This window comes from Geobacillus thermocatenulatus (assembly GCF_002217655.1).
In the GTDB taxonomy this organism is placed as follows: Bacteria; Bacillota; Bacilli; order Bacillales; family Anoxybacillaceae; genus Geobacillus; species Geobacillus thermocatenulatus.
Genome location: NZ_NEWK01000001.1, coordinates 1273808 through 1331478 on the forward strand (window position 1 = coordinate 1273808; position 57671 = coordinate 1331478).

At 50.5% G+C, this 57671-nt stretch carries 54 protein-coding genes and 5 pseudogenes (2 of these 59 running past the window's edge); 44 read left to right on the top strand and 15 right to left on the bottom strand.

The features are described 5' to 3' along the window. The 7 genes and pseudogenes from B9L19_RS06455 to B9L19_RS18605 all read left to right on the top strand — a co-directional run. Positions 1 to 133, top strand: partial view of an AbrB/MazE/SpoVT family DNA-binding domain-containing protein gene (locus B9L19_RS06455; protein ID WP_047752824.1) — the final stretch only. Its footprint begins 236 nt before the window's first position; 133 of the gene's 369 nt are visible here — the last part of the coding sequence; its start codon lies beyond the left edge, outside the window; its stop codon occupies positions 131 to 133. Continuing rightward, positions 120 to 458 carry a type II toxin-antitoxin system RelE/ParE family toxin gene (locus tag B9L19_RS06460; RefSeq protein WP_053004383.1) on the top strand — a complete coding sequence of 113 codons (339 nt, stop codon included), beginning with the start codon at positions 120 to 122 and terminating at the stop codon, positions 456 to 458. Before B9L19_RS06455 ends, B9L19_RS06460 begins: the two co-directional genes overlap by 14 nt. Positions 459 to 500: 42 nt before the next feature. Beyond that, positions 501 to 674 (top strand): hypothetical protein, encoded by a 174-nt coding sequence (locus B9L19_RS19280; RefSeq protein ID WP_198527156.1) that lies wholly within the window; start codon positions 501 to 503, stop codon positions 672 to 674. Between the two features lie 3 nt (positions 675 to 677). Beyond that, positions 678 to 872: a nucleotidyltransferase substrate binding protein gene (locus B9L19_RS19520; RefSeq protein ID WP_198527157.1), complete on the top strand. Its 195-nt coding sequence runs from the start codon at positions 678 to 680 to the stop codon at positions 870 to 872. Between the two features lie 64 nt (positions 873 to 936). Beyond that, a pseudogene (locus B9L19_RS06470) lies at positions 937 to 1232 on the top strand (nucleotidyltransferase family protein). Positions 1233 to 1482: 250 nt separating this feature from the next. After that, entirely contained in the window at positions 1483 to 3387 is a 1905-nt protein-coding gene (locus B9L19_RS06475; RefSeq protein ID WP_047752826.1) for an N-6 DNA methylase, read from the top strand. A gap of 163 nt (positions 3388 to 3550) precedes the next feature. Beyond that, positions 3551 to 4371: pseudogene (locus B9L19_RS18605) on the top strand (N-6 DNA methylase); the annotation flags it as partial. Here B9L19_RS18605 and B9L19_RS19755 read toward each other — a convergent pair. Next, a pseudogene (locus tag B9L19_RS19755) lies at positions 4329 to 4508 on the bottom strand (DUF4277 domain-containing protein); the annotation flags it as partial. The pseudogenes B9L19_RS18605 and B9L19_RS19755 overlap by 43 nt on opposite strands. A gap of 220 nt (positions 4509 to 4728) precedes the next feature. On the opposite strand from B9L19_RS19755, the pseudogene B9L19_RS06495 reads away from it, so the two are divergent. From B9L19_RS06495 to B9L19_RS06530, 6 genes and pseudogenes are all read left to right on the top strand, one after another. After that, positions 4729 to 7192, top strand: a pseudogene (locus B9L19_RS06495) (type I restriction endonuclease subunit R). 144 nt (positions 7193 to 7336) lie between these two features. Beyond that, entirely contained in the window at positions 7337 to 8857 is a 1521-nt protein-coding gene (locus B9L19_RS06505; RefSeq protein ID WP_244182602.1) for a competence protein CoiA family protein, read from the top strand. Then, complete coding sequence (locus B9L19_RS06510; protein ID WP_089113877.1) at positions 8854 to 10836, top strand: hypothetical protein; 1983 nt, start codon at positions 8854 to 8856, stop codon at positions 10834 to 10836. Before B9L19_RS06505 ends, B9L19_RS06510 begins: the two co-directional genes overlap by 4 nt. Positions 10837 to 10857: 21 nt before the next feature. Further along, positions 10858 to 11811, top strand: coding sequence for a hypothetical protein (locus tag B9L19_RS06515; RefSeq protein ID WP_047752834.1), 954 nt, complete (start codon positions 10858 to 10860; stop codon positions 11809 to 11811). After that, the gene (locus B9L19_RS06520; protein WP_047752835.1) at positions 11808 to 17168 is read left to right on the top strand and encodes a DEAD/DEAH box helicase; all 5361 of its coding nucleotides are present in this window, start codon (positions 11808 to 11810) and stop codon (positions 17166 to 17168) included. Before B9L19_RS06515 ends, B9L19_RS06520 begins: the two co-directional genes overlap by 4 nt. A 188-nt stretch (positions 17169 to 17356) precedes the next feature. Further along, positions 17357 to 17653 (top strand): nucleotidyltransferase family protein, encoded by a 297-nt coding sequence (locus B9L19_RS06530; protein WP_047752836.1) that lies wholly within the window; start codon positions 17357 to 17359, stop codon positions 17651 to 17653. Positions 17654 to 17907: 254 nt separating this feature from the next. On the opposite strand, the gene B9L19_RS06535 is transcribed toward B9L19_RS06530, so the two are convergent. The 3 genes and pseudogenes from B9L19_RS06535 to B9L19_RS06545 all read right to left on the bottom strand — a co-directional run. Next, complete coding sequence (locus B9L19_RS06535; RefSeq protein ID WP_047752837.1) at positions 17908 to 18540, bottom strand: hypothetical protein; 633 nt, start codon at positions 18538 to 18540, stop codon at positions 17908 to 17910. Then, on the bottom strand, positions 18533 to 19399 hold the full coding sequence (locus B9L19_RS06540) for an ATP-binding cassette domain-containing protein (protein ID WP_047753377.1): 867 nt from the start codon (positions 19397 to 19399) through the stop codon (positions 18533 to 18535). The genes B9L19_RS06535 and B9L19_RS06540 overlap by 8 nt, the downstream gene beginning before the upstream one ends. Next, positions 19383 to 20579: pseudogene (locus B9L19_RS06545) on the bottom strand (ABC transporter permease); the annotation flags it as partial. The gene B9L19_RS06540 and the pseudogene B9L19_RS06545, both read right to left, overlap by 17 nt. 542 nt (positions 20580 to 21121) lie before the next feature. Here B9L19_RS06545 and B9L19_RS06555 point away from each other — a divergent pair. Both B9L19_RS06555 and B9L19_RS06560 read left to right on the top strand, forming a co-directional pair. Continuing rightward, entirely contained in the window at positions 21122 to 22096 is a 975-nt protein-coding gene (locus B9L19_RS06555; protein ID WP_047753578.1) for an aromatic acid exporter family protein, read from the top strand. A gap of 68 nt (positions 22097 to 22164) precedes the next feature. Next, positions 22165 to 22671 (top strand): L,D-transpeptidase, encoded by a 507-nt coding sequence (locus B9L19_RS06560; protein ID WP_047753579.1) that lies wholly within the window; start codon positions 22165 to 22167, stop codon positions 22669 to 22671. A 43-nt stretch (positions 22672 to 22714) separates the two neighbouring features. Here the strand turns inward: B9L19_RS06560 and prli42 are convergent, their stop codons facing one another. Further along, positions 22715 to 22807, bottom strand: coding sequence for a stressosome-associated protein Prli42 (gene prli42, locus B9L19_RS18975; protein ID WP_020755294.1), 93 nt, complete (start codon positions 22805 to 22807; stop codon positions 22715 to 22717). A gap of 207 nt (positions 22808 to 23014) precedes the next feature. Between prli42 and mce the strand changes: the two genes are divergently transcribed. The 6 genes from mce to gndA all read left to right on the top strand — a co-directional run bounded on the left by mce (position 23015) and on the right by gndA (position 28831). Further along, positions 23015 to 23437, top strand: coding sequence for a methylmalonyl-CoA epimerase (mce, locus tag B9L19_RS06565; protein WP_047753580.1), 423 nt, complete (start codon positions 23015 to 23017; stop codon positions 23435 to 23437). Continuing rightward, on the top strand, positions 23434 to 24984 hold the full coding sequence (locus tag B9L19_RS06570) for an acyl-CoA carboxylase subunit beta (RefSeq protein ID WP_025948597.1): 1551 nt from the start codon (positions 23434 to 23436) through the stop codon (positions 24982 to 24984). The genes mce and B9L19_RS06570 overlap by 4 nt, the downstream gene beginning before the upstream one ends. Positions 24985 to 25266: 282 nt before the next feature. Continuing rightward, positions 25267 to 26391: a tripeptidase T gene (locus B9L19_RS06575; RefSeq protein WP_089113878.1), complete on the top strand. Its 1125-nt coding sequence runs from the start codon at positions 25267 to 25269 to the stop codon at positions 26389 to 26391. A gap of 104 nt (positions 26392 to 26495) precedes the next feature. Continuing rightward, positions 26496 to 26990, top strand: a complete 495-nt coding sequence (locus tag B9L19_RS06580; protein ID WP_025948595.1) for a chemotaxis protein CheW — start codon at positions 26496 to 26498, stop codon at positions 26988 to 26990. An 81-nt stretch (positions 26991 to 27071) separates the two neighbouring features. Then, a complete protein-coding gene (locus B9L19_RS06585) occupies positions 27072 to 27263 on the top strand; it encodes a hypothetical protein (RefSeq protein WP_013144812.1) in 192 nt (63 codons plus the stop codon). A gap of 158 nt (positions 27264 to 27421) precedes the next feature. Continuing rightward, positions 27422 to 28831 carry an NADP-dependent phosphogluconate dehydrogenase gene (gene gndA, locus B9L19_RS06590; RefSeq protein ID WP_047752845.1) on the top strand — a complete coding sequence of 470 codons (1410 nt, stop codon included), beginning with the start codon at positions 27422 to 27424 and terminating at the stop codon, positions 28829 to 28831. 335 nt (positions 28832 to 29166) lie between these two features. On the opposite strand, the gene B9L19_RS06595 is transcribed toward gndA, so the two are convergent. After that, entirely contained in the window at positions 29167 to 29802 is a 636-nt protein-coding gene (locus B9L19_RS06595) for an FtsX-like permease family protein (protein ID WP_241771965.1), read from the bottom strand. Between the two features lie 176 nt (positions 29803 to 29978). Between B9L19_RS06595 and B9L19_RS06600 the strand changes: the two genes are divergently transcribed. Together B9L19_RS06600 and B9L19_RS06605 are read left to right on the top strand one after the other, a co-directional pair. Then, positions 29979 to 31790 (top strand): YncE family protein, encoded by a 1812-nt coding sequence (locus tag B9L19_RS06600; protein WP_047752846.1) that lies wholly within the window; start codon positions 29979 to 29981, stop codon positions 31788 to 31790. A 197-nt stretch (positions 31791 to 31987) separates the two neighbouring features. Next, positions 31988 to 33355: a glycoside hydrolase family 1 protein gene (locus tag B9L19_RS06605; RefSeq protein WP_047752847.1), complete on the top strand. Its 1368-nt coding sequence runs from the start codon at positions 31988 to 31990 to the stop codon at positions 33353 to 33355. A gap of 26 nt (positions 33356 to 33381) precedes the next feature. On the opposite strand, the gene B9L19_RS06610 is transcribed toward B9L19_RS06605, so the two are convergent. The 4 genes from B9L19_RS06610 to zwf form a co-directional block, all read right to left on the bottom strand. Further along, on the bottom strand, positions 33382 to 33798 hold the full coding sequence (locus B9L19_RS06610; protein ID WP_025948590.1) for a type II toxin-antitoxin system VapC family toxin: 417 nt from the start codon (positions 33796 to 33798) through the stop codon (positions 33382 to 33384). Continuing rightward, entirely contained in the window at positions 33799 to 34110 is a 312-nt protein-coding gene (locus tag B9L19_RS06615; RefSeq protein ID WP_025948589.1) for an AbrB/MazE/SpoVT family DNA-binding domain-containing protein, read from the bottom strand. Between the two features lie 242 nt (positions 34111 to 34352). Beyond that, entirely contained in the window at positions 34353 to 34970 is a 618-nt protein-coding gene (locus B9L19_RS06620; RefSeq protein WP_025948588.1) for a cyclase family protein, read from the bottom strand. 73 nt (positions 34971 to 35043) lie between these two features. Then, entirely contained in the window at positions 35044 to 36537 is a 1494-nt protein-coding gene (gene zwf / locus B9L19_RS06625) for a glucose-6-phosphate dehydrogenase (protein WP_025948587.1), read from the bottom strand. 229 nt (positions 36538 to 36766) lie between these two features. Between zwf and rnz the strand changes: the two genes are divergently transcribed. Further along, complete coding sequence (gene rnz, locus B9L19_RS06630; RefSeq protein WP_025948586.1) at positions 36767 to 37690, top strand: ribonuclease Z; 924 nt, start codon at positions 36767 to 36769, stop codon at positions 37688 to 37690. Here rnz and namA read toward each other — a convergent pair. Next, complete coding sequence (gene namA, locus B9L19_RS06635; protein ID WP_047752849.1) at positions 37687 to 38709, bottom strand: NADPH dehydrogenase NamA; 1023 nt, start codon at positions 38707 to 38709, stop codon at positions 37687 to 37689. The genes rnz and namA overlap by 4 nt on opposite strands. A gap of 140 nt (positions 38710 to 38849) precedes the next feature. Continuing rightward, a complete protein-coding gene (proI, locus tag B9L19_RS06640) occupies positions 38850 to 39689 on the bottom strand; it encodes a pyrroline-5-carboxylate reductase ProI (protein WP_047752851.1) in 840 nt (279 codons plus the stop codon). Between the two features lie 508 nt (positions 39690 to 40197). Here proI and B9L19_RS06645 point away from each other — a divergent pair. Together B9L19_RS06645 and B9L19_RS06650 are read left to right on the top strand one after the other, a co-directional pair. Then, positions 40198 to 41169 (top strand): MBL fold metallo-hydrolase, encoded by a 972-nt coding sequence (locus B9L19_RS06645; RefSeq protein WP_025948583.1) that lies wholly within the window; start codon positions 40198 to 40200, stop codon positions 41167 to 41169. After that, complete coding sequence (locus B9L19_RS06650; protein ID WP_025948582.1) at positions 41160 to 41948, top strand: SDR family NAD(P)-dependent oxidoreductase; 789 nt, start codon at positions 41160 to 41162, stop codon at positions 41946 to 41948. Before B9L19_RS06645 ends, B9L19_RS06650 begins: the two co-directional genes overlap by 10 nt. A gap of 146 nt (positions 41949 to 42094) precedes the next feature. Here the strand turns inward: B9L19_RS06650 and B9L19_RS06655 are convergent, their stop codons facing one another. Together B9L19_RS06655 and B9L19_RS06660 are read right to left on the bottom strand one after the other, a co-directional pair. Continuing rightward, entirely contained in the window at positions 42095 to 42292 is a 198-nt protein-coding gene (locus B9L19_RS06655; protein ID WP_025948581.1) for a YqzH family protein, read from the bottom strand. 17 nt (positions 42293 to 42309) lie between these two features. Continuing rightward, entirely contained in the window at positions 42310 to 42525 is a 216-nt protein-coding gene (locus B9L19_RS06660) for a CDGSH iron-sulfur domain-containing protein (RefSeq protein WP_025948580.1), read from the bottom strand. 84 nt (positions 42526 to 42609) lie between these two features. Here B9L19_RS06660 and B9L19_RS06665 point away from each other — a divergent pair, with 84 nt between their 5' ends. From B9L19_RS06665 to B9L19_RS06680, 4 genes are all read left to right on the top strand, one after another. Continuing rightward, positions 42610 to 42954: an iron-sulfur cluster biosynthesis family protein gene (locus B9L19_RS06665; protein ID WP_047752853.1), complete on the top strand. Its 345-nt coding sequence runs from the start codon at positions 42610 to 42612 to the stop codon at positions 42952 to 42954. Further along, entirely contained in the window at positions 42944 to 43183 is a 240-nt protein-coding gene (locus B9L19_RS06670; protein ID WP_047752854.1) for a YqkC family protein, read from the top strand. The genes B9L19_RS06665 and B9L19_RS06670 overlap by 11 nt, the downstream gene beginning before the upstream one ends. 281 nt (positions 43184 to 43464) lie before the next feature. After that, entirely contained in the window at positions 43465 to 43707 is a 243-nt protein-coding gene (locus B9L19_RS06675; RefSeq protein WP_025948577.1) for a YqkE family protein, read from the top strand. 13 nt (positions 43708 to 43720) lie between these two features. Continuing rightward, positions 43721 to 44914, top strand: coding sequence for a CynX/NimT family MFS transporter (locus B9L19_RS06680; RefSeq protein WP_047752855.1), 1194 nt, complete (start codon positions 43721 to 43723; stop codon positions 44912 to 44914). Positions 44915 to 45144: 230 nt separating this feature from the next. Here B9L19_RS06680 and B9L19_RS06685 read toward each other — a convergent pair whose 3' ends face one another. After that, a complete protein-coding gene (locus tag B9L19_RS06685) occupies positions 45145 to 46065 on the bottom strand; it encodes an aldo/keto reductase (RefSeq protein ID WP_047752856.1) in 921 nt (306 codons plus the stop codon). Between the two features lie 118 nt (positions 46066 to 46183). Here B9L19_RS06685 and B9L19_RS06690 point away from each other — a divergent pair, with 118 nt between their 5' ends. The 14 genes from B9L19_RS06690 to B9L19_RS06755 form a co-directional block, all read left to right on the top strand. Next, entirely contained in the window at positions 46184 to 46747 is a 564-nt protein-coding gene (locus tag B9L19_RS06690) for an NUDIX hydrolase (protein WP_025948574.1), read from the top strand. Beyond that, positions 46737 to 47927, top strand: coding sequence for an endonuclease Q family protein (locus tag B9L19_RS06695; RefSeq protein WP_047752857.1), 1191 nt, complete (start codon positions 46737 to 46739; stop codon positions 47925 to 47927). The genes B9L19_RS06690 and B9L19_RS06695 overlap by 11 nt, the downstream gene beginning before the upstream one ends. 224 nt (positions 47928 to 48151) lie before the next feature. Next, complete coding sequence (gene spoIIM / locus B9L19_RS06700) at positions 48152 to 48817, top strand: stage II sporulation protein M (RefSeq protein ID WP_025948572.1); 666 nt, start codon at positions 48152 to 48154, stop codon at positions 48815 to 48817. A gap of 97 nt (positions 48818 to 48914) precedes the next feature. Further along, positions 48915 to 49367: a ferric iron uptake transcriptional regulator gene (gene fur, locus B9L19_RS06705; RefSeq protein ID WP_025948571.1), complete on the top strand. Its 453-nt coding sequence runs from the start codon at positions 48915 to 48917 to the stop codon at positions 49365 to 49367. Positions 49368 to 49467: 100 nt separating this feature from the next. Next, positions 49468 to 49680, top strand: a complete 213-nt coding sequence (locus tag B9L19_RS06710; protein ID WP_011231798.1) for a YqzK family protein — start codon at positions 49468 to 49470, stop codon at positions 49678 to 49680. 6 nt (positions 49681 to 49686) lie between these two features. Next, entirely contained in the window at positions 49687 to 50583 is an 897-nt protein-coding gene (xerD, locus tag B9L19_RS06715; RefSeq protein WP_025948570.1) for a site-specific tyrosine recombinase XerD, read from the top strand. Between the two features lie 132 nt (positions 50584 to 50715). Then, entirely contained in the window at positions 50716 to 51903 is a 1188-nt protein-coding gene (gene deoB / locus B9L19_RS06720) for a phosphopentomutase (RefSeq protein WP_033023933.1), read from the top strand. Positions 51904 to 51926: 23 nt separating this feature from the next. Then, positions 51927 to 52754 carry a purine-nucleoside phosphorylase gene (locus tag B9L19_RS06725; RefSeq protein WP_047752858.1) on the top strand — a complete coding sequence of 276 codons (828 nt, stop codon included), beginning with the start codon at positions 51927 to 51929 and terminating at the stop codon, positions 52752 to 52754. A gap of 14 nt (positions 52755 to 52768) precedes the next feature. Then, positions 52769 to 54070, top strand: a complete 1302-nt coding sequence (locus B9L19_RS06730) for a pyrimidine-nucleoside phosphorylase (RefSeq protein ID WP_025948567.1) — start codon at positions 52769 to 52771, stop codon at positions 54068 to 54070. A 165-nt stretch (positions 54071 to 54235) separates the two neighbouring features. Continuing rightward, on the top strand, positions 54236 to 55411 hold the full coding sequence (locus tag B9L19_RS06735; protein WP_025948566.1) for a D-alanyl-D-alanine carboxypeptidase family protein: 1176 nt from the start codon (positions 54236 to 54238) through the stop codon (positions 55409 to 55411). A gap of 125 nt (positions 55412 to 55536) precedes the next feature. Beyond that, positions 55537 to 55887, top strand: a complete 351-nt coding sequence (gene spoIIAA / locus B9L19_RS06740) for an anti-sigma F factor antagonist (protein WP_025948565.1) — start codon at positions 55537 to 55539, stop codon at positions 55885 to 55887. Further along, positions 55888 to 56328: an anti-sigma F factor gene (gene spoIIAB / locus B9L19_RS06745; RefSeq protein ID WP_011231791.1), complete on the top strand. Its 441-nt coding sequence runs from the start codon at positions 55888 to 55890 to the stop codon at positions 56326 to 56328. It begins immediately after the preceding gene. Positions 56329 to 56341: 13 nt separating this feature from the next. Next, complete coding sequence (gene sigF, locus B9L19_RS06750; protein ID WP_014196263.1) at positions 56342 to 57094, top strand: RNA polymerase sporulation sigma factor SigF; 753 nt, start codon at positions 56342 to 56344, stop codon at positions 57092 to 57094. A 270-nt stretch (positions 57095 to 57364) separates the two neighbouring features. Further along, on the top strand, positions 57365 to 57671 hold the 5' portion of the coding sequence (locus B9L19_RS06755) for a stage V sporulation protein AA (protein ID WP_025948564.1). It continues 317 nt past the right edge of the window; the window shows 307 of its 624 coding nt (coding positions 1–307); its start codon is at positions 57365 to 57367; its stop codon lies beyond the right edge, outside the window.

Here is a 57671-nt window from a genome sequence, read left to right on the forward strand (position 1 = left end):
CAAAGAATTTGTATATCGTAAATCGCAAATCGCTCCTGCTTTAGATGCCATGATTGCTGAGGAAAGACCAAAGGCAAAAACGTATACGGCGGATGCGTTAGAGGAGTTATTTGGCGAAGATGATGAATCATAATCAACTGCAATTGCTTCCGAAAGCAGAAAAAGCCATTAAAAAATTGACAAAAAAGGATGCAGCTCTGAAGCAGCGTTTGATCGAAGCCTTGCGGCAGATTCTTACCGATCCCGCCGAAGCAGGGGAAGCGAAAACAGGTGATTTGGCAGGAATTTACGGTTATGACATTTATCATCGAGGCATCAATTACGAGATTGCTTATTTGATCGACCAAGATGACAGCGGACATGTTGTGGTCGTGGTTTTGGTGGGGACGCGTGAAAATTTTTACGAAGAGCTGAAGCGTTATATAAAGACGAAGCGAGCGCCGTTTTCGAAGGCATAGATGCAGATCCATTTAGGACAATGGGCAAAGGAGAACGATGGCATGGATGAGCGAGAATCGATTGTATTATCGTACCAGCATGCGTTTCGATTGTTGCTTCATTTGAAGAATGTCATTGCCGCGTCGGAACAAGTGGCGGAAGAGGATGAACTCTTGAGGGAAGTATACCGCGATTCGATTGTGAAAAAATACGAAATTTTGGAAGACCAAATCTAGAAGTTGCTATCGAGAATTTTCAAAGCGTCCGGTCTTGAATTGAACAACCCGCGGGCATGTTACCGCCAGGCGTTGAAAGAAGGATGGATCAAGAATATTGACGTATGGAACGATATATTGCACTCCCGCAATGCCACGGCTCATGTGTATAATGAAGACGATAATGAGCGGATCAAAAACCGAATTGCATCGGAATAATCGGAATATGTCCACGAAATCGAAGCGCTGCTCGAACATATCAAAAGAGAAGTGATCGACCGTGATGTATGGAATGAGCCCGACCGTGTTTGACGGTTGATGGCGTATTTCGCGGGCGAAGAAAATATACAAAAAGTCGTTTTGTTCGGCTCGCGGGCGCGCGGCACGGCCCGCTACAACTCGGACATTGACTTGTGCATTGACTACACCGGAAAACAGAAGTGGAAAATCAAAGAGGATCTTGACGAGATTGTCGGCATTTACTCATGTGATGTGCTCTTTTTCGACGCGCTGAACGAAGCGATCCGGCGCGAAATCGAGCGCGACGGGAAGACGATTTATGAGAAATCTCCGTCGTGAGCGTAGGCGGCTTGCCCTGCATGAGTGGGCGGCTGTTTTTTTTGTGTCCGGCGGCTATAGGACGGCGCGCACTATGTTAAAAAGGTGCAATTTCCACTCTTTGGACAAGGGAAAGAAAAAGTAACTCAATTACTAACTTATTGTTGATTTTTTATTATTATTGGCATTATAATGAAGATAGAAAGTTTTTTGGTCAATACTTAAAATAAGTAATTTTATTACTAAAAAAAAATAATGAGGTGACTTTTAAATGGTGTATGAAAGAGAATTATCTCATTTCATGGATCAGTTGCGCAGCGAGGCGAATATAAGCGTGATCGATTCTGTGCAGACGATTGCGTCGATTGCAAGCGTGAAATTTTTAGAACTGGATAAGGAGCGTTACAGTCTTCCAGACGAACTCTCTTTAGGGGCGATTTTAAAAGAAGGAGCTTTTTTGGCGGAGAAGGTAAAGGCAGTTTTAAATGAAATAGAAGCACATGTCCCTTTCCTAAAGGGAGTATATGAGCTTTCCGACTTGTTTGGCCGATTAAGCAACAATACATTATATCATTTGTTGTCGCGGATTCATTCTTTTGCATTCACGAAAGAGCAGTGGAAACAATGGATTGAATCGTTGTTTGTGTACGCAGGCAATATGGCCGATGTTGAAGGTGTAGAGCTGATCACGCCGGTTGGTGTTAATGAGCTGGGCATTCGCCTTTTAAATATGGAAGGAGGGGAGTTTTATGATGGTGTTTCAGGGCTGTCCGGCACGTTGTGCGCAGCAAGCGAATATGCACGGCGACATCATTGCGAAGTGGCGCTGTACGGTCAGGAAATCAACCAGCGAGCATGGGCGCTTGGAAAACTGCGTCTGTTATTTCACGACCGGACCGATGCTCATTTAGCCAAAGGAGATACGCTTACCGAGCCTGCATTTGTAGAGGGAAACAAGTTGAAAAAGTTTGATTACATTATGATGAATTTTCCGTTTGGCATGAGAATAAACAGCTATGAACAACTGATGAATGACCGTTATGATCGGTTTGTATACGGCCGATTGCCGCGAACGAGCGCTGACATGGCTTTTATTTTGCACGCTCTCTCTTCGTTGAAGGAAAACGGAAAAGCGGTTCTTGTTGTCACAAACGGAATGCTGTTTAGAGGAGGGCCGGAGGCGGTGATCAGGGGGCATTTATTGTCTGCCGATTTGATTGAGTCCGTGATCGCTCTGCCATCATCTTTGCTTGATGGTGCAGCCATTCAGATCAACCTTCTTGTGCTGAATAAAAACAAAAGTGCAGAGAGGGAAGGAAATATTTTATTCATTAACGCGGAAAATTATTATGGCGAACGGAGAAGAGGCAGAAGATATTTGCGCCAAGAAGATATCGACCGGATTGTGGCCATATATCATGAAGGGCTGGAGATCGATGAAGTAAGCAAATTCGTATCCGTCCGGGAGATTGAAGAAGCGAACCTTTTAAGCAACCGGTATTTGCAAAGCAGTGAATGGACGATCGAGCCGTATGGAAAAGTGAAGTTTTACCCTGATCACATAAAGAATTTGCCATGCGTACAACCATTGAAACGGATCGGCACTTTCTACCGCGGCATCAATATCTCAGCCAAAGACGCGGAAATAGAGAATGGGCCATATAAAGTGATTAAGTTATCTGACGTCCAAAATGGGGAGGTGTTGATCGACCAGCTCGCGTCTTATGAAATTACAAACAATGCCAAAATTGAATCATATCTTGTCCAAGAAGGCGATGTCATTATATCGGTCCGGGGGGCGGGGATCAAAATAGCGGTCATCCCGCCGCATGAGGGGGATATACTGATTTCCCATAATTTTATTGGCATTCGTCCGCACCGCCATGTTGACCCATTTTACTTAAAGGTCTTCTTGGAAAGCCCTGTTGGGCAATATCTTCTTTTGAGCAAACAGGCAGGGACAAATGTCACGATTTTGAATATGAAAGATTTGGAGAACATTCCGATTCCAGTGCGGCCGTTCGAAGAGCAGAAGGAAATCATCATGTCCTATCTCGAAGAACAAAAACATATTCAAGACATGATGAAACAACTCGAGAAGCAACGTCTTGAATCGAGTTTAAAACTGTACGAAAAAATGGGAATTCGTTCGACGTTTACACTGATGCAATCGTAAAACTCAAAACGCCGCTCTCCCTGTTGTCGCCTGCCGATAGTCTGGATGATAGGGAGAGTGGGGCTATAGGAAATTAGTTCCTTAATGGCAAAGATTTTTATGGTAAAATAGACTCTGGGAATCAAATTACATATCGTGTCAAACGGGAAAGGAGCAGCGACAGATGGCGACGATCGGTTTTGAAGAAAAGTTATGGTCCGCAGCCGATAAGTTGCGAAACAATATGGATGCGGCAGAATATAAACACGTCGTCTTAGGACTTATTTTCTTAAAATACGTGTCTGATACGTTTCAAGAAAAATGGGAAGAACTGATGAAAGAAAATCCCGATTTTGCGGAAGACCGCGACGCTTATATGGCGGACGGAGTGTTTTGGGTGCCGGAAACGGCCCGTTGGAGCTATATACCGGAAACGCCAACTACGCCTGGCTGCAGCATATGATCGACAAGCTTGGCCAAAACGGAAAAGCCGCCGTTGTGCTCGCGAATGGCTCGCTGTCCTCGATGACGTCCGGCGAAGGGGAGATTCGCAAAAACATTGTCAACGCAGATTTAGTCGACGCGATCATCGCGTTGCCAGATAAATTGTTTTATACAACGCAAATCCCGGTGTGCATTTGGATTTTAAACCGCAACAAGAAACATCCGAGGAAAACGTTATTCATCGATGCGCGCAAATTCGGCCAGCTCGTCACCCGGAAGTTGCGAGAGTTGACGGATGAGGATATCCGCAAAATCGCCGATACGTATATCAATTGGCAAAACAACGAGAACTACGAAGACGTGCAAGGCTTTTGCAAATCAGCGACGATCGACGACATTCGCGAGCATAACTACATTCTCACGCCCGGCCGCTACGTCGGCATTGAAGAAGAGGAAGAAGACGGGGAATCGTTTGAGGAAAAAATGGAGCGGCTGACAGCGACATTGGCGAAGCAATTTTTACGGCCGCTCAAGATATCCAGAGTGATCAGGCTGACGATATCGCTGGTTCGGGTTTGGCGTTGGCGATCCACCGGAACCAGCCGGTCAATCAGCTGGGGGAGGCCAAGATCCTTGAAGATGGCGTTTATGATAGTCAAATAGGAACGTTCATCAATCGCACGAATGCGAACGTCCATGGTGTGGAAACTCCTTTGCTTTCCTTGTGCACCAAGGATCGATTCGGCATGGGGACGAAAAAATCCTCCCGATGTTGGTCGAGAGGGTGCGAAATGTGAGTAATAAAGTAGAGAAATCCTTGGAAGAAAATGTGTCTCTTTCTGCTTTACGCGACACCCTTCTTCCCAAACTTATGTCCGGAGAAATTCGTGTCGTTGACGCCGAACGGGAGGTGGAAGTGTGTTTACAGAAGAGCAGCTAGAGCAAGCCGTCATTGAATATTTTCAAGAGCTCGGCTACCCATATATGCCAGCGAAGGAGTTAAAGCGAGATAAAAAGGACGTTTTATTGCTTGACCGTTTGGAAGAAGCGTTAGTGAAATTGAATCCAGAAGTGCCTGTTGAGATCATTCGCGAGGTGATGCGCAAAATCCACTATTTTGAAACGAATGACGTGCTTACAAACAACAAAATGTTTCATAAGTACTTAACAGAAGCGGTAGTAGTGCCTGAGCTTGTGAATGGAGAGACGGTTTACCATCATGTTCGACTCATCGATTGGGAAACGCCAGAAAACAACGATTTTCTCGTTGTCAACCAATTGGAAGTCATTGAAAAAGGACAGGAGAAAATTCCAGACATCGTGCTGTATGTCAAAGGTCTTCCCCTTGTTATTGCAGAGTTAAAAAGCACGTCACGCGAAGAAGTCGATATTGAGCGAGTGAATTTTTATGGCAAACACCATTACAAGCGGAAACGCGCAGCCATTTGAAAGAGTTGTTGGAACATCGGCAAACGGGCGGCATCGTTTTTTCAACGATTCAAAAGTTTGAAGAAGAAACCGGCTTGCTTTCTGAACGGGAAAACATCATCGTGATGGTTGACGAAGCCCACCGCTCCCAATACGGCGTTGATCCGAAATACGATATCGAAACGGGGGAGCAAAAGTACGGGACGTATATCGCATTTACAGGGACGCCGATTGAAACGACCGATCGATCGACGACCGGCTTGTTTGGCGATGTCATTGATGTGTATGATATGACCCAAGCGGTGGAAGACGGGGCGACGGTCAAAATTTATTACGAATCTCGCTTGGCGAAAGTGAAATTGGACGAGAAGAAAATGAATGAAATTGACCAAGAATATTGGCGCATGCAAGTTCACGAAGGTGTCGGCGACTATATTATTGAACAAAGCCAAAAAAGCTTGAGCCGCATGGAGCAAATCATAGGCGACCAAGACCGAATTCGCGAAGTCGTCACGGACATTATCCACCATTACGAGGAGCGCGAACATCTTGTCAAAGGAAAAGCGATGATCGTTGCTTATTCGCGCAACACCGCGTTTGCAATGTATAAAGAGATCATGCGTCAACGTCCGGACTGGAAAGACAAAGTGAAAATTGTCATGACCGAAAACAATCAGGATCCGGAGGAGCTCGCGAAGCTTGTCGGAAATAAACAAACGCGGAAACAGCGGGAAAAAGAATTTAAAGATGGCGATCATCCGTTTAAAATCGTCATTGTTGTTGATATGTGGCTCACCGGTTTTGACGTGCCGGCGCTCGATACAATGTATATTGACAAGCCCATGAAGACGCATAACTTGATGCAAGCGATCGCCCGCGTCAACCGCGTTTATCCGGGGAAAACAGGCGGATTGATTGTTGATTACATCGGCTTAAAGAAAAATTTAACGGAAGCGTTGCAAACGTATACGAAGCGCGACCAAGATAAAGTGCAAGAAAATACCCAAGCCCGCGACATCGCGTTAAACATCCTCGAAGTGTTGCACAATATGTTCCATTCGTTTGATTATCGCGCCTTTTTCGGTGATAGCGACACAAAGCGTTATGAAGTCATTCGCGACGGAGCAGAATTTGTGCAGCAAACGGAAAAAAGAAAATTGCTGTTTATGACGGAAACGAAAAAGCTGAAAGATGTTTATAAAATTTGCACCGGCTTGCTTTCGAAAGAACAAAAAGAGGAAATTTCCTATTTTATCGCTGTTCGTTCCTTTATTATGAAATCTTCGCGAACAGGCACACCTGACTTAAAAGAAGTGAATGAACGAATCGCGAAAATGTTGGAAGAAGCGATTTTGGAAGATGAAGTGATGGTGTTGACCCAAGCGGTTTCATCGGAAAGTTTTGATTTGTTGAATGAGGAGAACATCAAAAAATGACGCGCCTTGCCGCAAAAAAATATTGCGTCGACCATTTTAATGCGCGTATTAAAGCAAAAATTGCAAGATGTGAAAAAGACAAACATGACGGTGAGCCAAACATTTTCCAAACGTTTTGAAAAAATATTAGAAAAATACAACAATCGAAATGATTACACGGATGTGTATGAAGTATTTGAGGAATTGCTTAAATTTAAAGAAGAGTTGCAGGCGGCGATTGAAGAAGAGAAACAGCTTGGCTTAACCGAGGAGGAGAAGGCGTTTTTCGACGTGTTAGGTTCTGACCCGGATATAAAAAAATTAATGGAAGATGAGGTATTAATTCAAATCGCAAAGGATTTGGCGAAAACGGTAAAGGAAAACCGGACGCACGATTGGGATAAAAAAGCGCAAGCCCAAGCGCGCATGCGCCTTGAAATTAAGAAGGTGCTGCGCAAGTACGATTATCCACCAAATAACAGCCGAAAGCGGTGGAAGATGTGCTTGAGCAAGCGAAGCTGCAGTGCATGAATATGTAAGGAGATCAATCGGTGCTTTGAGGAGAGACAGTTATGGAGAATATGCTGTCTCTCTCCGCGAAATTCATCGTTTTGTCAATAGTTTATTGAAGTGGTCAAGATATAAAACAACATCCAGTCATTTTTGTAAGGGGTTCTGTTCATATGGAAAGAGCACTTAACCCGTTAGGACAACTTGTTCATGCGAAAAACGCACATAAGTATGGGGTTGTCTATACGTGTCCATGCTGTGGCGCGAGAGTATTTAAAGCAGAAGGAAGGGTGCAGTCCGCTCACTTTCGTCACGAACGCGGGCAAGGGTCTGAACGATGCGAACTTTATGTTCAACGTTTGTCAGGTTCATCCCATCTTCATGATTATTCAGTGATGATAAGCCGCCCCTTTATTACATTTGAACCATTGGAACATGAGTGGGAACTTTTTATTACCTTTCCTTATTTAACGCCTTTTCAAGCGATGCAATGTGACGCGCATCATTTGCACTTTAAAATAAAATGCAATGAAATGAATTCCTTTATCTCATCTGCACAGCTTTGGCCTAACTCTAGTGAAAATAAACTGCAGATTGTTCCGAAACAGGGTTACAGTTTTTCTTTTGCGACTAGAAAAGATGAAAAATGTTATGAGAAACTCGGCTTGTTTTGGCCTGAATATATTAAAGGGTTTCAAAACCATACATATTTGTTTCGGCCAATAAACCAAAGCTTTTGCATGATTGAGCCTAGAGAACTATCACTGAGTGATACGTTTTATATGATGTCACGAAAAAAAATAGAGTTTCCGAGGGAAATGGATGTAACACCATTAAATCAAAAGTATGGATGGTTTGCCTATAAAATCCGTCTTCCTTTTCTATTGGCGGAGCCGTTAATAGAGTGGTTTCGGCAATTTGGATATGACTTGAAACCGCCGTATTATTATTTGGATATAGTTGCCCCTTCAATTTTTGGCAGAAAAGGAGAAGCGATGTTAATCGGAACAGGAAAATGTAGAATCCAAATATCTTTTCGTGACTTTCAACCGCAAAAGTACAGCCTAGTTCATATCCAACCGGATTATACGAGTCGGGAATATCCGCTGTCGAGTTCTTATGTTGACATTATATTGCATAAAAAAGGTTTTCATACTTTTTATATTAAAAAACATGAAGGAAAGATGTTACATCTATTTTATGATCCAAACGCGAACCCATATTTTTCGGAACGATTGGAATCCGGGGTTGTGGTTGACCAGCGGACATTGGCGCTGTGTGAGGAAAAAAGCATCTTGAAATACACAACGGTTTCGGTAACAGATCCTCTTTTGTTTCCTTACTGGATCAAAGAAAAAAATCGGTTTGCCAGAGAGCTCAGTCAAGGGGGAGAGTTTTTTCATCCATCTGTTGAGAAGCTTTTTATTCCTGGGGTTTGGGCGTTTGACTTTTCTGCTCAAGAGATGTGCGATTTAGCCCATCCCGATTGGCGCAAAGTTTTATTGGCGTATATGCAGCTTGAGCAAACAAAGTGTTGTTGGATTTCAAATGAACAATATCGTTTTCTAGAGTTTTTGTTGCAAGATGTAGGGGATAAAATGTTGCGGGCAAAACTAGCCTACTATGTAAAGACGTATCGAAACAAGGTTCCAAAAATAGTAAAGGAATTTATTGATGGGAGGAGATCGTCGTGAAGACGATATTTGGGATTGTCGAAAAAGAAAGAAAGCCAAATAAAAAATACGTGTTTGTTAAAGTTTTAGCGGAATATCGCGATCACCAGTTAATCGAGGTTCAGGAAGCACGATTGCATTATCCAAGTGAGGGGGAAGTGATATGGTCTCCTGCTCCTGAAGACATTCACGCAGGGAAAGTGGGATTTTATACAGTTGAAGAAAGAAATGAGGAAGAATACACAGGAAGACCTGTATATTCAAAATTTATCGTAAGAAAAGAATTGGAGAATTTAAAATATTATGAGGTATTCCCAATACCGTTTTCACTTGCGCAAAATCATGACATTGTTTATTTGATTCAGAACGGGTTTGATGCTCCGCAGCGGTTTAGTTCAGAAATTTTACTCTTAACGAACGATGATTATTTAGTTGGACCTTGCCGTGTCAAACAGACAAAAGAACAAAAATGGGTGATTGATTCTTCCGAGGATAAGTTGCTCGAAATAAGAAAAAAAGGGATGCATCTCGTTAAATATAATGATAAGAATGTCGGAATCGAACGATACTTTGTATCGACGATGCTAGCGAGCCCTGTCGAAGATTATCTCGATTGTGCCACTAACGATCGGATTATGCGTTATGCTTTAAAAACGTTGAAAGACCAGCAACAGGTTCAGGAAATTTCACGAAAAGTCATCAGTCAGCTATCTGAGTTGGTTAGCGATCTCCCTCCGCAAGTTCGTTATGAGCGCATTATGCGAGCCATTGAATTGTTGGATAAATATCAAATAACAAAGGAAGATATTGGTCAATTTGAGGAGGAATTATTACAGTACCCAGTGATTCAAAGGAAAATAGAGGAAAAATTAGAGGGAAGGTTTGCTGCGGAGAAAGCAAGAATCGAAGATGAGCATCGAAAAGTATTGAACGAAACAGAACAGCTGCGTAGAAAAAAAGAGCATTTGCTCGTTGAGATGGAAGAAATCGGAAGGTGGATAAAAGAAAGGGAAGAAAGACTAAAAAAAGCCGATAAGGCATTGGAATTAAAGATCAAGGAAATGAAAGATAATATTTTCCACACTTTGGTTGATTTACTGCCTTTCACGAATTTGGGGTTAAATGTCCCTGTACATAACGCATCAGACGATCGAAATCATTCGGAATGGGTGGTGAAGGATGTTGATGAAACAACAGTTTATTATGAAGATATAAATCATTTAATGACATCCATTGCAGAAAACCTATGCATGATTGGCATGCAGGAGAATAAAGCATGGTTGACAGCGAAAACGATCATCGGAGCGATTTTGTTTCGTAAACCAGTCGTGGTCAAAGGAGAATTTAGTTTTGAACTGTCACAGGCAATCGGCTGGGCGGTTGCAGGAAACGATCATCTAACGGTTTTTCCAGATATACGGAATTTTACTAATAAAACGCTGATCAATTCCTTTTCTTGTTATACACGGCCTGACTGTGTAAAGTCTCTTCATTTATGCCAAATTGAAAATTCGCCTGCTGAATTGTATTTACAATCGTTTCTCGACCATTGGCGCGTGTCTATTGATGAGTCGTTGCCGGAATTGATTTTGATAAGCATAAAAGAAGAAAGTGAGTTGACCGATTCGTTCATCCAAAAGTTGTCGTTTTCGCCTGTGATCAGCGCAAATGAAATGATAACAACTCCTGATATTCGGTTACTAAGAAAGACGCATCGTCTAGTCTTTGGATCCATCCCTGCTCGATTACTTGTAGAAGGTAAAATATTAAAGGAAAAATCTAGTGAGTTCAATAATTTTGTGGAAATTGTGCAAGAAGTCATGTCGTTTACGAAACAAAAAGAAGCATTTAAAAAATGGTTTCGGTTATTAGAGGATGAACGGTTTGAGGAAGAAGCCGTGTCTGTATGGGTTGTCAAGGTGCTACTGCAGCCGTATGTTGACCGTGAGCAGGCAAAGAAAATCTTAGAAGAGTTTGACAGCGAGAATATTTTGATTTAGTAAGGGGGTGGAGCTCGAGAGATGTTGATAGATGCATGGGAGAATATAATTATACAATTCAGACAAATAAAACGTCATGTCCTTTCTTTGGTGCACTTTTATGCATTCGAGGACTATAAAATGAACCCGGTGCATTTTCAGCGGCTTATCCCGCCTTTGCAAAGATTGCTAAAGGGGCGCTTTTTTGAAGATCTTCGAAACGTTATGAAAGAAGAAGATCAAACCGAAGCACAGTCATTGCTCGAACTGTTATCTGGTTTGGGGGAAATATTGAAGCTTGCCAATGGATATTATTTGCCGTTGCCCCCGCGCTGTGTCGAACTTCCCGTGTCTAAAAGCTTGGTTGTGCTCAGCAACCCTGAAGGAAAGAGCGACAGGTATTACGGGTGCGGCAACGGTTATATGGAAGAGGGCAGTCATGTTCCAACGTTGATGATTGACGAATGGATGACTTCACCGACTGTAAATGAATTTATCGAAACACTCAAATTGCAGAACCCAGTAAAACTAAACGATGAACCAACAGAACTATTTTTGCCTCAAAAACGGCGCAAATGGCACCCATTTCAAATGAATCTTGCATCAAAGTCTGATTGTTATATTGCTAGGTATGCATTAAAAAACAGTCAACCGCTCTACTTTTGGGTTGAGAACATGGGGAGGGGTGATGCGCGTTATTACAAGATACCCGAATATTATTTAGAAACGGCTAAGTATGCCTTAGAGTATAAGGCTCAGGTGAAAACAACGATAAAGTGTGCAAAAATTCGTGAAGATATTATTTATGTCCGTCTTTTTAAAAAGTTTCCTGTGTTTGAACAAAAGATGGCGATGCTTTTTTGTTTCCCGCTTTCCTTTATCAAACCGATTGAGTGGATTGTGCCTTTGTGGCATTATTCAGATTTTATTTGGGTTTTGCGGCGCTTGGGGATTGATGAGGATTCAATACGATGGGAAGGAGTCGAAATGGGATGATGGAATTTACCATTAACTCCGTTTCTGCACGGCTGCATCAAAAATTGCGCGAATATATTGAAGCTCAATATCCAATCAGCCATCCCTCTTTGCTGTTAGAGCGCAGAGAGTTATTGGATTCACCAGGGGTCATTTCGAAGGAGCCTTATATTGAGGCCACTCCTGTTTATGAGCTGGGGCCTGCCTACGAGCAGATGAATTTACCTGCTCATTGTAAAGAAGCAATGACTTATTTTTCGGAGTTGTCTCCTAGTGTAGGAATTTATAAGAGGCCGTACGTCCATCAGCAGGAGGCGCTTGAATCATTTTTAGTGGATGGACATGATTTAGTTGTAGCGACTGGAACCGGCTCAGGTAAAACGGAATCATTCTTACATCCCATTTTAAACTCATTAATTGATGAAGGATTTAATAGAAGGGAACAGTTTCAAATACATGCGGTTCGGGCGTTAATACTATATCCGATGAATGCGCTAGTCAGCGATCAAATCACAAGATTGCGCCAGCTTTTTGGTGATGAGAGAGTGTCCAAGTACTTTCGGGATCATTTCGGCCGTCATCCATTATTCGGTATGTACACATCAAGAACACCTTACCCGGGAGAGCGGACAAAGGAAAAAGACGACTACCAGTTGAAGGAGATTATTGATTATTATTTGGATATTGAAAAGAATCGGCCGCAACTGGCGCTGGAAATGAAAAAAAGAGGGAAATGGATAGCGAAAAATTTAACAAACTTTCGTTCAGGCAAAAAAGGCGACTGGAAATCTCGATATTTGACCTCTCCTGACGACCGGGAATTGTTTACTAGACACGAGATGCAAACGACTCCCCCGGATATTTTGGTAACGAACTATTCCATGCTGGAGTATATGTTGATGCGCCCGATTGAGCGGCCAATTTGGGAGAAAACAAGACAATGGCTTGCAGAAGATGAAGCGAACACATTGATTCTAGTGCTTGATGAGGCGCATATGTACCGAGGAACGAGTGGTGCAGAGGTGGCTCTACTCATTAGAAGGTTGCAGGCAAGATTAGGAATTACACGCGATCGATTGCGCTGCATTCTAACGAGTGCAAGTTTGGGCGCGGAGGATGATAATTCTGCGGCTATTGAGTTTGCTGAACAATTAACGGGCAAACTGAAAAAACGTTCGTTTAAGTTGATCAAAGGAGTGAAAGAAAAAAGAAAGTCCGGAAGAATTGGCACGACAGAAGAGGCCTATGCATTCGCCTTGCTAGACAGCGAGCAGTTTACCAATCGCATTCATCAGTACGATACATTGCGGTCGAATCTCCAGGCTGTAGCAAAGCGGCTTGGATGGGGAGATGTCCCACATAATTTAGATGAGCTGCCGTCGTATTTATATAAAAGCTTAGACGGATTTGGACCGCTCGAATTAATTATTGAACAAATAAGCGGAAATGCTAAAAAGTTCAGCGATATTGCCAAGTTAGTATTTCCAAGTGTCGATATGAAAATGGCCCAAAAAGCGACAAGCCATTTATTAATGTTGGCCAATGCAGCGAAAAATAATGAGCGAGTGCTATTGCCGGTAAGGATCCATTTATTCTTTAAAGGTGTATCAGGCATTTATGTTTGCACCAATCCGAAATGTGAGGAAAAAAGAGTAAAAGGAAACGATTCGATTTTAGGAAAAATGTATGATTCTCCGAAATTACAATGTACTTGCAGCAAGGAAGCAAGGGTCTACGAATTGCTTACCCATCGAAAATGTGGAACTGCATTTATTCGAGGGTATATATCGAAAAAGGACGGCAACTACTTATGGGCTGAAAAAGGGAAAGGCATTGTTGGCGAGGAGTTGACAGAGATTCACTTGCTGGTTGAACCGCCCCATGAAAAAATACAAAAAGGAGAACGATCGGTGCGCCCTGTATGGCTCGATATCAGGACGGGATACTTAATGAAGTCGCCGCCGGAAGATCCTGAAGGTTATCTAAAATTGTATTTGCCTCATGATGAGGCAAATAAGAACAAAAAGAAAAAGCAAACAATTACATTCCAAAAATGTCCGTGCTGTATGAGAAAAGTGCAGGGAACGATTACAGACTTAAAAACAAAAGGTGAGCAGCCTTTTGCTAATTTAGTTCGCGAGCAATTTTTATTGCAACCTCCGGTAAAGCTGAATAAACAATTGCCTAATGAGGGACGGAAAGTGCTGCTGTTTTCTGACGGACGCCAAAAGGCTGCACGTCTTGCTAGGGATATTCCCCATGAAGTAGAGCTTGACTCTTTTAGACAGTCCATTTTATTGGCGGCTCAAAAATTAATTGATCAAGATATTGAACCGAAACTGAGCGGCGCTTTATATTGTTCGTTGCTGCAAGTGATTGATGAGCATAAATTATACTTTTTTGAAGGACAGGATCGAAAATCGTTGGCCTATCATGTTCAAATTTTACATGAGGATTTTGATGGCGACTATGAGGAGCTGATTGAAAACGGCGACATTGAACTGCTGCCTCGTTTCAAAACAGAACTTCTTCGCCAGCTTTGCCATCCACTCTACTCTGTTTATACAACGGCCACAGGCTACGTAGAGCCTGTTAAAAGAGAAATGGCAAGAGTAGAAAGAAAGCTAAAAGAGATATTGTCGAAAGAAGACATTTATGTACTGACTATGCTGTTTATTCAAGAAATGCTGGATAGAGTGGCCATAGATTCAACCATTCATTTCTATGAGAGGCTGAAGATTAGAGGGTTCGGGGGCGATGATTGGGGAGTTGAGAAAGGTTATATACCGAAAAACTTAGAGAATATCATTCATCTTTATGTTCAAAGTGAGGAGCATAAGAAGGAAATTGTCGATGCATTGTTTAAATTGTGTACAGAATCGGAAGGGAGATATTATTTATCCCCTAGAAAATTAAAACTGATTCCCGGCATTTATACAACTTGGTATAAATGCAATGATTGCAAAGAAATGAATATCGTTGCAGCAAAAAACAAATGTGTGAATTGTTTATCGGAAAATATCGAGATATTAGACGTGAACAGTAAACGGTTAGATTCAGAAAAAGGATTTTGGCGTTCACCTATACAAAAAATATTGACAAACCATGAGAAAATTTCGAACGTCACCGTTGAAGAGCATACCGCTCAACTGTCGCAAAAGGATGCGAAAATAGCGATCGCAACAACAGAAGAGTACGAATTGCGGTTCCAAGATATCATATTAGATGTTTTAGAAGGACCTGTCGATATTTTAAGCTGTACAACCACAATGGAAGTTGGCGTCGACATCGGTTCACTGACTGCCGTTGGACTACGAAATGTTCCGCCACAACGTGAGAACTACCAGCAGCGTGCGGGACGTGCTGGACGGAGGGGAACGGCTTTATCGACCGTAGTTACTTATGCCCAGGGAGGGCCGCACGATTATTATTATTTTCAACAGCCTGAAAAAATGATCAGCGGTTCGGCTCGCAAACCCATTGTTTATATTGATAATAAAAAAATCACCAAAAGGCATTTGAACGCATTTCTCATTCAAACGTATTTTCATGAAAACGTTTCTACAAGTGCCGTTGCGTCAAGCATTCTCAGCAGTTCGTTAGGTGATACAAAATCATTTTTTGAAGGTGCTCCGCCTTTTAATTATGAGCAGTTTAAAAAATGGCTGAATGACAATATCGCCTGTCGTTTTCGCGACTATCCGGTGATTTTTGACTTGATTCCGGATGAGGTTGTTTCGACAGAAGGAATATTAGGCGGGGATATGGTAGAACGAAAATGGTATATTGTTGAGGAAGCATGTAATGAGCTAGTAAGCGAGTTGGAACGGAATTATGAGAAAGTCAAACATACAATACAACCCATCGATGGTGACGATATAGCGGAAGTAAATCCGAACGATAAATTTCTCGATTTTTTGTTCAATCACGGCTTGCTTCCAACCTATGCATTTCCACAAGATTTATGCAGTTTTTACATCGAAGGGAAGGATGAAAGAACGGGGAGAATAATCGTTAAACAACGACCGCAATTGGAGATAAATAGAGCGTTGAGCGAGTATGCGCCAGGAAGACAAATTGTTGTTGATAAGAAAACATATCGAATAGGGGGAATTTATGTACCTAATCCACACGATCCGTTAAAACCGGCTAAAGATTTGTTGCTTGACAGTTTGCCGGTTATCACCTATTGTGAATCGTGCTTATTTGTTTCTTTGGATCCAATCCAAACGAAAAAATGTTCAGTGTGTGGTGGTGAGTTGAAAAACAGTCCGTTGTTGCGACCAACGGGGTTTTCGCCTGAGAAAGGGATGGAGGTGAAGGAAGGAGATAGGGAACAGGAATTCACCTATGCAGTTCCTCCTCAGTTACCTATTCCTGTGTCTGGCGAAAAACTAAGTTTGAAGGCTTATTCAGGTTCAGAGCGGCTTCAATATGCTAATGAGATGAACAAACAGCTTATCGTCATGAATAAAGGGACGGATCGACAGGAAGGATTCGAAATCTGCACGGATTGTGGGGCTATTTGGCCAGCAGGGGAGAGTGAACATAAATTGACCCATGATGTACCTTACAGGTTGAAAACACATCTTGGTCAAAGGGATAGCCGCTGTAGAGGAAGTATTATGAAAGTGTTTCTTGGAAATATATTTAACTCTGATTTATTACTATTGCGGATGAGTTTTGATGAAAAAGTCGATTTTCACCCGAATCATCAATGGGTTCATGACGGTTTGAAGACGATTGGCGAGGCGCTCGTATTGGCTGCAAGCCGGGTATTGGACATCGATTATAATGAGTTACTGTCTGGATATCGCATTCTTCCATTAGAGACAAAAAGTCCACAACATCTGTATCAAGCTGATGTTTACCTGTTTGATACTTTATCCGGAGGAGCGGGGTATTCACACATTGCAGGGGAAATGCTCCCTGATATTATTAAAATGGCAAGGGAAATTTTGTATGAATGCGAAAACCATTGCGAGACATCTTGTTATAAATGCTTAAGACATTACTCCAATCAATTTTATCATCATCAGTTAAATCGTTTTGTCGCCCTAGAGTTGCTTGATTATATCGTTAAAGGTGAATTGAAGACATTAACATTAACGGAACAACAAAAAGTGTTGGCCCCCATTAAGCGCATGTTAGAAATACACAATGAAAAATTCGAGGAATTCGAAGAAGGGGGACGATATCTCATTAAAGTCAAATCGAAAGGGAATCGCTTAATTGGCGCAAAAAATAATATAGAAAGAATGTTGGTATGCGCATACAGCCAGCCTGCTATTGCGTATGTTTCGGCTTATGAAGTTTTGCATGATTTGCCCAATGTATATTTAAATGTTGTAGAAGGCAAACAACAGTTGCTCGTTTGAGGATGGTTAGAATCAATGCTAATCGCTCAAAAAGAGGAATGGATTTATTTACTCAATTCGCGCAACGCCACGGCCCATGTGTATAACGAGGAAGACTATGAACAGATTAAAAACCGAAATTGTATCACAATATGTCCACAAAATCGAAGCGCTGCTGCAAAACATCAAAGAAGAAGTGATCGACCGTGATGTATGGAATGAGCCCGACCGTGTTTGAACGGTTGATGGCGTATTTCGCGGGCGAAGAAAATATACAAAAAGTCATTTTGTTCGGCTCGCGGGCGCGCGGCACGGCCCGCTACAACTCGGACATTGACTTGTGCATTGACTACACCGGAAAACAGAAGTGGAAAATCAAAGAGGATCTTGACGAGATTGTCGGCATTTACTCATGTGATGTGCTCTTTTTCGACGCGCTGAACGAAGCGATCCGGTGCGAAATCGAGCGCGACGGGAAGACGATTGATGAGAAAGCCCGCTCATAAACTATTTTTGTTTAGGATGGTCTGTCCCGTATCGGGGAGATGAGGTGGGGGTCGGACGGGGGGGCGTCCAACGAACGGAGAACACACCAGCAAGCCCCCACATTCCTCTGTTGGGTTCCGCCCTCGTTTACCAAAACTCCCGTCCAATCAAAATGGCGGCGATCACAATGCCCGCCCCCAGCCACATCATGGGGAGAAGGAGGGACAGCGAATCCGCCGGCGCTTGAAACAAAAACAGATGCGGCCACGGTCGTTTACCAAAACTCCCGTCCAATCAAAATGGCGGCGATCACAATGCCCGCCCCCAGCCACATCATGGGGAGAAGGAGGGACAGCGAATCCGCCGGCGCTTGAAACAAAAACAGATGCGGCCACGGCATGAACGTCCCTTGCGTCGCGACTTCCATAAACGTATAGACCGCGATGACGGACAAGGCGACATCCAGGCTGCCAAAAACGCCTAACAAGGCAAGCCCAATCAACTGGTAAAACCAAAACAGCAGAAACAGGTGCCCCAACACGGGGGCGGTGAGAAACATCGTTCCTTGAATCCCTATGACCGCCCCCACAAGAAGAACGATGCATCCCCCATGCAAAACGGCATAGCGAACCAAGTCGAAGACGACCGCTTTCCGGTAGTGCCATACCAACGCGTCTTTCGCCCCTTCGTCGTACAAATGGCGGTACAAAAAGACGAGATGCCATCCGGCGATCGGCACGGCAATGCCTTGGATGACGGTGTACGGCAAAAACGGTTCGTCGGAGCGGGCGGACAAGACCGCCATCAACCCGACGCACAGCCCATACACGAGAAACGGAAACCAGTACAATCGGCCGAGCAAGCGGCGGTCAAAAGAAAAATGATGGGCGATCGTTTTTTTATCCATGCGCTTCCGCCTCTTTCAACAACGCCAAATATCCGTCCATCAGCCGCGGGGCGACAGGCCGGCCGATGGGTTGTTCGGACAAGACGCGCACGACGACGTGGGAAGGCTCTTCGCTCATTTGAACGACTTCGTTGGCGGCCAGAACCGAGTCCAGCTCCTCCAATGGCACGTCCAACTCATACGTATAAGGGGCGGCTTTTTGCTTGAGCTCATCGGGACTGCCTTCAAACAGCACCACGCCGCGGTCCAACACCCCGATTTTCGTGCACAAAAATTCAATGTCCTCGACAAGGTGCGAAGAGATGACGATCGTATGATCGTGCCCCAGCCGCTTCAACAAATTGCGAAACCGCACGCGCTCGCGGATGTCAAGCCCGGCCGTCGGCTCATCAAACAGGAGGATGGACGGCTCCCGAAGCAGCAGCATGGCAATGCCGACCCGCCGCCGCATGCCGCCGGACAGCTCGCGCATTTTTTTGTTGAGGTGCGAAGACAAGTTGACTTGTTCGATGACCTTCTCGATTTTGGAGCGGCAGGCGGCGGGATGTTCTCCTTGCAAGACGGCGAGATGCTCAAGCACTTCATACATCGTCAGCTCCGGATACATCATAAACTCTTGCGGCAAATAGCCGATCTCGTTCACCCGCTTCACTCTCGTGCCCGTGCTGATCGGCTCGTCTCCGAGCGACACCCGTCCGGCATTAAACTCCAACAGTCCGGCCACAATGCGCATCAACGTCGTCTTGCCGGCGCCGTTTGGCCCCAGCAAGCCGTACACGCCGGAGAGGGTGAGGGAGACATCGGATAAAATCGGCTTCTTTTTCACGATTTTCGTCAATCCTTCAATGACGACCGCCAATGCCGTTCACCTCCTGCATCATCTCCAAGATGCGGTCCCATGTCCAACCGTCGTCCATGTTCGCATACCATATCCGCAAACATTGTTGCTTTTGGTCGACATCCAGCGGCTGAAACGCCTGATAAATGGCTTCAATTTGCTTCTTGACGGATGACGGCTGCGACTCGAACCACTCGCTTTTGGAGCTCCAGTCGATCACCAAAAGGCCTTGTTTTTGCATCAGCCAGCGGGTGGCCAGCGAAATCCACTCGTTGTACATGATCCGCGATCCTTTCGGCGGTACGGAAAGCCGAAGTATTTTTTCGTAAAAATTTTGTTCCATAATATATTGATCGATCCCATATAAGTCATCTGTGTTATATACAAGATGATCGTTTGCGAGAAACGAGGACAGTCCGAAACTAGAGAAGACAATCTTGTTCGGCAACGATGAAACCGCCGTGGATGCGATTTGTTGTACATGACGGAATGTTTTTTCCATCTGGCGGATGACCGTCGGCGCCCGTTCCGCCATGTGCGGCCAATCGGCCGGGTAGGTGATCTCATATCCTTGATCGACGAGTTGATGCCCTTGCCCTTTGATCAAGGTGACCGCCTGCGCTTTCCCTTGGTAACCCTTTCCACGCTTTGGCACATTGCAAAACAGCACATCGCCGTCCACGTTCAAGGTAAAGGTGTATGTTTCATTCGGAACGAATTGATCGGTGAACGCCCCATCCCAAGCTCTCGTTCCCGCCACCCGATATTCATAAGTCCGATACATGTGCGAAGCCCTCCTTTTCGGATACCACGCCCGGTCCGCCAGCAGGACGATGCGGCCGTTCGTGTACGGAATGAGCGCCGTGTCGACGATCTCATAGGAAAAGGTGAGCGTCGAGGCGCGTTTCGGCAGCCGCACGGTCACGAGATCGCCGTTTCTCGTAAACGTGACGGGCTGATGGTCCGCTTCAATCGAGTGGAGCGGATACAAATGGTACAGTTGAAACGTGGGCCGGTTCGTGTCCAACTGGGACAAGGCCACGCGCACGACCGCACGCGATCCATGCAAAGAAATGTCATACGACTGGATACGGTAGCGCAAATCGGCCTTGATGGTTTGCGGCATTCGACGGTACTCCTCGAGTTCGGTCGTCTGATCGGCCCGGGTGAACGCCTTGGTGTTCGTTTGCAAGGAGTGGAAAATGCGAGTATGAAAATAGTTTCGGCTTTTAAGCGGAACGTCATTCTTGACATGAACACCCATTTCATATGGAATGCCCTCTCTAATCATGAATTTGAAATGTTTGTAAAATTCAATGGCATTAAAAAAAAAAAAAAAAGAAGATGTCAACCTTTTATATGGAAATTCACAGTATATTCACAAATAACAGGAAAATCGTATTGTCATGATGACGATTTTTGGAAAATTTTGCGTCTTTCGGTGTAGGGAGTGTTCATTGTGCAACGTGCTTTTTTCGATGCGCTGAACGAAGAGATCAGGCTCGAAATTGAACGCGATGGGAAAACGATCTATGAGAAAGCCTGCTCATGAACTGCGCCTCTGTTGGTGTCTACGACGGTCTGTCCTATATGAACGGACAGCCGTCTTTTTTGTCCTTCCGTATGTTGGGGCCGAGCGGCTTTTGGTCGGTGTGTGAGGACAGGATTGTCCGTTTTTCCTTGCATCGAAAGCGCCGTCATCGGTACAATGAAGTCGGCAACCATTGGCAAAGGAGACTCGCGATGAAAATCGGCTATCGGACGTTGAAAACGGCGGTGGGGGCGGCGCTGGCGATTGCGATCGCTCAGCTGATCGGCCTGCATAATTTCGCTTCCGCTGGCATTATCGTCATTTTATGCGTCCAAGTGACGAAAAAGCGGTCGTTGGAAACAGCGCGGGCCCGTTTTGCGGCGTGCGTCGTTGCGATCGGGTTTGCGGCGTTGTTTTTTGCCATCTTCGGCTATCATCCGTGGACGATTGGGCTGTTGCTTTTGTTGTTCATTCCTGTGACGGTTCGCTTGAAAATCAATGAAGGCATTGCGACAAGCTCGGTCATTATTTTGCATTTGTATGCGGCCAAGGACATCACGTGGGGATTGGTCGCCAATGAGATCTTGCTGGTGGCGGTTGGCATTGGGGTGGCGCTGCTGATGAACATGTACATGCCGAGCGTGGAACGGCAGTTGAAGGAGCATCAACGCACGGTTGAAGATTTGTTCCGCATCATTTTAAAAGAAATCGTCCGCTACTTGCGCACGAATGAACTCGATTGGGACGGCAAAGAGCTGCCGCTTGCGGCGGAGACGCTCGACAAAGCGAAAAAGCTCGCCATGCGCCACGCCGACAATCAATTATGGCGGAATGAGGATGAATATGTCCGCTACTTCCGCATGCGCGAGCGGCAGTTGGAAATCATTGAGCATATGCTTCCGCTTGTGACATCGCTCGTCTACACGGTCGAGCAGCGGATGATGATTGCGGATTTTATCGACGAATTAAGCGACGCCATTCATCCAGGGAATACGGCGGACCGCTTTTTGCGGCGCCTTGCCGAGATGCGCGAACAGTTTAAAGCGATGCCGCTGCCAAAGACGCGCGAGCAGTTTGAAGAGCGGGCGGCGTTGTTTCATTTAGTGCGCGAATTGGAGCGATATTTAATCATCAAAAGCGAATTCCACCCCGGAAACGAACGAAAACCGCAGCGGCTGAAGGCATGATGCAGGGCATATGTCCATCTGTTTTGGCGCACACTATAGCCAAACATTCAAGCAAAGGATGGACGGATATGCGGGTATGGTTGGCCATTTGTTTCGTGCTCACCGCCGTGTTGGGAGCGCCTTTCCCAACAGCGGCGGAGGCAAAGCCGCTTGTCATTGTGAACAAAGCGATCAATAAGCTCGCGCTCGTCCGCGACGGCCGCATCGAAGCCGTTTATCCGGTGGCGACCGGGGTCAATGCCGATTTGACGCCGGAAGGGAAGTTTACGGTGACGGTGAAGGCGAAACACCCGTACTATCGGAAAAAGGACATTCCGGGCGGGGCGCCGAACAATCCGCTCGGCGCAAGGTGGATCGGCTTTAACGCGCGCGGGACGGACGGGCGCATCTACGGCATTCACGGCACGAACAACCCGGCGTCGATCGGCCGGTATGTGTCGCAAGGCTGCGTGCGCATGCACAACCGCGATGTCGAGCATTTGTATGAACGGGTGCCGCTCGGCGCCCGTGTGCTCATTCTTCGCAGCCATGAATCGTTTTACGCCATCGCCAAACGGCACGGCGCTGTCCGATGAAAAACGCAAGCTCGGAAACGGAGCTTGCGTTTTTTGGGCAGGTTTAAAACCACATGCTGATGCCGGCGAGGAGCGTCGTCAGCAGCATGCAAATAAGCATTACATACACGATGAATTTTTGCGTTTTCCGCGACAACGGTCCGTCCTCCTTCCGTCCGCTGTTCTACGTTTATTGTAACGGCAAACCGCAGGGCGGACAAGGAAAAATGCCCGATGCGAAGCGAACCGATCCAAGGCTCGACCGTGGCACGGACAAAGAAAAACAAAAAAGCAGGATTTTTTGTCGAAACGGCGAATGATAAAATGTTGGCCTCATCATTTTGCGGCAAAGGGGATGCAGATGATGGAAGTGAAAAAAGTCGACCATATCGGCATTGCCGTCCGTTCGATCGAGAAAGCGCTTCTGTTTTATACCGATGTGCTCGGCCTGCCGTTTCTCGGCATCGAGGAAGTCGAGTCGGAACAGGTGAAAGTGGCGTTTTTGCAGGCGGGAGAGGCGAAAATTGAACTTCTTGAGCCGCTGTCGCCAGAGAGCGCGGTGGCGACATTTATCGAGAAGCGCGGCGAAGGGATTCATCATGTGGCGCTTGGGGTGGAAGACATCACCGAGCGCATCCGCGAGCTGAAGGAGCACGGCATCCGCATGATTCAAGATGCGCCGAAACGCGGCGCCGGCGGGGCATGGGTCGCGTTCATGCACCCGAAATCGACCGGCGGCGTGTTGTATGAGCTTTGTGAACGGACGAAAACGGAGGGACACAAATGAGCGACATGTACGACAAAATCAATGAATTATATGACCGCCGACGTGAGATTGAACTGGGCGGCGGCGATGAGAAAATTGAACAGCAGCACGCGAAAGGGAAGCTGACGGCGCGCGAGCGGATTGATTTGCTTTTGGACGAAGGGACGTTTGTCGAGCTCAATCCGTTCATCGAGCACCGCTGCACCGATTTTGGACTTGGCGAAAAGAAGGGGCCGGGCGATGGGGTGGTGACCGGCTACGGGAAGATCAACGGCCGCACCGTGTTTGTGTTTTCGCAAGATTTCACCGTCTTCGGCGGGGCGCTTGGGGAAATGCACGCGAAAAAAATTGCGAACATCATGGATTTGGCGGCGAAAACCGGGGCGCCGGTCATCGGTTTGAACGATTCGGGCGGCGCCCGCATTCAAGAAGGGGTCTTGTCGCTTGACGGGTACGGACACATTTTTTACCGCAACGCCATTTATTCGGGCGTCATCCCGCAAATTTCCGTCATTATGGGGCCGTGCGCCGGCGGGGCCGTCTATTCGCCAGCCATCACGGATTTTGTGTTCATGGTCGAAAAAACGAGCCAAATGTTCATCACCGGTCCGAAAGTGATTGAAGCGGTGACCGGGGAGAAAATCAGCGCCGAAGATTTAGGCGGCGCCCGCGTGCACAACACGATCAGCGGCAACGCCCACTTTGCGGCAGCGAATGAAGAGGAGGCGCTCGCCGAAGTGCGGCGGCTCTTGGGCTATTTGCCGTCCAACAACAACGAAAAGCCGCCGTTCGGCCCGATTCCGGACGGGGACGACTACCGCCCCGATTTGGCCGATGTCGTGCCGATTGACGCTGTCCGCCCGTACGATGTGCGCCACGTCATCGCCCAAGTCGTCGATGACGGGTCGTTTTTTGAGGTGCAAAAAGATTTCGCGAAAAACATCGTGATCGGCTTTGCCCGCATTAAAGGCGAAGTGGTCGGGCTTGTGTGCAACCAGCCGAAGTTTATGGCCGGCGGGCTGGACATCGACTCGTCCGATAAGGCGGCGCGGTTTATCCGCTTTTGCGATTCGTTCAACATCCCGATCATTACGTTTGAGGACGTCACCGGCTTTTTCCCGGGCGTCAAGCAGGAGCACGGCGGCATCATCCGCCATGGGGCGAAAATTTTGTACGCCTACTCAGAAGCGACCGTGCCGAAAATTACGGTCATTTTGCGGAAAGCGTACGGCGGCGCCTACGTCGCCTTAAACAGCAAATCGATCGGCGCCGATGTCGTCTATGCGTGGCCGAACGCCGAAGTGGCGGTCATGGGGCCGCAAGGAGCGGCGAACATTATTTTCGCGAGCGAAATTGAAAAAAGCCCGAATCCGGAAGAAACGAGGGCGCAAAAAATTGCCGAATACCGCGAGAAATTCGCCAATCCGTACGTCGCCGCGAAATATGGCATGATCGATGACGTCATCGACCCGCGCGACACGAGAATCAAGCTCATTCAGGCGCTCGAGATGCTTCGCCATAAGCACGAGGAGCGGCCGAAGAAAAAGCATGGCAATATTCCGCTGTAAACGAACGGGGGCCGAGGGGCCCCTTTTTTGTTGCTCGGCTCTTCATTTTCGCACGGGGATTCACGTATGTCAGGCTCTTTCCGATGCCGCGCTTTCCAATCGCTCATCGGATTTTTTCGCTTATATACGGACACGACATTTGATCCGGCAGTCCGCGCCGGTGCATTTCGAGCGCGTCCGTATGCGTCTTAGGCGTGCGGATCGTTCCGGCGTCCGGTTTGGCTCTTGGCGGAACATTTCGGTATACTTAAGGTGGAATACATAAGCAGGAGGAAGAAAGTTATGGTCAATGAACAGCGTCTTGTCGACGAATTTTTGGAACTTGTGCAAATCGATTCGGAAACGAAGCATGAAGGCGACATTGCGAAGGTGCTGAAGCAAAAGTTTGAAGCGCTCGGCCTCGAGGTGATCGAAGACGATGCCGCTGCAAAAACCGGGCACGGCGCCGGCAACTTGATTTGCACGCTCGCGGCGACGAAAGACGGGGTCGACCCGATTTACTTCACGTCGCATATGGATACGGTCGTGCCGGGCAAAGGGGTGAAGCCATCGATTCAAGACGGCTATGTCGTCACCGACGGGACGACGATTTTAGGCGCGGACGATAAAGCGGGCTTGGCGGCGATGTTGGAAGCGATTCGCGTGTTGAAAGAGCAAAACATCCCACACGGCGTGATCCAGTTTATCATCACCGTCGGAGAAGAGTCGGGGCTTGTCGGGGCGAAGGCGCTCGATCCGTCGCTGATCCAAGCGAAATACGGCTATGCCTTGGACAGCGACGGCAAAGTCGGCAACATCGTCGTCGCCGCGCCGACGCAGGCGAAGCTGAAAGTCGTTGTGCACGGCAAAACCGCCCATGCCGGCGTGGCTCCGGAAAAAGGAGTGTCCGCCATTACGATTGCGGCGAAAGCGATCGCGAAAATGCCGCTCGGCCGCATCGATGAGGAAACGACGGCGAACATCGGCCGCTTCGAAGGCGGCACGCAAACGAACATCGTCTGCGACCGCGTCGATATTTTAGCCGAAGCCCGCTCGCTCGTCCCAGAAAAAATGGAAGCGCAAGTGGCGAAAATGAAAGAAGCGTTTGAAACGGCGGCCGCGGAAATGGGCGGCCGCGCCGATGTCGAGGTCGAAGTGATGTACCCGGGCTTCAAGTTCAGCGACGGCGACCACGTCGTCGAGATCGCCAAGCGGGCGGCGGCGAAAATCGGCCGGCCGTGCAAGCTCGAGCGAAGCGGCGGGGGCAGCGATGCCAACATCATCGCCGGCTTCGGCATTCCGACGGTCAACCTCGCAGTCGGCTACGAAGAAATCCATACGACGAATGAACGGATGCCAATTGAGGAGCTGGTGAAGCTGACGGAGATGGTCGTCGCCATTGTCGAGGAAGTCGCCAATGCCGAATGAGCATCCCAAGTCCGGATGCTCTTTTTTCTTGAACCATTCGGTAAACATTCGGTCGGAATCAGCCGATAAAAAAAGCAGAATGCATCATGAAAGAGGTGGCGGGGATGGACAAATACGTGGTGTTTCGCGTCGAGCGGGAACAGTACGCCGTCTCGATCGCGTATGTTGTCTCGATTGAAAAAATGACGGCGCCGACGGCCGTGCCGCATATGCCGGACTGTATGGCGGGCGTCGCGCGCATCCGCGGCGAGCTCGTGCCGGTGCTCGATATGCGAAAGCTCCTATACGGGCGGACGATCGAAGAAACGGACCAGACGCGTCTTGTCGTCGCCGCGGTCGACGGGTTGTCAGTCGCGTTTATCGTTGACGAAGCAAAGGAAATTGTGGATATTGAACCGGAAGCCATCAAGCCGCTGCAGCTCGTATCCGCGGAGCGCACACCATATGTCGTCGGGATCGCGTCGATGCCGGAGCGGCTGCTGACGGTGCTGGACCCGCGCGTCTTGTTTGCCCATTTGGACGAAGCGGACGCAATTCGCGAGCAAGTGGCCGCCGCCCAAGCCGCGGCCCAGGCGATCCAAGAAGGAGAGGCGGTATAGGTGTTTGCCTATACCGTTTTTTCTTCCGCGCATATCCTAACCATGGAAATGAACTTCAACATATGAGAGGAGGCGCATTCCATGGTTCGACCGTTCGGTCCGTATATGGGCGGCTTTTACCCGCCTTACTATGGCGGCTACGGCCACTATCCGTATGGCTACTATCCTTATTGGCACGGAGGCTACGGCGGCTATCACCACTTTCCATACGGGATGCATGATGGCCACTATCCGTTTTCACCGTACGGCTTCCCGCACTATGGAGGCTACTAAGCATGAGGGGCGTTATACGCCCCTTTCCATATGAACATGTCAAGCAAAGCTCGTCGTGCAGCCCCGTTCCTAAATCGGTTTAGAAAAACTTGCAGGCAAACGCAGACGTATGGTATGTTGTTTGATGAACAAACCAAAACGGAAAGGGACGTTGGACAATGGCGAAACAGCAAATCGGCGTCATCGGACTGGCGGTCATGGGGAAAAACTTGGCGCTCAACATTGAAAGCAAAGGCTATTCGGTGGCGGTCTACAACCGTTCGCGCGAAAAAACGGATGAGTTTTTGCAAGAAGCGAAAGGCAAAAACATTGTCGGTACATACAGCATCGAAGAATTCGTCAACGCTCTGGAAAAACCGCGGAAAATTTTGCTGATGGTGAAAGCGGGCGCGCCGACGGACGCGACGATCGAACAGCTGAAGCCGCATTTGGAAAAAGGCGATATTGTAATTGACGGCGGCAATACGTATTTTAAAGATACGCAGCGCCGCAACGAAGAACTCGCGAAACTCGGCATCCACTTTATCGGCACGGGCGTCTCGGGCGGCGAGGAAGGGGCGCTGAAAGGCCCGTCGATCATGCCGGGCGGCCAAAAAGAAGCGCATGAACTCGTGCGCCCGATTTTTGAAGCCATCGCTGCCAAAGTCGACGGCCAACCGTGCACGACGTACATCGGTCCGGACGGCGCCGGGCATTACGTCAAAATGGTGCACAACGGCATTGAATACGGCGACATGCAGCTGATCGCTGAAGCGTACTTCCTGCTCAAACATGTGCTCGGCATGGATGCTGCAGAGCTGCACGAAGTGTTCGCCGACTGGAACAAAGGCGAGCTGAACAGCTACTTAATCGAGATCACCGCCGACATTTTCACGAAAATCGATGAAGAAACAGGCAAGCCGCTTGTCGACGTCATTTTGGACAAAGCCGGGCAAAAAGGGACGGGCAAATGGACGAGCCAAAACGCCCTCGATTTGGGCGTGCCGCTGCCGATCATCACGGAATCGGTGTTCGCCCGTTTCCTCTCGGCCATGAAAGACGAGCGCGTGAAAGCAAGCAAAGTGCTGGCAGGCCCAGCGGTGAAGCCGTTTGAAGGCGACCGCGGCCACTTCATCGAAGCGGTGCGCCGCGCGCTTTATATGAGCAAAATTTGCTCGTACGCCCAAGGATTTGCGCAAATGAAGGCGGCTTCTGAGGAATACAACTGGAACTTGCGCTATGGCGACATCGCCATGATCTTCCGCGGCGGCTGCATCATCCGCGCGCAATTTTTGCAAAAAATTAAAGAGGCGTACGACCGCGATCCGGCGCTTCCGAACTTGCTCTTGGATCCGTACTTCAAAAACATCGTCGAAAGCTATCAAGACGCGCTCCGCGAAATCGTCGCCACCGCGGCGATGCGAGGCATTCCGGTGCCAGGGTTCGCCAGCGCCCTCGCCTATTACGACAGCTACCGCACTGCGGTGCTGCCGGCCAACTTAATCCAGGCACAGCGCGACTACTTCGGCGCCCACACGTACGAACGCGTTGACAAAGAAGGCATTTTCCATACGGAATGGTTGAAATAAGTGAAAAACCCTTAGAGCCGAAGGCGGTTCTAAGGGTTTTTTTGTGCTTGATGAAAATTCTCTCCAACCGGTAAGTTGCCCGATATCATCGCCTCGCAGACCTTTCCGTTCATGCTGGGCATTTGATTACGTGCGTCGATCAATGGCATCGCCGACTATAATGGTAATGAAAACTGTAGGTGAGCAAATTTGCAACGGCTCTTTTCCCGTAGAGTCAGTCAAGACTTTGTGGAGAACTTTTTTCGGTTCATTCCTTCCCCCTGTCAGGGTGCCAAGTGTGAGCAGCAATAAGGGGGCTGACGCCAACAGCCCATATTTTGGCGTCAGCCTCTTGTTCACAGCGCCTTGCGAATCAGCTGTTTGTCATAACGAACGGACAACACCCCAAACAGCGAATAGCAGGCCGTGTACATCGCCATCACGGTCAACATCGGCGTCCACAGTTCGGTGCCGAAAAAGAACCAGCCGGAACGGACGGCGAAATAGCTGTGAGACAATCCCAGCAGCAACGGAATGCCAAAGTAGAACAGCTGTTTCCGCCGAATGCCCCCAAGCAAGTCTTTTTCGGTGAATCCCAGTTTGCGCAAAATCGTGTAGTTCGGCCGCTCTTCTTCGCCGGCGCCCATTTGCTTGAAGTAAAGGATGCAGCCGGATGTGACCAAAAAGGCGAGTCCTAAAAAGGTGACGACAAACATGATCAATCCGAACGTCTGCTTTTGGTGGCGGCTCATCATAAGGAGCGAATCGGCGATGGAGGAAAACTCCATGCGTTGAAACAACTGATCAGCCCGTTCGATATTGGTTTCATCGGTCAGGTGAATGCCGATGTGCACCTTTTTCTTTTGTGGATCGGTTTCTTTTTGCAAATGGTCAAACATTGTTTGGTCGACGATGACGGTCGGCATGCCGTACGTGAAATGATAGTTGACGTAATAGTCTTTTTTCATCCCAAGGTAATGAAGCGGGACCATGCGGCCGAACAGGGTGCGTATGGCAAAAAGAGCTTGAAGTGATGATCAACGGTGGGCTATCATGGATATTGAGGATGGATAAGGAATGGTCAAATGTCGGTGCTCGATTGTTTGAGCTATGCTATGCGCAAGGAATGTATAAGGAATTAGAAATCATCGTTTGACGGGGGATTGGAATGGGAACAACATTTAGGAAAGGTTTTTTATTTTGTCTCTTCTTGTTTATCTGTTTTTTCCATGTGTTTCCTTCCGCTAAAGCGGAAGCGGCCGGACCGCGTACGCAACAGCTTCCTGGGCGCGTGCTCGATTGGGTCATGGATGATCAAAATGGGTATATTTATGCGCTCACGGAAAAGGGGATGTTATTATTTATTGAAGCGAGCACATTGTCCATCAAAGAGCAGGAACCCGTTTCTCTGCGGGCATACAGCGCTTTATGGCGGAAATATACCCAGCGGTCGGTCACTCTTCTTTTGCGGGGCGGGAAGCTGTATGTGCCGTCTGAAACATCGATAGACGTTTTTGACGTCAAAACGAAACGGCTGATTCAACGAGCTCCGTATAACGGATTGCCGTTTGGCCTATTAGGCAACAAAATCGTAACTTTCGGAAAGCAGTACGGGCGCGGGAAGACAACGTATGAGATGTACATGTGGGATTTGGCGGCGAAACGCCAAACAAGCCGGCTGATTGCTGATCCTAACTTTTTTTCCGTTTTTTCAGAGGAAAATACGTTGTTTTTCGATGAGAAGCGAGGTCTGGCCTTCATCGGCCGCAATGTTTCCATTCCTGATTTAGCGGTATTGCGCCTGTCCGATTTGAAGGTGGTGAAGCGAGTTTCGTATCAAGGGCCGAGAGGCAGCGCGCCCACCCATCCGCTCATCGTTGACGGAAGCGATGTGTTTTTTGCGGGAAGGCGCATTGATGCCGGAAATATCAACATGGTGCACGACTGTTATAACGGCCCCGTTTTAGATGTTCAAGGGGTCTACGTGGTGACAAATAAGGCGGTGTATGACCGTTACACCTCTGCTAAGATAAACATGCTTCCATTCCCGACGAACTATGCGTTGATGGATGCAAAGTACAATTTGTATTTGATCAAAGAAGGGGAAAATCGAATTTATAAATATCCATTGCCGGCCGATGAGAGCTATTATGTTCGATCGTCCCATTATGCTTTCACCAATGTCCCCATTTCCCATTTGTCTTATGATTCGTCGACCGGATGGTTGTATGTGTTGTCCGCCGAAGACAGCAAACTGTTTGTCATTCGCGCCAGCGACATGAAAATGGTGAAAGAAATTCATCCCGGACCGCAGCCGACGGATGTAAAAATTGATGGCGGCAAGGTGTATGTTGCGCTATCGGGAGCGACGAAAATGGCGATTTACGACGCCAAAACAATGCGGTTTCTTGGAACGGTGCCGCTGATCGCTGCTCCCCGTTCATTGGCGATCGGGGACGGGAAAATTTTCTTCACGGACAATAGCCGCACGTTGACGGGATCGATTGCCGTTTATGATATGAAGACGAAAAAACAATGGCGAATCCCAAAGGTATTCATCAATCCGTTGATTGGGTATGACGAAAAACAAAATGTATTGTATGTCGGACAGGAAGGAACATCGGATCATGATCTGTATGCGGTGCGGCTTTCCGATTGGCATGTTTCGCCACTATTGTCCTTCCCTGGAGGGGATGATGCCTTTTTTATGAACGGCGGGGAGATTTTTTACGGAAAGGCGCGCATCAATCCAGCCCAGCCCAGCGCATTGGTGGCCGCTGAATTTCCGGAGCCGCTGCGGGCGGCGAGCCGTCAATATATCATCACCAGCCGCGCCATTTATAACCGGGCAACAGGAACGAAAATCGCCGATTTGTCATCTGAAGCGTTGCTCGCAACGGCTGGAGATGATGGAATGATCTTCACGTATCGAAAAGTGGCTACGAACCATTATTTGATTAAGCAAAAACTGTCTCAATAAAATTGCCATTGCTGGGAGCGTTGGTGCTCTCCAAAGCGCATGAAACAGTTTTCACAATGTCTAGACGGGCTCGTACCTCCGCCCGTCTAGTTTTATAAAGAAGCAAATATGTCATAATGAGGATGATGCCCAAGGGTGAATTTTCCAAGGCGTTCAATCACTGAAACACGTCTGTTCACAGATAGGAGGGTCTTTCCATGTCACAACAGCGTAAATCGATCATCCCCGACAACTTTTTATGGGGCGGGGCGGTGACGTCGTTTCAGACGGAAGGGGCGTGGAACGAAGGCGGCAAAGGGCTGTCGATCGTGGATGCGCGCCCGATTCCAAAAGGGCATTCCGACTGGAAAGTGGCGGTCGATTTTTACCATCGCTACAAAGAAGACATTGCGTTGTTCAAGGAGCTCGGCTTTACCGCCTACCGGACGAGCATCGCTTGGACGCGCATTTTTCCGGATGGGGAAGGGGAGCCGAATGAAGCGGGCTTGGCGTTTTATGACGCCGTGTTTGATGAATTGAGAGCGAACGGCATTGAGCCGGTCATTACGCTGTACCATTTCGACTTGCCGCTGGCCTTGGCGAGAAAATACAACGGCTTCGCATCAAGGAAAGTCGTCGACTTGTTTGAGCGGTACGCGCGCACCATATTTGAGCGTTACCGCGGGAAAGTGAACTATTGGCTGACGTTCAATGAGCAAAACTTAGTGCTCGAACAGCCGCATTTATGGGGGGCGATCTGTCCAGAGACCGAAGACCCAGAAGCGTTTGCCTACCGCGTCTGTCATCATGTGTTTATCGCCCACGCGAAAGCGGTGAAGGCGCTGCGCGAAATCGCTCCCGAGGCGAAGATCGGCGGGATGGTGACGTATTTGACGACGTATCCGGCGACATGCCGGCCGGAAGACGCTTTGGCCAACGTGCAGGCGAAAGAGCTGTTCCTTGATTTCTTCTTTGATGTGTTCGCCCGCGGCGCCTATCCGTGTTATGTGACGAATCATCTGGATAAAAAAGGAATCCTTTTGCCGTTGGAAGAAGGGGATGAACAGCTGCTCCGGGAGCAAACGGTCGACTTTTTGTCGTTCAGCTACTATCAAAGCCAAATCGTCCGCCATCAGGAACAGGATGAGCGGATCATCAAAGGGCTTGAACCGAATCCCTATTTGCCAAAGACGAAATGGGGCTGGGCGATCGATCCGATCGGCTTGCGGATTGCCTTAAAAGACGTGTACGCCCGCTATCAGATGCCCATTTTCATCACCGAAAACGGCATCGGGCTTGAAGAGGAGCTGAATGAGGACGGCACGGTCGAAGATGATGAGCGGATCGACTATTTGCGCCGCCATATCGAACAAATGAAGAGGGCGATGGAAGAAGGAGTCGAGGTGATCGGTTATTTAATGTGGGGGGCAACCGACTTGTTAAGCTCGCAAGGGGAGATGCGCAAGCGCTACGGCGTCATTTTCGTCAACCGCGACGACGAGAACTTGCGCGATTTGAAGCGCTATAAGAAAAAAAGCTTCTACTGGTTCCAGCGCGTCATTCGCACGAACGGGGAAGAGCTGTAAACAGAGGCGGGGAAGCCCCCGCCATTTTACCAGTCTTTAGGGCGGCCATGGCGAATATTCAATCGTTTAAAATGTTTGTCCCAAGTCACGACATCTTCTGGGGGATTCGCTTTTGCATGAGCGGCGATATATGCGTCGATGAAGTCCACCTTTTTCTCGCCATAATCTCGAAGCGCCTGTTGCACAACATCTTTTTCCTCTGTTTCGATCCCGATCCCGTTGGTAAACTTTAATAAGGCGGCGGAAATGTCGGACGGCGATGCTTGATAGACGGAGGCCAGCACCCAGCAACATTCTGCGACGACGAGCGGATTAAGGCGCAAAATCAATTCTCCTGCTTCTACTTTCTGCAACATGTCTCCAACTTCTTCCGCAAGCTCTTGAGGATGGCCGGTCATGATTCGAATCACGACATTTGTGTCAATCCACAGCTTGCGAGCCACCTATTTTTCCTCCCCGTCTTTCAATTCCTCTGCTCCCATCGTCCGATATGCTTCATCTCGGATTTCCTCAACAGGGCGGAACGGCTGATTGGTTTTGAGAATGCCGATTAATTGTGACAAGCGATATTTCTTCGTGACTTCCACTTTTATTTCTCCATCTTGGTTGACCATAAACGTCAGATCGTCTCCTTCGGTGAGGCCTAATGTTTTTCGGATTTCAACGGGAATCACCACTTGGCCGCGGCTCGACAGCTTGCTTGTCGCTTTCATGACGATCGGCGATGGTTGATCCGAAACATTCATTTTTTCCATTGGCGTGTTTCGCTCCTTCCTAAACACTTTTTATACTTATCTTTATTATATGTCTTATTTGTGTGTTTAATCAATCATTGAAAATCATATTATTTTTGGTGTAGTAAGAAATTATGTAGGGGGACAACAACAAGGATGAGAATGGACGTTGAACACTCTCTTGCCTACGCTCATACGTGGAAGAGGGGGCTTCTCGGTTTGAAAAGATCAAACAGCCGGTCCCATCGGGGGATCGGCTGTTTTTACGGCTCGCGGTCCAACAGCAAGACGCGCGCCGGTGCGGCGTCGGTGCCGACGAGTTTGAGCGGAGCGGCGACCATGAAATAGCGGCCTTCGGGGACGTCTTTCAGCCGCAGCCCTTCGATGATGATGACGCCGGCCGAAAAGAGCGTTTTATGGGTCGGATGGCCTTCTTGCGCTCGCTCAATGCCAAGGGCGTCGATGCCGACGCCGCGGATTTGTTTGTCGGCTAGATACCGGGCCGCGTCTTCGGCGACGAAAATAAACTCAAAGTTAAATGCATCATCAAAGGAGTTTTTCGTTTTAAACAGAACGAAGTCCCCTTCTTGAATGTCAAGATGCGCGATGTCGTCTTTCGTGATCCGGTCGTTGACATCGGTTAAATCGAACAGCTTGCACGGGCCGACGAGGTCGTCCAATGGAATCGTTTCAAACGTCGCCCCGCCTTCGACCATATGGAGGGGGGCGTCAATGTGCGTGCCGGTGTGCACGTCCATGTCAATGCGCGATTCGGTCACATAGCCGTTGGTGACGGTGGTGCGCTTCGGTTGTTTTTCCGGTTTGTTTTTATATACGGGCATGCCCTCGTAAATCGGGGCCGTGACGTCATACACCTTCATCGTTCATTCGCTCCTTTGCATGAGAGATAACGCTCGCTTGTCCAAAAGGGCGGCGGGCGCAAACGATTCGCGGTTATGGCCGCGGATGCTCGATCGGCCACCAGTGGAAGCCGTCTTGTTTGAGCAGCTCGTCCGCGGCCGCCGGGCCCATGGAGCCAGCCGCGTAGTTCGGAAAGTCGGAAGCTTTTGTGTTCGCCCACACTTCAGAAATCGGGTCGACAAACTGCCATGACGCTGCCACCTCGTCCCAATGGGTGAAGTTCGTCGCATCGCCCCGCATGCAGTCGTACAGCAGTTTTTCATACGCTTCCGGCGTGTTGATCCCGTCGATGCAGTTGTTGCAATAGTCGAGTTGAAATGGAGCTGTTATGGTCGTCGATTCCCCGGTTTTTTTGCCGTTTAAATGAAGGGTGATCCCTTCGTCTGGCTGGATGTGGATGACGAGCAAGTTCGGGGCGATCGTCTCATTCGTCCGGTAATACAAGTTCATCGGTACATCTTTAAATTGGACGACGATTTTCGTCGATTTTTCCGCCATCCGTTTGCCGGTGCGGATGTAAAACGGCACGCCGGCCCAACGGAAGTTGTCGATCAAAAGTTTCCCAGCGACGAACGTTTCCGTGTTCGAGTCTGGATCGACGTTTGGCTCCTCACGGTACGCCGGCACGTGTTTGCCGTGGATGGCTCCGCGCCCGTATTGGCCGCGCACGAAATAGCGGTCGACTTCATCGTGCGCAATCGGGCGCAAGGCGCGCAACACTTTCACTTTTTCATGGCGGATGTCATCAGTTGTTAGTTTGATCGGCGGCTCCATCGCCAACAGGGCGACCATTTGCAGCATATGGTTTTGCACCATGTCGCGCAGCGCCCCGGAATGGTCGTAGTAGCGGCCACGGTCTTCGACGCCGAGCGTTTCGCTTGATGTGATTTGAATGTTGGCGATGAACCGGTTGTTCCAAAGCGGCTCGAAAATGGCGTTTGAAAAGCGGATGACCTCGATGTTTTGCACCATTTCTTTGCCGAGGTAATGGTCGATCCGGTAAATTTCCCGCTCGGAAAAGACGCGGCGAATCTCGCCATTCAGCTTCTCGGCGCTCGCCAAGTCGTGCCCGAACGGCTTTTCGATGACGAGCCGCTTAAAGCCGCGCGTTTCCGTCAATCCTTCTGACTGCAAGCGGGACGTGACGGTGCCGAAAAATTCCGGCGCCATCGCCAAATAAAAGATGCGGTTGCCTTCGGCCGCGTATATGCCGTCGAGCTGTTCGAGGAGCGACTTTAAGCGCTGGTACGACTCGGCTTCCGTCACGTCGAACGGATGATAGTAGAAATGGGAGGTGAATCGGCCGTCGGTGAGCTTCTGCTGAAACGCCGTTTCGACCGAGTCGCGCACATAGTTCCGGAACTCATCGGCCGACAGCGGACGGCGCGCGACGCCGACGACGGCGAACTGGTCGTTTAGGTGCCCTTTTTCATACAGGCGGTAAAGGGAAGGAAACAGTTTCCGTTTCGCCAAATCTCCCGTTGCTCCGAAAATGACGATGATCGATTTCGGGTTCATGTTGTCCACCGTATGTACCTCGCTTTAGCCAATTTTTTCTCTTCAATGAAACCATTGTAGAGGTTTGCCGGTCGGAACGCAAACACTTTGTTGCGTTCCGGCGGCAAAGCATTTTATGTTCATGAAAGAGCCGGGCGCCAACCCGGCGTTTTTGAGCGCAAAAGAAAGTTGAAAAGCGGTTTTGACATTGGTACGCTAACAACAGGCCATATTGAGCGAGAAAAAGGAGTGAAGCGCGTTGGAACTGTTGTTTTTAGGCACGGGCGCCGGCGTGCCGGCCAAAGAGCGCAACGTATCGTCCGTCGCCTTGCAGCTGCTTGACGAGCGCGGGGCGACATGGCTGTTTGACTGCGGAGAAGCGACGCAGCATCAAATTTTGCATACCGCCATTCGCCCACGCCGCATCGAGCATATTTTCATCACCCATTTGCATGGCGATCATCTATTCGGCCTGCCTGGGCTGCTTGGCAGCCGTTCGTTTCAAAGCGGCGAAACGCCGCTTACGGTCTTCGGCCCGAAAGGCATTCGCGCGTTTGTGGAGACGGCGCTGTCCGTCAGCGGGACGCGGCTGCGGTATGAATTGAACATCGCCGAGATCGAAGAAGGAGTCATTTTTGATGATGAACGGTTTCAAGTCATCGCCAAACGGCTCGACCACGGCATGCCGTCATACGGCTTCCGCGTCGTGGAAAAAGATTTGCCCGGCCCGCTCTTGGTTGAGCGATTGCAAGCGCTCGGCGTCCGCCCCGGCCCGATTTATCAAGAAATTAAGCAAGGAAAAACGGTCGTGCTGGATGACGGCACGGTCATCGACGGGCGCGAATTTGTCGGGCCGCCGCAAAAGGGGAGAATCGTCGCGGTGCTCGGCGACACCCGTTTTTGCGAAGCGGCGATTGAACTCGCCCGCGATGCCGATGTCGTCGTCCACGAGGCGACGTTTGCCGCGGCGGAACAGCGGCTGGCCCATGACTATTTCCATTCCACGACCACAGACGCAGCCGAGGTGGCGAGGCGGGCCGGGGCGAAGCGGCTCATTTTGACCCATATCAGCTCTCGCTACCAAGGTGCGGCGGCGCTGCAGCTCGTCGCCGAGGCGCGCAGCGTGTTTCCGAACACCGAGCTAGCCGTTGATTTCGCCTCATTTTCGATCCCGCGCGGTTAAAACCGCCAGCCGCGCTCATATTGGACGGGCGCCGAGATTTTTGCGCCCAGCTCTCTCGCCGCGGCGTATGGCCAATACGGGTTGCGCAGCAGCTCGCGCCCCAAAAAGACGAGATCGGCGCGGCCGTTTTGCAAAATTTCTTCCGCTTGCCAGCCGGACGTAATGAGGCCGACAGCGCCGGTCGGGATGTCCGCTTCACGGCGGATCAGTTCGGCAAACGGCACTTGGTAGCCGGGATAGACGTTCATGCGCGCCGGCACGACGGCGCCGGAGCTGACGTCGACAAGGTCAACCCCTTGTTCTTTCATCCGCTTGGCGTATGGGACATAGTCTTTGGCCGTCAGCCCGTCCGGATGGTAGTCGGACGCTGAGATGCGGACAAAAAGCGGTCCGTCCCACACCTCGCGGACAGCGTCGATCACGTCGCCCAAGAAACGGTAACGGTTTTCCGGAGAGCCGCCGTATTCGTCTTGGCGCCGATTCGATAGCGGCGATAAAAATTCGTTAATGAGATAGCCGTGGGCGGCATGGATTTCAATGACGTCAAAGCCGGCTTCTTTTGCCCGCCGCGCCCCGTTTTGGAACGCCTGCACCGTTTCTTCAATGTCGGCTTTCGTCATTTCTTTTGGCGTCGGCGACGAATCATCAAACGGGACGGCTGACGGAGCGATGATCTCTCCCGGCACTTGCGATTTTCTCCCCGCATGGGCAAGCTGGATGCCGATGGCCGCTCCATGCTCTTTCACAAGCCCAACGAGTTCGCGAAGCCCGGCGATATGGTCATCGCTCCAAATGCCTAAGTCGCGTTCAGAAATGCGGCCTTGCGGCGTCACGCCAGTCGCTTCAACGATAATCAAGCCGACTTGGCCGACAGCGCGAGCCGGGTAGTGGATTTTATGCCACGTGCGTACGGCGCCGTCTTTCGTGTCGCACGAATACATGCACATTGGCGACATGACAATTCGGTTTTTCAGCGTCAGCCCGCGGATTGTATACGGCGAAAACAGCATCGTGTTCATGACAAGCAGCTCCTTTCTAGGCCAATGAATGGTTCATGACTGAATGATAGCACGCTGCTTATCAAAAGCAAAATAAAACGGATTGTCGCCGTGTTCGGGCTAGGCGGGAAAAGGAGCGGCGCGCTCCGGAGGTCCGCTCTTTACGCTTCGGCGATGGCAGCGAGAAGAGCGCTGCCGAGCTCTTCGGAGCGGGCCGTCGCCCGGCGGATGCAGGCGATGACCGCTTCTTGGAACCGGTATTGCTCAAGCACGCCAATGCCGGCTTCGGTCGTGCCGCCTGGGCTCGTGACTTCACGGCGCAGGACGGATGGGTGCTTGTCGGACGCTTTTAGCATCTCGGCTGCGCCGATGATCGTCTGCAAAATGAGCCGTTTGGCGACATCTCGCTCAAGGCCGATATCCGCCGCCGCTTTTTCCATCGCTTCGACCAAGTAATACACATACGCCGGACCGCTTCCGGACAGGCCGGTGACCGCATGCAAGTCCTTCTCCGGCACAACAGCGACGATGCCGACCGTTTCAAACAGCTGTTTGGCGATCTCAAGATGTTCTTTCGCGGCGAAGCGGCCGCCAGCGATGGCGGTCGCCGACAAACCGACGGCGGCGGATGTGTTTGGCATGGCGCGCACGACAGGAATGTTGCGCCCGGCGAGCCGTTCGATCGTTTCCGTTGTCACGCCGGCCAACAGTGAAAGAATAAGATGATCGGACCGGATGGATGGTGAGATGGCGTTCATGGCTTCGGCGATGTCTTTCGGCTTCATCGCCAAAATGACGATATCCGCTTGTTTGACGGCTTCTTGCGCGCACCCCGCTGCGCAAACACCGTATTGGCGCGCCAGTTCCTCGAGCCGAGCGCGGTTTTGTCGGTTGGCGACGACAATGTGCGCCGGATGGCAAAACGCTTTCGTCATGCCGGCGATGAGCGCTTCCGCCATCGAGCCGGCGCCGATGAGCGCGATCGTTCGTTCGTTGTTCATCATTCCACTCCTCCTTGCCTTGGTGTATCCATCCAAAAGAAAAAGGTTTCCCGTCCTGCAAAAGGACGGAAAACCTTCGTTTCCGCGGTACCACCTTTTTTGGCCCGATTTGGCCCAAGCGCCAAACAGGCCCGACTCTGCCCCGATAACGCCGGGGAGGCGTTTAGGTTGGCCTAACAGCTCCTAGGGTAGGTTCAACCGCAAAGAGGGCCGCAAAGCCTTCCAGCCGCGGGCTTCGCTCTCTGGTGCCGTTTGCGGTTTACTGGCCCTGTTCATCGCCTGTTTTGCCGTATCATGATTTATTTGTCATTATGCCGCGGGACGAGCACGGTTGTCAAGAGAGGAGAGCGAATTTTTTTGCAATTTCGTCGTGCGGAAGAAAAAGGCATGACAAATGGATGAAATCAGTGTAAACTGTAAAATAAAATATAATGAATCATTATTCATTTTGCATGATGAAACGGTTCGAACGGGATGGTTCATGAACTTTGGGAAAGAAGGGAACGCAATGAACGAAGAACGAGTGTATCGGATCACGGTGCCGACGCCGTTTCCGGTCGGCGATGTGCATATGTACGTGATCGCCGGCGATCGGTTGACACTGGTCGATGCCGGAGTGAAAACAGAGGAGGCATGGCAGCTGTTTGTGAAGCAGCTTGGCGAGGTCGGTTATGCGCCAGAGGATATTGAACAAATCGTCATTACTCATCATCATCCGGATCATGTCGGCTTGCTTGATTATTTTCCGCATGCGCCGATCATCGGCCATCCGAAAGCCGATCCGTTTTTGCGCCGTGAACGTTCGTTTATGGAACGGTACGTCCAATTTTTTCAGGAATTTTTTACGGAATGCGGCGTTGACCGCCGTTTGTTCAGTCAGCTGTCCAAAGAAGGCGGCTCGCTTCGCTACGCAAGCCGGCGCGGGCTTGACATCATGGTGACGGAAGGGGACGCGGCGCCGGGGTTGCCAGGGTGGCAGGTCATCGAAACGCCGGGGCATGCACAAAGTCATATTGCTCTTTACCGCGAGGCGGATGGGGTGTTGATCGGCGGCGATCATTTGCTTGTTCATATTTCCCCGAATCCAATGATGGAGCCGCCGGCGGAAGGGGAGACGGAGCGGCCGAAACCGTTGTTGCAGTACAACGAATCGCTGCAAAAAATGCTGCAATACGACATCGCTCGCTCGTTAAACGGCCATGGCGACGATGCGACCGATATTCCCTCGCTCGTTCGCGAGCGGCTCGATAAGCAGCGCCAGCGCGCCGAGCGGGTGCTCGAAATGGTGAAAGAACGCCCGCATACGGTGTTTGACGTTTGTCAAAAGCTGTTCCCAACAGCTTACGAACGCCAGCTCATGCTGACGATGTCGGAGACGATCGGCCAGCTTGATTATCTCGAGGCGAACGGGTATGTGACGAAAAAACAGGAAGCTGGCCGATACGTTTACGAAGCGGTGGGGGTGTCGGTGTGCGGCTGAAGGGGCGCCATGTCGTCATCACCGGAGCGTCGGGAGGAATCGGCGAGCAAATCGCCTATGAAGCGGCGCGCCAAGGGGGGGTGCCGGTGCTCTTGGCGCGCAGCGAAGAAAGACTGAAAGCAATCAGCGCGCGGATCGAAGCGGAAACCGGTATTCGCGCCCCGTATGCATCGCTTGATGTCAGCGACCGCGGCATGATCGAGGCGGTTGTTTCCCAGCTCATTGCGGATCTTGGCGCGATCGATGTGTTGGTCAACAACGCCGGGTTTGGCGTCTTTCGCTATGTCGAGGACATCGACTTGGATGAAATGGAGAGGATGTTTGCCGTCAACGTCTTCGGCCTCATCGCCTGTACGAAGGCGGTGTATTCTCATATGAAAGAGAGAGGAAGCGGCCATATTATCAACATTGCGTCGCAAGCCGGCAAAATCGCGACGCCGAAGTCAAGCGTCTACTCAGCGACGAAACACGCGGTCGTTGGCTTTACCGACAGCCTCCGCCTCGAGGCAGGGCGCTTTGGCATTTTCGTCACGGCCGTCAATCCGGGGCCGGTGGAGACGAACTTTTTTTCGACCGCTGATGAATCGGGAGAGTATGTGCGCAATGTCTCGCGTTGGATGCTGCGCCCGGAGGCGGTGGCGAAGCGCGTTGTTGCCGCGATGATGACGCCGACGCGCGAAGTGAACATGCCGCGCTGGATGGATCTCGGCAGCCGGCTGTATCGCTTTGCGCCGGGTTTGGTGGAAAAGGTGGCGAAACGGGCGTTTTTCCAAAAGTAAGTCAAAGAAGCTGGTCGAAAACGATCATGTTGTTTGATCGTTTTGCGTCTATGGAATGCGAGAGGGTGTCCCGAGCTTGTGGGACACCCTTTCACAATCGCAGCACCGCTTTTCTTTCTCATTAGGGGCATTTGACACAAGTCAGGTCAAGAACCGGCGATGAACCGGTAGACTGCGTCATGGACAAGTTCATACATGTCCGCGTTTGGCTGCCTCTCTTTGGCGGCGGCAATGCGGGTGCAAAGCTCGCGCCAGTCGTCTTCGTCAAGCGGCATCATGTCATCATCGTAGCCGTAATGCCGCAGACAGTTGCGCACTTGTTTTTGCAGCCATTGTTCATCCATCGACCTAACCTCCGTTGCTATTCAGTGGGCTCCGGTGACGGAGCGCGGACAACGGATTGGAAGCGGCCTTTGTGCGAGCCGTCGCAAAACGGTTTGTTGTTTGACAGCCCGCAGCGGCAGAGCGAAAACGTTTGTTTCGTCACAAACGGCTTTCCTTCTCCATCGAGCAGTTCCACATCGCCGGTGACGCGCAGCGAACCATTGTCATTCACTTTGATTTGCACGTTTGCCATCGCTTGTTCCTCCTTTGCTTTGACAGTTTCGCGTGTTGGCAGGTAAAATGAAAAGGAAAATCAATAAGGAAAAAGGAGTCAGGCATGAGTGTATCGATCACGTTTACGGATGCAGCCAAACGGGCGCTTGCCTCTATTGTAGCGCAATCCGAGCGGCAGTTAAAGCTGGCGTTTGACACGGACGGCTGCGGCTGTTTGGTCGACGGCGTGCCGGCGCTATGGCTTGTCGACAAGGCCGATGACGATGATGTGGCCGTTGAGACGAATTTCGCACCGGTGCTCGTGGAACGGTCGCGGCTCATCTTTTTTGATGAAGCGATGACGATTGACCTCAAGCCCGGAACGACCGTTTTTCAGCTCAAAAGCCCAGGGCAAACGTTGAATGGTCATATGCCGCTTGTCGAGGTGAAATCTGGCCATGAACGGTAAGCTAGAGCAGCTCGCAAAGACGGCGAAGCAAAAAACATGGGTGTCGTTCACCCATGAAAACGATCCGTACAGCTTGCTTCATTGGTCGGTCGCCGGCCCGTATCATGAAGCGAAAAACGTCTGGCTGCTGCAAAACGAAATGACGTTTGAAACGAAAGAGTTTCCGACGCTGGAGGCGGCCATTGCTTGGCTTGGCGAGCATATGCCGCACATCACCGAGGTGTTGTAAAGGGGCCGCCCCTAACCCGTTTCGGTCGGGGGCGCCCCTTTCCATCGTTAGAAGCCGTGTTTTGCGCCGAATGGCGCTTTCCAATGTTATTGCGGACTGTTTTGCCACTTAGTCGGATGGATTGCTTTTTCCAATTCTTCTTTTGCGATCACCGGCTTCACCGTATCGGCGGACGGTTTTCCTTTTTGGGCGCGGTTTTTCGCCATCCATCATCTCTCCTTTTCTTTGTCGTGTAGTTGTATCGTTTGACAAATGAACGATTGTTATGCAAGGGGGCGGACATGATGAAGAAGATCGGGCGAAAAAAAGAGCAAGGGACGGAGGCTTTGACGATCGCCGACCGGCTTGGCGCCGCGGTGGAGGCGAAGCTGCTTGAGAAAAAGCGCGCACTTGCCGAGGAAGAACAGCGGCGTCGGGCGGCGCAAGAGGAGCGGCGCCGCGAGGAAGCGCGCCGCCGTGAGGAACAGAAATCATTTGCCGAGCTGCTTGAGGAAAGCGAGCTTGACTGGCGGAAGTTTAAGTAGAGGAGGATGGAGGATGAAACGGAATGCGGCAACGGAGCGCGCTTCTTCCATTCCGTTATGGGCGTCCGCGGCGGTCGTCGCGCTGGCCGTCAATTTGCGCGCGCCGCTTACGACAGTCGGTCCGCTCGTTTCCCACTTGCAGCGGGAACTTGGCCTTTCCTACGCCGCCGCTGGGGCGTTGACGACGATTCCGCTTTTGGCGTTTGCCTTCTTGGCGCCGGCCGCCGCGACTCTCGCCCGCCGGTTCGGGATGAAGCGGACGCTCTTTTTTTCGTTGATCGTGTTGCTCGTTGGCGAGCTTCTCCGGCCGCTTTCCGACAGTTCTTGGCTGTTTGCCGGCACGGTGCTGATCGGTGCGGCCATTGCAGTGGACAACGTCTTGATGCCGGCGCTGGTGAAAGAATCGTTTCCTGAACGAGTAGGCTTCATGATGGGCATTTATACAGTGACGATGAACATGAGCGCGGCGTTCGCCTCCGGGATTGCCGTTCCGCTTGCGGATGGCTGGGGGCTTGGCTGGCAAGGGGCGTTTCGCTTTTGGGCTTTGTTTGCGGTGTTGGCGCTTTTCGTTTGGCTGGCGCAAGCGCGCGGCCGGGAACCGAACGGCGCGCCGTCGGGAAGCCGCCGCTCAACGCTTTGGCGGTCATGGCTTGCCTGGCAAGTGACGCTGTTTATGGGATTGCAATCGTTTTTCTTTTACTGCGTCGTCACTTGGCTGCCGGAGCTTGGGCAAAGCAAGGGGTTGGCGCCCGGTGCGGCCGGATGGCTGCTCTTTTTCTTCCAGTTCGCCCAGCTCCCGATGATGTTCGTCTCTCCGATGCTCGCGGAGCGGATGGACAATCAAAAGGCGCTTATTGGTTCAGCTGTGCTTGGCATGGGGGCTGGGACGCTTGCCTTTTTCGGCGGGCAAGGGTGGTGGCTGTGGGCCGGGGCGCTTCTTGCCGGCATCGGCGCTGGCATGGCGTTTTCGCTGGCGATGATGCTGTTTACGCTGCGGACGCGTCGTCCGCTCGCCGCCGCTCAATTGTCCGCCATGGCGCAATCGGTCGGCTATTTGCTTGCGGCGTCCGGTCCGCCGCTATTCGGCGTATTGTATGATGCGTCCGGACAGTTCACCGGCCCGCTTGGCATGTTGTTGGTCGTTTGTGCGGCCATGATGGTGTTCGGCTTAGGGGCAGCGAGGAATCAGTATGTGGAAGAGGATTGATCAGCTTTTGTGAAATGACCGGCCCATTTGGAAAAAAGAGCCCGTAACGGACATTGACAGCCGTTGGGCTCTTTTGGTTTGTTTTTTCGTTTTGCCTCTTGTCAGCGCTATGGACGCCGGCAAGTTCAGTGACGCATATAGGCAGGGAATAGAGGCAAGCAACGGCCTGCGGTTACCGGCTTCACCGGCAATCGGCGCCCTGATTGAGCGTGATAGCGTGCGCCCTGCGCTTATCGGTGCGCCTCATACACTGAGCGTTTTGTCATTTGTTTCAGCCATTCGTATTCGTCGCGGCCAAGCGGCGGAGCGGAAGCGGCGGCGATGTTTTCCTCGAGCTGCCGAAGACGGCTTGCGCCCGGAATGACGGCGGCAACGACCGGGTCATACAAGCAAAATTGCAAGGCGGTGGCGGTCAATGAGCGGCGTTTTTCGCTTTTTTCCTTCAGCTTCGGGATGAGCGCCTGCAGTTCTTCATATGAATAATCGAGGTAGCCGTGTTGTTTCACCGCGCTGCCCGCCTGCTCAAGTGGGCGGCTCGTGAGCAAGCCTTTTGCGACCGGACCGCGGGCGATCACGCTGATGTTGTGTTCGCGAAGAAGCGGGAACCATTCTTCCGGGCGGCGGTCAAGCAAGCTGTATTGCATCATGACGCTGACGATGTTCGAGCGCTTCACATATTCGCGAATGACGTTTGGGCGGATCGAGGAGATGCCGTACCAACGGATGACGCCTTCTTGCTTCAACTCTTCGAACGCTTCAATCGTCTCATCGATCGGGTCGTCGATCGTGCCGCCGTGGAGCTGGTATAAGTCAATGTAGTCCGTTTGCAGGCGGCGCAGGCTCTCTTTGACCGCTTGTTTGATATAGGCTTTTGACGGATCCCAGTCCCAGCCGCTGCCATCCGGCCGCCAACGGTTGCCGACTTTTGTCGCGATGATGACTTGGCCGCGTTTTCCTTTTACCGCTTTGCCGACAAATTCCTCGTTTAAGCCGCGGTCGTATAAATCGGCTGTATCCAAGTAGTTGATGCCGCGCTCCAATGCTTCATGGATGAGATAGATGGCATGGTTTTCATCCGTGCCGAGCGACATGCAGCCGAGTCCAATTTCGCTGACGTATAAGTCTGATGTGCCGATGCGGCGTTTGTTCATCTTTTACGCCCCCTTTCGCGATCGATGATGATATGTTCATTGTACAACGGAAGCGAAAAAATGGCCAAACATGTAGTACAATGGAAAAGAGTCCATCAATCGATAGGGGAGAAGAAGAATGGAGAAGTTGTATGAAAAAACCGTCCGCAAAGAGAAATTGTTCAGCGGCCGCATCATTGACTTGTATATCGAGGAAGTCGAGTTGCCAAATGGGAAAACGAGCCGGCGCGAGGTGATCAAGCACCCGGGGGCGGTGGCGGTGCTGCCGCTGTTGCCGGATGGGAAAATCGTTCTTGTCCGCCAGTATCGAAAAGCGCTGGAGCGCGCATTAGTCGAGATTCCGGCGGGCAAGCTAGAACAAGGAGAGGAGCCGCTCGCTTCCGCCCGCCGCGAGCTTGAAGAGGAAACAGGCTACCGCGCCCAATCGATGCGCCATCTCATTTCTTTTTATACATCACCTGGATTTGCTGACGAGCTCATCCATTTGTACGTCGCTGAAGGGCTTGAAAAAGTTGAAGATGGGGCCGGCCTGGATGAGGACGAGTTTGTCGAATTGCTGGAAGTGACATTGGAGGAGGCGCTTCATATGCTTCAACAACGTGACATTTACGACGCGAAAACGGCATACGCCTTGCAATATTTGCAGCTGCGCCGCGCGCTGGGGGAGCAAAATGCCGAATAAAAAAAACGAGCGCGGCCTCGGCCGTTATTACGCTGATTTACATATTCACATCGGCCGCACCGCCTCGGGCCGCCCGGTGAAAATTACTGGGGCGCGGACGTTGACGCTTGAGAACATCTTGCATGAGGCGGCGGAGGTGAAAGGGATCGACCTCGTCGGTGTCATTGACAGCCATGTACCCGAAGTGCTGGACGAGCTCGAGCGGGCAATGGAGAAGCACGGTTGGCGCGAACATGAGGGGGGCGGCGTCAGCGCCGGAAAGGCGACGCTTTTGTTAGGCAGTGAAATCGAAGTATATGACGACCATTGCCATGGACCGATCCACGTGCTCGTTTTTTTGCCGACTGTGCAGACGATGCGCACGTTTTCCGGCTGGCTTGGCAAACGGGTAAAGAACGTGTCGCTCAGTTCACAGCGCATTTACGTGTCCGGCCGTGAGCTACAAGCTGCCGCGAAAGAGCAGGGCGGCTGGTTTATCCCCGCGCATGCGTTCACTCCATTTAAAAGCTTGTACGGAAAAGGGGTCAAACGCAGCTTAACGGAGGTGTTCGACCCAGATTGGATTGACGCCATTGAACTTGGGTTAAGCGCCGACACGGCGATGGCGGACCAAATCGCCGAATTGCATCGCTACCCGTACTTGACGAATTCCGATGCCCATTCGCTGCGGAAAATCGCCCGCGAATATGAAGAAGTGCGGCTTTCCGCCCCGACGTTTGCCGAATTTGAAAAAGCGCTGCGCGGTGAAGACGGGCGCGCGATTGTCGCCAACTATGGTTTAAATCCCAAACTAGGAAAATATCACCGGACAGTGTGCGAGCGCTGCCTTGCGCCGGCTGCACCGGACGTCGACAGCTGTGCGGCATGCGGCCATCATCGCTTCGTGAAAGGCGTGTTTGACCGGCTGGCAGAGTTGAAAACGGCGGACCGCGGACCGAAACGGCCGCCGTACATTTATCAAGTGCCGCTTGAATTCATCCCCGGCCTTGGTCCAAAAGCGTATGAAAAGCTGCTCGCCCGTTTTGGCACGGAAATGCACGTTCTTCATGAGGCGGCGGAGGAAGAGATCGCGGAGACGGTGGGAGAAAAATTGGCCCGGCTGATCGTCCTTGCCCGTAGCGGTGCGCTCCATATCGAGGCTGGGGGCGGTGGGAGATACGGGAAAGTGCGGGAGGGGTAACCACTCGGGCAGCGCTCCTGCCGTTCATCATCATGCCGTGCGTGCTGCTTGGCCCAGCCCAGCCATGCGCCAATGGACCGAGGCGGCGTGCCGCCTGTGGAGTTGGCCACACGTCGGTGTTGAGCTGCTTTTTCATTCCATCATCAGCCTTTTCGAAAAACAGTCATACCGAAAGCGGATGGACATACAATCTACTAAGAGACAAAGTAGGAGGACGAAGCACAATGAGAACCCATCCGCTCAAATCAGCTGTCGCTGTCCATTGGCGTGAACATGCTTCGCTGTATGTGTTTGTCATCGTCCTGTTTCTCATGGGCGTCATTTTCGGCGCCATTGTCGTCAACAGCCTTGGTTTCAGTCAAAAGCAAGACTTGTACTATTACTTGACGCAATTTTTTGGACAAGTGTCAAAAGACAATATCGCAAGCGCCCATGATATGTTTCGGCAAAGCTATATGCACAACGTCAAATATACCGCGCTGATGTGGGTGCTTGGCATTTCTGTCATTGGCTTGCCGATCATTCTTGTTTTGCTGTTTTTCAAAGGCGTCGTCGTCGGCTTTACGGTTGGCTTTTTAGTCAACCAAATGGGTTGGCGCGGGTTTCTTTTGTCGTTTGTGTCCATCATGCCGCAAAATTTGGTGGCCATTCCACTCATGATCGTCATGGGCGTCATTTCGATTTCGTTTTCCTTGCACATGGTGCGCAACCAGTTTATGAAGCGGCCGCATGGATCGATGTTTCCGATGGTGATGCGCTATGCGGCAGCGATGGCGGCGGTCGCCCTTGGGCTGCTTCTTTCCTCGGCGGTGGAGGCGTATCTTTCGCCGGCCTTGATGAAACAGGCGGTTCAATGGACAATGAGTTTCATCATAATCAATATTATATAGTAACCATTATCATTTCTTCATAATAGTGATTTTACTTTGATACTTCCCTCGCGCATTTGTTATAATGAGGGGTGAATGGCGAGGGAGGAATGAAAACATGGAAGATCGTGTGGAACGAATCAAGAAGCAGCTGCATTCGGCGGGCTACAAGCTGACGCCGCAGCGGGAAGCGACGGTAAGAGTTCTGCTTGAACATGAAGAAGACCATTTAAGCGCGGAAGACGTCTACCTCCTCGTGAAAGAAAAATCCCCGGAAATCGGGTTGGCGACCGTTTATCGGACGCTCGAGCTGTTAACCGAGCTGAAAATTGTCGATAAAATCAATTTCGGGGACGGGGTGTCGCGCTATGACCTCCGCAAGGAAGGAGCGGCCCATTTCCACCACCACCTCATCTGCTTGGAATGCGGATCGGTGGCGGAAATTCAAGAAGATTTGCTTGAGGATGTCGAAGCGATTGTTGAGGAGAAATGGAAATTTCAAATTAAAGACCATCGTTTGACGTTCCACGGCATTTGTCACCGTTGCCAGCAAAAGCATGAAGAAAAATAAAAACCTTTTCCAGCGGGAAAGGTTTTTTGCGTATAAACAACCAAACAAATGGCATATCCTCATACTAGCAAGCTGACAAGCAGCTGATAGGGAGGATGCCATGAAAACCGTTTGGCAAATGGTGAAAGTGTTTCTTTTATTTACGGGATGCACCATTTTATTTTATTATAGTCTTGTATGGTTTAACCGCGAGTACGAGTATTACCACCGATACGATGAGCCGAAGGGATCGGCGGTCAAAGTATCGGCGGCGGAAAGTGCGCCGCCAAGTTGGCTCGACCGGCTGTTATTTTTTTATCGCGATGGGGAGTAGAGAGCGTTGGAATACGAGTTGAAAGATTTTCTGCATTATTTGACGGTGGAGCGGAATTTGGCGCACAATACGATCGTTTCTTATGAACGCGATTTGAAAAAATATGTCCGCTATTTGCGCCAAGTCGAGCAGCTTCAGGCGTGGGGCGAAGTGGAGCGCCTCCATATTCTCCATTTTTTAAAGTTTTTAAGCGAACAAGGGCAATCAGCAAGGACGATCGCCCGTCATTTGGCGTCGATCCGTTCGTTTCATCAGTTTTTGCTAAGGGAGAAAATCGCGGCGCAAGACCCGACCGTCCATATCGAAACGCCGCAGTTTGAACGGACGCTGCCGAAAGTGCTGTCGGTCGAGGAAGTCGAGGCGCTGCTTGCAGCGCCGCAAGTGAGCACACCGTTTGGGCTGCGCGACAAGGCGATGCTGGAGCTGTTGTATGCAACGGGCATGCGCGTCAGTGAGCTTGTGCAGCTCAACTTAAGCGATGTGCATTTGACGATGGGGTTTGTCCGCTGCTATGGAAAAGGGCGGAAAGAGCGGATCGTGCCGATCGGGCGCATGGCGATTGAAGCGCTTGCCCACTATTTGGAGCACGGGCGCCCGCAGCTTGTCAATCCGCGGCGGCGGGCAACGGAGGCGCTGTTTTTGAACCATTATGGCCAGCGGTTGACACGGCAAGGGTTTTGGAAAATTTTAAAGCGGCTCGCGAAAGAAGCCGGCATCGAAAAAGAATTGACGCCGCATACGCTTCGGCATTCGTTTGCGACGCATCTGCTTGAGAACGGAGCCGATTTGCGCGCTGTGCAAGAGTTGCTTGGGCATGCTGACATTTCGACGACGCAAATGTATACGCATGTGACGAAAACGCGCCTGAAAGACGTGTACAAACAGTACCACCCGCGCGCCTAGCAGCTGCTGTATGCTAGGCGCTTGTCTGTCGTTTTGGTTGTCAGACTTCTGACCAATTGGCCATAGGCGTGTTTTCGCGAAAATACGGGAACGATAGAAAGAGACTCCATTTTTCATTGCAGGCAGGGGGGAATGAATGTGAAAGCGACATACCGGCGCGTCTTTTTGATTGTGATGGATTCAGTCGGCATCGGCGAGGCGCCGGATGCCGAGAAATACAACGACAAAGGAGCGGATACGCTCGGCCATATCGCTGAGCATCGCGGCGGCCTCTATATGCCGAACATGGCGAAGCTCGGCCTAAGCCATATTCGTGAGATCAAAGGGGTGCCGAAAGTCGATCGACCGCTCGCGTACTATACAAAAATGAAGGAAGCATCGGCTGGAAAAGATACGATGACAGGCCATTGGGAGCTGATGGGCCTTCGCATCGACAAGCCGTTCCGCGTCTTTCCGAACGGGTTCCCAGATGAATTGATCGCTGAGCTCGAGCGGCGCACCGGCCGGAACGTGATCGGCAACAAACCGGCGAGCGGAACAGCGATCATCGAAGAGCTTGGCGAAGAGCATATGAAAACAGGGGCCATCATCGTCTATACATCAGCCGACTCCGTCTTGCAAATCGCCGCCCATGAACAAGTTGTGCCGCTTGATGAATTGTACCGCATTTGCGAAATCGCCCGCGAATTGACGCGCGACGAGCCGTATATGGTCGGGCGCGTCATTGCCCGACCGTTCATCGGCACACCCGGCCATTTTGAGCGAACCGCCAACCGGCACGACTATGCGCTTAAGCCGTTTGGCAAAACGGTGATGAATGAATTGAAAGACGCCGGTTATGAAGTGATTGCCATCGGGAAGATCGCCGATATTTACGACAATGAAGGAGTTACCCAGTCGTTGCGAACGACATCCAATATGGACGGAATGGATAAGCTCGTCGACACGCTCGGCATGGACTTTACCGGGTTGAGTTTCGTCAATCTCGTCGATTTTGACGCTAAATACGGCCATCGCCGCGACCCAAAAGGTTACGGCGATGCGCTCGAAGAGTTTGACGCCCGGCTTGCCGATGTGTTGCCGCGCTTGACAGCGGACGACTTGCTTATCATCACCGCTGACCATGGCAACGACCCGATTCACCATGGAACCGACCATACGCGCGAATATGTGCCGCTTTTGGTGTACAGCCCGCGATTTCGCGGCGGCAAGCCGCTCCCAGTCCGCGAGACGTTTGCCGATGTCGGCGCAACGATTGCGGATAACTTTCAAGTCAACCGGCCGCCGCACGGAACAAGCTTTTTGGCTGATTTGGACTAATGTTGGATGAGGGGGAAAAGAGGATGGATCGACAAGCGATTGAAAAAGCTGCTCGTCATTTGCGTCCATTGATGCCCACACCTCCTAAAATCGGCCTCATTCTCGGATCCGGGCTTGGCGTGCTCGCGGATGAAATTGAAGAGGCGGTTCGCATTCCGTATGAAGAGATTCCCGGATTTCCAGTGTCGACCGTTGAAGGACACGCCGGCCGGCTCGTATATGGGCGGCTTGAGGGGGCGAGTGTTGTCGCCATGCAAGGGCGGCTTCATTATTATGAAGGGTATTCGCTTCAGGAAGTGACGTTTCCCGTCCGGGTGATGAAGGCGCTTGGCGTCCGCGAATTGATCGTGACAAACGCTGCAGGCGGCATCAATGAATGGTTCCAGCCCGGCGATTTCATGATCATTTCCGACCATATCAACCTGCTCGGCACAAATCCGCTCATTGGTCCGAACGATCCGGAGCTTGGTCCACGCTTTCCGGACATGACGGAAGCGTACAGCCGGCGGCTGCGCGAGCTCGCCAAGGAAACGGCGGCGAGACTTGGCGTTCGCGTGCATGAAGGAGTATATGTCTCCAATACGGGGCCGTCGTACGAAACGCCGGCGGAAATCCGCATGATTCGTACGCTCGGCGGCGATGCGGTCGGCATGTCGACCGTCCCGGAAGTGATCGTCGCCCGCCACGGCGGCATTGAAGTGCTTGGCATTTCGTGCATTTCGAATATGGCGGCAGGGATGTCGGATGCTCCGCTTCACCATGATGAAGTGGTTGAAACGGCCGAGCGGGTGAAGACGGATTTTTTGCGGTTTGTGAAAGCGATTGTCGCTGAAATGGCGAAATCAAAATGAAAAAGGTGATCGCGATGCGAATGGTCGATTTGATTGCGAAAAAGCGCGACGGAAAGGCGCTGACGAAGGAAGAAATTGAGTGGATCATCCGCGGGTATACAGCCGGAGACATTCCCGATTACCAAATGAGTGCGCTCACGATGGCCATTTATTTCCGCGGCATGACCGAGGAAGAAACGGCCGCCCTGACGATGGCGATGGTGCACTCCGGCGAAATGCTCGATTTGTCGAGTATTCGCGGCGTGAAAGTCGATAAGCACTCGACCGGCGGCGTCGGCGATACCACGACACTTGTGTTAGGGCCGCTGGTCGCTTCTGTCGGCGTGCCGGTGGCGAAAATGTCTGGGCGCGGCCTCGGCCATACGGGCGGCACGATCGACAAACTCGAGTCCGTGCCCGGGTTTCATGTCGAGATCAGCAAAGACGAGTTCGTTCGACTCGTGAATGAACATAATATCGCCATTATCGGCCAAACGGGCGATTTGACACCGGCTGACAAAAAGCTATATGCGCTTCGCGATGTGACGGCAACCGTCAACAGCATTCCGCTCATCGCCTCGTCGATCATGAGCAAAAAAATCGCCGCTGGGGCGGATGCCATCGTCTTGGATGTGAAAACGGGCGCCGGAGCGTTTATGAAGGAACTTGACGAGGCGCGCCGGCTCGCGCGGGCGATGGTCGACATTGGCAAGCGCGTCGGCCGCCGGACGATGGCGGTCATTTCTGACATGAGCCAGCCGCTCGGCTATGCCGTCGGCAACGCCTTGGAAGTGAAAGAGGCCATCGAAACGTTAAAAGGAGACGGTCCACACGATTTAACCGAACTTTGTTTGACGCTCGGCAGCCATATGGTCTATTTGGCAGAGAAGGCCCCATCGCTTGATGAGGCGCGCCGTTTGCTTGAAAAGGCAATTCGCAGCGGGGCCGCCATCGCAGCGTTCAAAACGTTTTTGGCCGCTCAAGGGGGAGATGCATCGGTCGTCGACGATCTCGACAAATTGCCAAAGGCGGCCTATACGTCGACCGTCACGGCGGCTGCCGACGGCTATGTCGCCGAGATGGCCGCCGATGACATCGGCACGGCCGCCATGTGGCTCGGCGCCGGCCGGGCGAAAAAAGAAGACGCGATCGATTTGGCGGTCGGCATTGTGCTCCAGAAAAAAATCGGCGATCGCGTGCAGAAAGGGGAAGCGCTCGCCACGATTCACAGCAACCGGCCAGATGTGCTTGACGTGAAAGAAAAGATCGAGGCGGCTATTCGTCTGTCGCCGCAGCCGGTTGCTCGACCGCCGCTCATTTATGAGACCATCGTATAGAGAGGGACGCTGGCGATCCGCAAGGAAGAAAGCAGTTGTTCAAGAAGAAGACGCCTGAAACGCGTGTTTCGGGCGTTTTTTTATTTTTTGGAAAATGAGCTGTTTTTTGTATAAAAATATCTCACCTGGAAAAAATGGCATGTATAAAGAATGGAGGTTTGGGAGATGAAAACGACAGTCACTCGTCTTCTTTTCTTGCCGTTTCTTCTTTTTCTTCCTCTTTCTGCCCATGCCGAGGCGAAAGAGATGAAGGAGGCGAACGTGAAGCTCGCCGATGAGGCGAAATCAGCCATTTTGATTGAACGCGACACCGGGAAAGTATTGTATGAAAAAAATGCCCATGAACCATTGCCGCCGGCGAGCATGACGAAAATTATGACGATGCTGCTAGTCATGGAAGCCATCGATGAAGGAAAGCTGTCCTACGATGAAAAAGTGCGGGCGAGCGAATACGCCGCGTCAATGGGTGGATCGCAAATTTTCCTCGAGCCGGGCGAGGAAATGACCGTTGATGAGCTGCTGCGCGGCATTGCCATCGGTTCGGCCAATGACGCCTCGGTTGCTATGGCGGAGCGCATTGCCGGGTCGGAAGAAGCATTTGTCGAGATGATGAATGAAAAAGCGAAACAGCTCGGCTTAAAAAACACCCATTTCGCCAATGCGACCGGCCTGCCAGCGGAACATCACTACAGCAGCGCTTATGATATGGCCATGATGGCGCGCGAACTGTTGAAATATGAGGATATTACGAAATATACGAGCAAATACGAAGACTATTTGCGCGAGAATACGGACAAAACGTTTTGGCTCGTCAATACGAACCGGCTTGTCAAATTTTATCCGGGCGTTGACGGCCTGAAAACCGGATATACAGCTGAAGCAAAATATTGTTTGACCGCCACAGCGAAAAAGAACGGCATGCGCGTCATCGCTGTTGTGTTTGGAGCGCCGACGCCAAAATCGCGCAATGCGCAAATTACGAAGATGCTCGATTACGCGTTTTCCCAATATCGAACTCACCCGGTGTACAAACGGAATGAAACTGTCGCCCGCGTCAACATAAGCAAAGGCAAACGGTCATCCGTCGAAGCGGTGACGTCGGAGCCGGTGTCGGTGCTGACGAAAAAAGGGCAGTCGGTCGAGCAGATCGAAAAAGTGATCAAAGTGAAAGACAATGTGAAAGCACCCGTTCGCAAAGGTGATGAGCTTGGCGTCCTCATTTTAAAACAGGATGGAAAAGAAATGTTGCACAGCCCGATCGTCGCCAAGCAAACGGTCGAAGAAGCGAGCTTTTGGGACTTGTTTAAGCGGGTGTTTGGCCGCTTCGTGCAGGCGGGATAATGTCAAGTTTTGCAGTCTTTTCGCTCTCTTTGGCGAACGACCACTAGTTTTGTCGGGCGGCAGGATTTCGGGCGGACAGCAGCGAAATGTCTCCATATCCTGAAATGGACAAGGGGGAACACGCTGTGAGTCTCGCGATCGACTTGGAAGTGAAGCAAGACGTGCTCATCGTTCGCCTGTCTGGGGAGCTTGACCATCATACAGCCGAAGAATTGCGTGAACAAGTGACGGATGTGCTCGAAAACCGAGCGGTCCGCCACATCGTGCTCAATTTAGGACAATTGACGTTCATGGACAGCTCTGGCCTCGGCGTCATTCTCGGACGCTATAAACAAATCAAAAACGTCGGCGGGCAGATGGTCGTATGCGCCGTATCGCCGGCCGTCAAACGGCTGTTTGACATGTCGGGTCTGTTTAAAATCATCCGCGTTGAGGCGGATGAGCAATTCGCCTTACAAGCATTGGGGGTGGCGTAAATGCGCAACGAAATGCACCTCCAATTTTCTGCCCGCAGCGAAAATGAATCGTTTGCCCGTGTGACCGTCGCGGCGTTCGTTGCCCAGCTTGACCCGACGATGGACGAACTGACGGAAATTAAAACGGTTGTCTCTGAGGCGGTGACAAACGCGATCATTCACGGCTACAACAACGATCCGAACGGCATCGTCTCCATTTCGGTCATCATTGAAGACGGTGTCGTCCATTTGACGGTGAGAGACGAAGGAGTCGGCATTCCTGACATCGAAGAAGCACGCCAGCCGTTGTTTACGACAAAGCCCGAGCTCGAGCGGTCAGGGATGGGCTTTACCATTATGGAAAACTTCATGGACGAAGTCATCGTCGAATCGGAAGTGAACAAAGGGACGACGGTGTATTTGAAAAAGCATATTGCGAAAAGCAAAGCGTTATGTAACTGAGGGAGACATGCCTATGGATGTCGATGTCAAGCAAGATCAGTCGCCAATCAAAGATCAGGAGATGAAAGAGCTGATCCGCCGCAGCCAAGAAGGCGATCAAGAAGCGCGTGATGAAATTATTGAAAAAAACATGCGCCTCGTCTGGTCGGTCGTTCAACGTTTTTTAAACCGAGGCTATGAAGCGGACGACTTGTTTCAAATCGGCTGCATCGGCTTGTTAAAGTCGGTCGACAAGTTTGACCTGTCGTATGACGTCAAGTTTTCGACGTACGCCGTGCCGATGATCATTGGGGAGATTCAGCGGTTTCTTCGCGACGACGGCACCGTCAAAGTGAGTCGTTCGCTGAAAGAGATGGGCAATAAAATCCGCAAAGCGAAAGACGAGCTGTCGAAAACGCGCGGGCGGGCGCCGACGGTTACGGAAATCGCCGACCATTTAGGCATTTCCCCTGAGGAAGTCGTTCTCGCCCAAGAGGCCGTCCGCTCGCCGACATCGATTCACGAAACGGTGTACGAAAACGACGGCGATCCGATTACGTTGCTTGATCAAATTGCTGACGCCGACGAGGCGTCATGGTTTGACAAAATCGCCTTAAAAAAAGCGATCGAAGAACTCGACGAGCGCGAGAGGCTGATCGTCTATTTGCGCTATTACAAAGACCAAACCCAGTCCGAAGTGGCATCGAGGCTCGGCATCTCTCAAGTGCAAGTATCCCGGCTGGAAAAGAAAATATTGCAGCACATAAAGGACAAAATGGACGGATAGTCCATTTTGTCCGCACGGAGTGGGCAACAAAATGGACGGATGTCAATTCATCGGCGGTGAACCATGAATCGCATCCGTCTTTTGGTGTGTAAGCGCATCTTGGAACGCTTTTTCCGGAGCAAGCAACAAAAGTCTAAAAAAGAATGGGCATTTTTTGCCCATTCTTTTCTATTTTTATGAAATCGATGGTGAACGCCGACAGGCCGCATGATCGGTGTTTTTGCCAACCAAACTAAAGAAAAACAAAATGGGGACAAAGGTGTGAAGCAAATGGCCAACACCGTATTTATCAAGCCGCGCCATCGCGTGCAAGTCAAGCCGGGGGCGGTGGTGACGCTCGGGCAGGCGGCCCAAATCGCTGCGCCGGATGGTGGGCTCATTCGGCGGTTGAAGACGATTCCGCTCTATCGCATCCAGCCCAGCGATAAAAATATCGTCATCATCGATATGATGCAAATGATCAGAGCTGTGTTTGATGTGGATTCCTCGCTTGATGTGCAGATGATCGGCCCATCGCAGACGATCATTGAAGTCGTCTATGAAAAACGGAACGTTTCGACCGCTTCCTTCGTTCTCG

Excerpts from the sequence above, each read along its gene's own strand:
- B9L19_RS06460 (WP_053004383.1), top strand. The coding sequence starts at position 120 with ATGATGAATCATAATCAACTGCAATTGCTTCCGAAAGCAGAAAAAGCC.
- B9L19_RS19280 (WP_198527156.1), top strand. The coding sequence starts at position 501 with ATGGATGAGCGAGAATCGATTGTATTATCGTACCAGCATGCGTTTCGA.
- B9L19_RS06475 (WP_047752826.1), top strand. The coding sequence starts at position 1,483 with ATGGTGTATGAAAGAGAATTATCTCATTTCATGGATCAGTTGCGCAGC.
- B9L19_RS06505 (WP_244182602.1), top strand. The coding sequence starts at position 7,337 with ATGGAAAGAGCACTTAACCCGTTAGGACAACTTGTTCATGCGAAAAAC.
- B9L19_RS06515 (WP_047752834.1), top strand. The coding sequence starts at position 10,858 with ATGTTGATAGATGCATGGGAGAATATAATTATACAATTCAGACAAATA.
- B9L19_RS06520 (WP_047752835.1), top strand. The coding sequence starts at position 11,808 with ATGATGGAATTTACCATTAACTCCGTTTCTGCACGGCTGCATCAAAAA.
- B9L19_RS06530 (WP_047752836.1), top strand. The coding sequence starts at position 17,357 with ATGTATGGAATGAGCCCGACCGTGTTTGAACGGTTGATGGCGTATTTC.
- B9L19_RS06535 (WP_047752837.1), bottom strand. The coding sequence starts at position 18,540 with ATGGATAAAAAAACGATCGCCCATCATTTTTCTTTTGACCGCCGCTTG.
- B9L19_RS06555 (WP_047753578.1), top strand. The coding sequence starts at position 21,122 with ATGAAAATCGGCTATCGGACGTTGAAAACGGCGGTGGGGGCGGCGCTG.
- B9L19_RS06560 (WP_047753579.1), top strand. The coding sequence starts at position 22,165 with ATGCGGGTATGGTTGGCCATTTGTTTCGTGCTCACCGCCGTGTTGGGA.
- mce (WP_047753580.1), top strand. The coding sequence starts at position 23,015 with ATGGAAGTGAAAAAAGTCGACCATATCGGCATTGCCGTCCGTTCGATC.
- B9L19_RS06570 (WP_025948597.1), top strand. The coding sequence starts at position 23,434 with ATGAGCGACATGTACGACAAAATCAATGAATTATATGACCGCCGACGT.
- B9L19_RS06575 (WP_089113878.1), top strand. The coding sequence starts at position 25,267 with ATGGTCAATGAACAGCGTCTTGTCGACGAATTTTTGGAACTTGTGCAA.
- B9L19_RS06580 (WP_025948595.1), top strand. The coding sequence starts at position 26,496 with ATGGACAAATACGTGGTGTTTCGCGTCGAGCGGGAACAGTACGCCGTC.
- B9L19_RS06585 (WP_013144812.1), top strand. The coding sequence starts at position 27,072 with ATGGTTCGACCGTTCGGTCCGTATATGGGCGGCTTTTACCCGCCTTAC.
- gndA (WP_047752845.1), top strand. The coding sequence starts at position 27,422 with ATGGCGAAACAGCAAATCGGCGTCATCGGACTGGCGGTCATGGGGAAA.
- B9L19_RS06595 (WP_241771965.1), bottom strand. The coding sequence starts at position 29,802 with ATGGTCCCGCTTCATTACCTTGGGATGAAAAAAGACTATTACGTCAAC.
- B9L19_RS06600 (WP_047752846.1), top strand. The coding sequence starts at position 29,979 with ATGGGAACAACATTTAGGAAAGGTTTTTTATTTTGTCTCTTCTTGTTT.
- B9L19_RS06605 (WP_047752847.1), top strand. The coding sequence starts at position 31,988 with ATGTCACAACAGCGTAAATCGATCATCCCCGACAACTTTTTATGGGGC.
- B9L19_RS06615 (WP_025948589.1), bottom strand. The coding sequence starts at position 34,110 with ATGGAAAAAATGAATGTTTCGGATCAACCATCGCCGATCGTCATGAAA.
- B9L19_RS06620 (WP_025948588.1), bottom strand. The coding sequence starts at position 34,970 with ATGAAGGTGTATGACGTCACGGCCCCGATTTACGAGGGCATGCCCGTA.
- namA (WP_047752849.1), bottom strand. The coding sequence starts at position 38,709 with ATGAACACGATGCTGTTTTCGCCGTATACAATCCGCGGGCTGACGCTG.
- proI (WP_047752851.1), bottom strand. The coding sequence starts at position 39,689 with ATGAACAACGAACGAACGATCGCGCTCATCGGCGCCGGCTCGATGGCG.
- B9L19_RS06645 (WP_025948583.1), top strand. The coding sequence starts at position 40,198 with ATGAACGAAGAACGAGTGTATCGGATCACGGTGCCGACGCCGTTTCCG.
- B9L19_RS06655 (WP_025948581.1), bottom strand. The coding sequence starts at position 42,292 with ATGGATGAACAATGGCTGCAAAAACAAGTGCGCAACTGTCTGCGGCAT.
- B9L19_RS06660 (WP_025948580.1), bottom strand. The coding sequence starts at position 42,525 with ATGGCAAACGTGCAAATCAAAGTGAATGACAATGGTTCGCTGCGCGTC.
- B9L19_RS06665 (WP_047752853.1), top strand. The coding sequence starts at position 42,610 with ATGAGTGTATCGATCACGTTTACGGATGCAGCCAAACGGGCGCTTGCC.
- B9L19_RS06670 (WP_047752854.1), top strand. The coding sequence starts at position 42,944 with ATGAACGGTAAGCTAGAGCAGCTCGCAAAGACGGCGAAGCAAAAAACA.
- B9L19_RS06675 (WP_025948577.1), top strand. The coding sequence starts at position 43,465 with ATGATGAAGAAGATCGGGCGAAAAAAAGAGCAAGGGACGGAGGCTTTG.
- B9L19_RS06680 (WP_047752855.1), top strand. The coding sequence starts at position 43,721 with ATGAAACGGAATGCGGCAACGGAGCGCGCTTCTTCCATTCCGTTATGG.
- B9L19_RS06685 (WP_047752856.1), bottom strand. The coding sequence starts at position 46,065 with ATGAACAAACGCCGCATCGGCACATCAGACTTATACGTCAGCGAAATT.
- B9L19_RS06690 (WP_025948574.1), top strand. The coding sequence starts at position 46,184 with ATGGAGAAGTTGTATGAAAAAACCGTCCGCAAAGAGAAATTGTTCAGC.
- B9L19_RS06695 (WP_047752857.1), top strand. The coding sequence starts at position 46,737 with ATGCCGAATAAAAAAAACGAGCGCGGCCTCGGCCGTTATTACGCTGAT.
- spoIIM (WP_025948572.1), top strand. The coding sequence starts at position 48,152 with ATGAGAACCCATCCGCTCAAATCAGCTGTCGCTGTCCATTGGCGTGAA.
- fur (WP_025948571.1), top strand. The coding sequence starts at position 48,915 with ATGGAAGATCGTGTGGAACGAATCAAGAAGCAGCTGCATTCGGCGGGC.
- B9L19_RS06710 (WP_011231798.1), top strand. The coding sequence starts at position 49,468 with ATGAAAACCGTTTGGCAAATGGTGAAAGTGTTTCTTTTATTTACGGGA.
- deoB (WP_033023933.1), top strand. The coding sequence starts at position 50,716 with ATGAATGTGAAAGCGACATACCGGCGCGTCTTTTTGATTGTGATGGAT.
- B9L19_RS06725 (WP_047752858.1), top strand. The coding sequence starts at position 51,927 with ATGGATCGACAAGCGATTGAAAAAGCTGCTCGTCATTTGCGTCCATTG.
- B9L19_RS06730 (WP_025948567.1), top strand. The coding sequence starts at position 52,769 with ATGCGAATGGTCGATTTGATTGCGAAAAAGCGCGACGGAAAGGCGCTG.
- B9L19_RS06735 (WP_025948566.1), top strand. The coding sequence starts at position 54,236 with ATGAAAACGACAGTCACTCGTCTTCTTTTCTTGCCGTTTCTTCTTTTT.
- spoIIAB (WP_011231791.1), top strand. The coding sequence starts at position 55,888 with ATGCGCAACGAAATGCACCTCCAATTTTCTGCCCGCAGCGAAAATGAA.
- sigF (WP_014196263.1), top strand. The coding sequence starts at position 56,342 with ATGGATGTCGATGTCAAGCAAGATCAGTCGCCAATCAAAGATCAGGAG.